The 57,671-nt window shown below is 44.7% G+C and carries 53 protein-coding genes and 1 tRNA gene (1 of these 54 running past the window's edge); 26 read left to right on the forward strand and 28 right to left on the reverse strand.

The window, feature by feature from the left end; translation table 11 throughout:
- Window positions 1–2: 2 nt before the first annotated feature.
- The 5 genes from fhcD to ACN0V2_RS02795 all read left to right on the forward strand — a co-directional run bounded on the left by fhcD (window position 3) and on the right by ACN0V2_RS02795 (window position 4,296).
- Window positions 3–902 carry a formylmethanofuran--tetrahydromethanopterin N-formyltransferase gene (gene fhcD / locus ACN0V2_RS02775; RefSeq protein ID WP_417549262.1) on the forward strand — a complete coding sequence of 300 codons (900 nt, stop codon included), beginning with the start codon at window positions 3–5 and terminating at the stop codon, window positions 900–902.
- Window positions 899–1,714, forward strand: a complete 816-nt coding sequence (locus ACN0V2_RS02780) for a formylmethanofuran dehydrogenase subunit C (protein ID WP_417549263.1) — start codon at window positions 899–901, stop codon at window positions 1,712–1,714. Before fhcD ends, ACN0V2_RS02780 begins: the two co-directional genes overlap by 4 nt.
- A gap of 151 nt (window positions 1,715–1,865) precedes the next feature.
- Complete coding sequence (locus ACN0V2_RS02785) at window positions 1,866–2,876, forward strand: class 1 fructose-bisphosphatase (protein ID WP_417549264.1); 1,011 nt, start codon at window positions 1,866–1,868, stop codon at window positions 2,874–2,876.
- Window positions 2,877–2,974: 98 nt separating this feature from the next.
- Window positions 2,975–3,715, forward strand: a complete 741-nt coding sequence (locus ACN0V2_RS02790; protein WP_417549265.1) for a dienelactone hydrolase family protein — start codon at window positions 2,975–2,977, stop codon at window positions 3,713–3,715.
- Between the two features lie 185 nt (window positions 3,716–3,900).
- Window positions 3,901–4,296 (forward strand): MAPEG family protein, encoded by a 396-nt coding sequence (locus ACN0V2_RS02795; protein ID WP_417549266.1) that lies wholly within the window; start codon window positions 3,901–3,903, stop codon window positions 4,294–4,296.
- 26 nt (window positions 4,297–4,322) lie between these two features.
- Here the strand turns inward: ACN0V2_RS02795 and ACN0V2_RS02800 are convergent, their stop codons facing one another.
- On the reverse strand, window positions 4,323–4,580 hold the full coding sequence (locus tag ACN0V2_RS02800; protein ID WP_417549267.1) for a TIGR03643 family protein: 258 nt from the start codon (window positions 4,578–4,580) through the stop codon (window positions 4,323–4,325).
- Between the two features lie 49 nt (window positions 4,581–4,629).
- Between ACN0V2_RS02800 and ACN0V2_RS02805 the strand changes: the two genes are divergently transcribed.
- The gene (locus ACN0V2_RS02805) at window positions 4,630–5,160 is read left to right on the forward strand and encodes a lipocalin family protein (RefSeq protein ID WP_417549268.1); all 531 of its coding nucleotides are present in this window, start codon (window positions 4,630–4,632) and stop codon (window positions 5,158–5,160) included.
- Here the strand turns inward: ACN0V2_RS02805 and ACN0V2_RS02810 are convergent.
- Window positions 5,136–8,303, reverse strand: a complete 3,168-nt coding sequence (locus ACN0V2_RS02810; RefSeq protein WP_417549269.1) for an efflux RND transporter permease subunit — start codon at window positions 8,301–8,303, stop codon at window positions 5,136–5,138. The two genes, ACN0V2_RS02805 and ACN0V2_RS02810, sit on opposite strands and share 25 nt — an antisense overlap.
- Before the next feature lie 6 nt (window positions 8,304–8,309).
- Window positions 8,310–9,389 carry an efflux RND transporter periplasmic adaptor subunit gene (locus ACN0V2_RS02815; protein WP_417549270.1) on the reverse strand — a complete coding sequence of 360 codons (1,080 nt, stop codon included), beginning with the start codon at window positions 9,387–9,389 and terminating at the stop codon, window positions 8,310–8,312.
- A gap of 163 nt (window positions 9,390–9,552) precedes the next feature.
- On the opposite strand from ACN0V2_RS02815, the gene ACN0V2_RS02820 reads away from it, so the two are divergent.
- The 5 genes from ACN0V2_RS02820 (at window position 9,553) to ACN0V2_RS02840 (ending at window position 12,692) form a co-directional block, all read left to right on the forward strand.
- On the forward strand, window positions 9,553–10,629 hold the full coding sequence (locus ACN0V2_RS02820; protein WP_417549271.1) for an AI-2E family transporter: 1,077 nt from the start codon (window positions 9,553–9,555) through the stop codon (window positions 10,627–10,629).
- A gap of 54 nt (window positions 10,630–10,683) precedes the next feature.
- Complete coding sequence (locus tag ACN0V2_RS02825; RefSeq protein WP_417549272.1) at window positions 10,684–11,112, forward strand: MgtC/SapB family protein; 429 nt, start codon at window positions 10,684–10,686, stop codon at window positions 11,110–11,112.
- A gap of 206 nt (window positions 11,113–11,318) precedes the next feature.
- On the forward strand, window positions 11,319–11,744 hold the full coding sequence (locus ACN0V2_RS02830; RefSeq protein WP_417549273.1) for a plastocyanin/azurin family copper-binding protein: 426 nt from the start codon (window positions 11,319–11,321) through the stop codon (window positions 11,742–11,744).
- A 150-nt stretch (window positions 11,745–11,894) separates the two neighbouring features.
- Complete coding sequence (locus ACN0V2_RS02835; RefSeq protein ID WP_417549274.1) at window positions 11,895–12,284, forward strand: DUF6746 family protein; 390 nt, start codon at window positions 11,895–11,897, stop codon at window positions 12,282–12,284.
- Between the two features lie 66 nt (window positions 12,285–12,350).
- Window positions 12,351–12,692, forward strand: a complete 342-nt coding sequence (locus tag ACN0V2_RS02840; protein WP_417549275.1) for a hypothetical protein — start codon at window positions 12,351–12,353, stop codon at window positions 12,690–12,692.
- Between the two features lie 185 nt (window positions 12,693–12,877).
- Here the strand turns inward: ACN0V2_RS02840 and ACN0V2_RS02845 are convergent, their stop codons facing one another.
- The gene (locus ACN0V2_RS02845) at window positions 12,878–15,046 is read right to left on the reverse strand and encodes a TonB-dependent receptor family protein (RefSeq protein WP_417549276.1); all 2,169 of its coding nucleotides are present in this window, start codon (window positions 15,044–15,046) and stop codon (window positions 12,878–12,880) included.
- 575 nt (window positions 15,047–15,621) lie between these two features.
- On the opposite strand from ACN0V2_RS02845, the gene ACN0V2_RS02850 reads away from it, so the two are divergent.
- Window positions 15,622–16,464: a plastocyanin/azurin family copper-binding protein gene (locus ACN0V2_RS02850; RefSeq protein ID WP_417549277.1), complete on the forward strand. Its 843-nt coding sequence runs from the start codon at window positions 15,622–15,624 to the stop codon at window positions 16,462–16,464.
- A gap of 224 nt (window positions 16,465–16,688) precedes the next feature.
- A tRNA-Asp gene (locus ACN0V2_RS02855) sits at window positions 16,689–16,765 on the forward strand.
- A gap of 21 nt (window positions 16,766–16,786) precedes the next feature.
- Here ACN0V2_RS02855 and ACN0V2_RS02860 read toward each other — a convergent pair.
- From ACN0V2_RS02860 to ACN0V2_RS02940, 17 genes are all read right to left on the reverse strand, one after another.
- A complete protein-coding gene (locus ACN0V2_RS02860) occupies window positions 16,787–19,903 on the reverse strand; it encodes an efflux RND transporter permease subunit (protein WP_417549278.1) in 3,117 nt (1,038 codons plus the stop codon).
- Window positions 19,900–20,997 (reverse strand): efflux RND transporter periplasmic adaptor subunit, encoded by a 1,098-nt coding sequence (locus ACN0V2_RS02865; protein ID WP_417549279.1) that lies wholly within the window; start codon window positions 20,995–20,997, stop codon window positions 19,900–19,902. Before ACN0V2_RS02865 ends, ACN0V2_RS02860 begins: the two co-directional genes overlap by 4 nt.
- Before the next feature lie 106 nt (window positions 20,998–21,103).
- Window positions 21,104–21,859 (reverse strand): HAD family hydrolase, encoded by a 756-nt coding sequence (locus ACN0V2_RS02870; RefSeq protein WP_417549280.1) that lies wholly within the window; start codon window positions 21,857–21,859, stop codon window positions 21,104–21,106.
- Window positions 21,860–21,864: 5 nt separating this feature from the next.
- Window positions 21,865–22,041 carry a DUF3012 domain-containing protein gene (locus ACN0V2_RS02875; protein ID WP_417549281.1) on the reverse strand — a complete coding sequence of 59 codons (177 nt, stop codon included), beginning with the start codon at window positions 22,039–22,041 and terminating at the stop codon, window positions 21,865–21,867.
- 26 nt (window positions 22,042–22,067) lie between these two features.
- Entirely contained in the window at window positions 22,068–23,342 is a 1,275-nt protein-coding gene (locus ACN0V2_RS02880) for a dihydroorotase (protein ID WP_417549282.1), read from the reverse strand.
- Window positions 23,342–24,313: an aspartate carbamoyltransferase catalytic subunit gene (locus ACN0V2_RS02885; protein WP_417549283.1), complete on the reverse strand. Its 972-nt coding sequence runs from the start codon at window positions 24,311–24,313 to the stop codon at window positions 23,342–23,344. The genes ACN0V2_RS02880 and ACN0V2_RS02885 overlap by 1 nt, the downstream gene beginning before the upstream one ends.
- Window positions 24,303–24,833: a bifunctional pyr operon transcriptional regulator/uracil phosphoribosyltransferase PyrR gene (gene pyrR / locus ACN0V2_RS02890; protein ID WP_417549284.1), complete on the reverse strand. Its 531-nt coding sequence runs from the start codon at window positions 24,831–24,833 to the stop codon at window positions 24,303–24,305. Before pyrR ends, ACN0V2_RS02885 begins: the two co-directional genes overlap by 11 nt.
- Window positions 24,830–25,249: a Holliday junction resolvase RuvX gene (ruvX, locus tag ACN0V2_RS02895; RefSeq protein WP_417549285.1), complete on the reverse strand. Its 420-nt coding sequence runs from the start codon at window positions 25,247–25,249 to the stop codon at window positions 24,830–24,832. Before ruvX ends, pyrR begins: the two co-directional genes overlap by 4 nt.
- On the reverse strand, window positions 25,246–25,803 hold the full coding sequence (locus ACN0V2_RS02900) for a YqgE/AlgH family protein (protein WP_417549286.1): 558 nt from the start codon (window positions 25,801–25,803) through the stop codon (window positions 25,246–25,248). Before ACN0V2_RS02900 ends, ruvX begins: the two co-directional genes overlap by 4 nt.
- A 5-nt stretch (window positions 25,804–25,808) precedes the next feature.
- Window positions 25,809–27,182 carry a Trk system potassium transporter TrkA gene (trkA, locus tag ACN0V2_RS02905; protein WP_417549287.1) on the reverse strand — a complete coding sequence of 458 codons (1,374 nt, stop codon included), beginning with the start codon at window positions 27,180–27,182 and terminating at the stop codon, window positions 25,809–25,811.
- 9 nt (window positions 27,183–27,191) lie between these two features.
- Window positions 27,192–28,466 carry a sigma-54-dependent transcriptional regulator gene (locus ACN0V2_RS02910; RefSeq protein WP_417549288.1) on the reverse strand — a complete coding sequence of 425 codons (1,275 nt, stop codon included), beginning with the start codon at window positions 28,464–28,466 and terminating at the stop codon, window positions 27,192–27,194.
- A 2-nt stretch (window positions 28,467–28,468) separates the two neighbouring features.
- On the reverse strand, window positions 28,469–30,628 hold the full coding sequence (locus ACN0V2_RS02915; RefSeq protein WP_417549289.1) for an ATP-binding protein: 2,160 nt from the start codon (window positions 30,626–30,628) through the stop codon (window positions 28,469–28,471).
- Window positions 30,613–31,194 (reverse strand): DUF4390 domain-containing protein, encoded by a 582-nt coding sequence (locus ACN0V2_RS02920; RefSeq protein ID WP_417549290.1) that lies wholly within the window; start codon window positions 31,192–31,194, stop codon window positions 30,613–30,615. The genes ACN0V2_RS02915 and ACN0V2_RS02920 overlap by 16 nt, the downstream gene beginning before the upstream one ends.
- Window positions 31,172–32,479, reverse strand: coding sequence for a 16S rRNA (cytosine(967)-C(5))-methyltransferase RsmB (gene rsmB, locus ACN0V2_RS02925; RefSeq protein WP_417549291.1), 1,308 nt, complete (start codon window positions 32,477–32,479; stop codon window positions 31,172–31,174). The genes ACN0V2_RS02920 and rsmB overlap by 23 nt, the downstream gene beginning before the upstream one ends.
- On the reverse strand, window positions 32,472–33,404 hold the full coding sequence (gene fmt / locus ACN0V2_RS02930; RefSeq protein WP_417549292.1) for a methionyl-tRNA formyltransferase: 933 nt from the start codon (window positions 33,402–33,404) through the stop codon (window positions 32,472–32,474). The genes rsmB and fmt overlap by 8 nt, the downstream gene beginning before the upstream one ends.
- An 8-nt stretch (window positions 33,405–33,412) precedes the next feature.
- On the reverse strand, window positions 33,413–33,916 hold the full coding sequence (gene def / locus ACN0V2_RS02935) for a peptide deformylase (protein ID WP_417549293.1): 504 nt from the start codon (window positions 33,914–33,916) through the stop codon (window positions 33,413–33,415).
- A 37-nt stretch (window positions 33,917–33,953) separates the two neighbouring features.
- On the reverse strand, window positions 33,954–34,286 hold the full coding sequence (locus tag ACN0V2_RS02940; RefSeq protein ID WP_417549294.1) for a c-type cytochrome: 333 nt from the start codon (window positions 34,284–34,286) through the stop codon (window positions 33,954–33,956).
- A 171-nt stretch (window positions 34,287–34,457) separates the two neighbouring features.
- Here ACN0V2_RS02940 and ACN0V2_RS02945 point away from each other — a divergent pair, with 171 nt between their 5' ends.
- From ACN0V2_RS02945 to topA, 4 genes are all read left to right on the forward strand, one after another.
- On the forward strand, window positions 34,458–35,489 hold the full coding sequence (locus ACN0V2_RS02945) for a LysM peptidoglycan-binding domain-containing protein (RefSeq protein ID WP_417549384.1): 1,032 nt from the start codon (window positions 34,458–34,460) through the stop codon (window positions 35,487–35,489).
- A 10-nt stretch (window positions 35,490–35,499) separates the two neighbouring features.
- Window positions 35,500–36,633, forward strand: coding sequence for a DNA-processing protein DprA (dprA, locus tag ACN0V2_RS02950; protein ID WP_417549295.1), 1,134 nt, complete (start codon window positions 35,500–35,502; stop codon window positions 36,631–36,633).
- Window positions 36,634–36,644: 11 nt separating this feature from the next.
- Window positions 36,645–37,112: a DUF494 family protein gene (locus ACN0V2_RS02955; RefSeq protein ID WP_417549296.1), complete on the forward strand. Its 468-nt coding sequence runs from the start codon at window positions 36,645–36,647 to the stop codon at window positions 37,110–37,112.
- A gap of 84 nt (window positions 37,113–37,196) precedes the next feature.
- Window positions 37,197–39,479: a type I DNA topoisomerase gene (gene topA, locus ACN0V2_RS02960; RefSeq protein WP_417549297.1), complete on the forward strand. Its 2,283-nt coding sequence runs from the start codon at window positions 37,197–37,199 to the stop codon at window positions 39,477–39,479.
- A 51-nt stretch (window positions 39,480–39,530) separates the two neighbouring features.
- Here the strand turns inward: topA and ACN0V2_RS02965 are convergent, their stop codons facing one another.
- Genes ACN0V2_RS02965 through purE form a run of 3 tightly spaced genes read right to left on the reverse strand, consistent with a single transcriptional unit; the run spans window position 39,531 to window position 41,444 of the window.
- Window positions 39,531–39,806 carry a SelT/SelW/SelH family protein gene (locus ACN0V2_RS02965; protein WP_417549298.1) on the reverse strand — a complete coding sequence of 92 codons (276 nt, stop codon included), beginning with the start codon at window positions 39,804–39,806 and terminating at the stop codon, window positions 39,531–39,533.
- The gene (locus tag ACN0V2_RS02970) at window positions 39,806–40,936 is read right to left on the reverse strand and encodes a 5-(carboxyamino)imidazole ribonucleotide synthase (protein WP_417549299.1); all 1,131 of its coding nucleotides are present in this window, start codon (window positions 40,934–40,936) and stop codon (window positions 39,806–39,808) included. The genes ACN0V2_RS02965 and ACN0V2_RS02970 overlap by 1 nt, the downstream gene beginning before the upstream one ends.
- Before the next feature lie 13 nt (window positions 40,937–40,949).
- On the reverse strand, window positions 40,950–41,444 hold the full coding sequence (gene purE / locus ACN0V2_RS02975) for a 5-(carboxyamino)imidazole ribonucleotide mutase (RefSeq protein WP_417549300.1): 495 nt from the start codon (window positions 41,442–41,444) through the stop codon (window positions 40,950–40,952).
- Between the two features lie 232 nt (window positions 41,445–41,676).
- Between purE and gltB the strand changes: the two genes are divergently transcribed.
- The 3 genes from gltB (at window position 41,677) to hemE (ending at window position 48,797) form a co-directional block, all read left to right on the forward strand.
- Window positions 41,677–46,167 carry a glutamate synthase large subunit gene (gltB, locus tag ACN0V2_RS02980; RefSeq protein WP_417549301.1) on the forward strand — a complete coding sequence of 1,497 codons (4,491 nt, stop codon included), beginning with the start codon at window positions 41,677–41,679 and terminating at the stop codon, window positions 46,165–46,167.
- A 25-nt stretch (window positions 46,168–46,192) separates the two neighbouring features.
- Window positions 46,193–47,599 (forward strand): FAD-dependent oxidoreductase, encoded by a 1,407-nt coding sequence (locus ACN0V2_RS02985; RefSeq protein WP_417549302.1) that lies wholly within the window; start codon window positions 46,193–46,195, stop codon window positions 47,597–47,599.
- 133 nt (window positions 47,600–47,732) lie between these two features.
- On the forward strand, window positions 47,733–48,797 hold the full coding sequence (hemE, locus tag ACN0V2_RS02990) for a uroporphyrinogen decarboxylase (RefSeq protein WP_417549303.1): 1,065 nt from the start codon (window positions 47,733–47,735) through the stop codon (window positions 48,795–48,797).
- A gap of 68 nt (window positions 48,798–48,865) precedes the next feature.
- Here hemE and ACN0V2_RS02995 read toward each other — a convergent pair whose 3' ends face one another.
- The 3 genes from ACN0V2_RS02995 to ACN0V2_RS03005 form a co-directional block, all read right to left on the reverse strand.
- Entirely contained in the window at window positions 48,866–50,140 is a 1,275-nt protein-coding gene (locus ACN0V2_RS02995) for an ammonium transporter (protein ID WP_417549304.1), read from the reverse strand.
- Between the two features lie 18 nt (window positions 50,141–50,158).
- Complete coding sequence (locus ACN0V2_RS03000; RefSeq protein ID WP_226075668.1) at window positions 50,159–50,497, reverse strand: P-II family nitrogen regulator; 339 nt, start codon at window positions 50,495–50,497, stop codon at window positions 50,159–50,161.
- A 62-nt stretch (window positions 50,498–50,559) separates the two neighbouring features.
- Window positions 50,560–51,288, reverse strand: a complete 729-nt coding sequence (locus tag ACN0V2_RS03005) for a TorF family putative porin (RefSeq protein WP_417549305.1) — start codon at window positions 51,286–51,288, stop codon at window positions 50,560–50,562.
- Between the two features lie 289 nt (window positions 51,289–51,577).
- Between ACN0V2_RS03005 and lgt the strand changes: the two genes are divergently transcribed.
- A complete protein-coding gene (gene lgt / locus ACN0V2_RS03010) occupies window positions 51,578–52,351 on the forward strand; it encodes a prolipoprotein diacylglyceryl transferase (protein ID WP_417549306.1) in 774 nt (257 codons plus the stop codon).
- Here lgt and ACN0V2_RS03015 read toward each other — a convergent pair.
- Window positions 52,348–52,707 (reverse strand): diacylglycerol kinase, encoded by a 360-nt coding sequence (locus ACN0V2_RS03015; protein ID WP_417549307.1) that lies wholly within the window; start codon window positions 52,705–52,707, stop codon window positions 52,348–52,350. The two genes, lgt and ACN0V2_RS03015, sit on opposite strands and share 4 nt — an antisense overlap.
- 152 nt (window positions 52,708–52,859) lie before the next feature.
- On the opposite strand from ACN0V2_RS03015, the gene mnmG reads away from it, so the two are divergent.
- The 5 genes from mnmG to ACN0V2_RS03040 all read left to right on the forward strand — a co-directional run.
- Entirely contained in the window at window positions 52,860–54,743 is a 1,884-nt protein-coding gene (mnmG, locus tag ACN0V2_RS03020; protein WP_417549308.1) for a tRNA uridine-5-carboxymethylaminomethyl(34) synthesis enzyme MnmG, read from the forward strand.
- The gene (rsmG, locus tag ACN0V2_RS03025; protein ID WP_417549309.1) at window positions 54,743–55,369 is read left to right on the forward strand and encodes a 16S rRNA (guanine(527)-N(7))-methyltransferase RsmG; all 627 of its coding nucleotides are present in this window, start codon (window positions 54,743–54,745) and stop codon (window positions 55,367–55,369) included. Before mnmG ends, rsmG begins: the two co-directional genes overlap by 1 nt.
- A gap of 5 nt (window positions 55,370–55,374) precedes the next feature.
- Window positions 55,375–56,157, forward strand: coding sequence for a ParA family protein (locus tag ACN0V2_RS03030; RefSeq protein ID WP_417549310.1), 783 nt, complete (start codon window positions 55,375–55,377; stop codon window positions 56,155–56,157).
- Window positions 56,158–56,175: 18 nt separating this feature from the next.
- Window positions 56,176–57,039: a ParB/RepB/Spo0J family partition protein gene (locus tag ACN0V2_RS03035; protein WP_417549311.1), complete on the forward strand. Its 864-nt coding sequence runs from the start codon at window positions 56,176–56,178 to the stop codon at window positions 57,037–57,039.
- Window positions 57,040–57,258: 219 nt separating this feature from the next.
- Window positions 57,259–57,671, forward strand: partial view of a methyl-accepting chemotaxis protein gene (locus tag ACN0V2_RS03040; RefSeq protein WP_417549312.1) — the 5' end (the start) only. 1,444 nt of this gene lie beyond the right edge of the window; 413 of the gene's 1,857 nt are visible here — the first part of the coding sequence; its start codon is at window positions 57,259–57,261; its stop codon lies beyond the right edge, outside the window.

Consider the following 57,671-nt stretch of genomic DNA (forward strand, 5'->3'; position numbering starts at 1 on the left):
TGATCATCAATGGCGTCAGCATTGATAAAACCTTTGCTGAAGCGTTTCCGATGAAAGGAACGCGAATCATTATTACTGCTCAGAATCTTGAATGGGCTATGCACTCAGCCACAGCATTTACCGGTTTTGCCACATCGGTTATTGCCTGCGGTTGTGAAGCCTCCATTGAACGAACCTTAGATCCTTCTGAAACCCCTGATGGTCGTCCTGGTGTTGCTTGTTTGATTTTTGCCATGGGTGGTAAAGGCCTAGCCAAACAAGTTGAAACTCGTGCCGGTCAGTGCGTCCTTACTTCGCCAACATCAGCATTGTTCTCCGGTATTGAAGGAGATGATGGTGCTGAAATCGCTTTGGGTAAAAACCTGCGTTTCTTTGGTGATGGTTATCAAATATCCAAAATGATTGATGGTAAACGTTACTGGCGCATTCCAGTAATGGATGGGGAATTCCTTACCCAGGAAAATACCGGCGTGGTTTCATCTGTTGGTGGTGGTAACTTTTTGATTCTGGCTGAATCGCAACCGCAAGCATTGGCGGCCTGTGAAGCGGCTGTTAAAGCGATGAAGCAGCTGCCTAATATCATTATGCCATTCCCGGGCGGGGTAGTTCGCAGTGGTTCAAAAGTAGGTTCTAAATATAAAGCGTTAAATGCCTCAACTAATGATGCGTTTTGTCCGACCTTAAAAGGTCAGACCAAGTCGGAATGTTCACCAGAAGTCGAATCCGTCATGGAAATCGTTATTGATGGCTTAAGCAAAGAAGATATAGATAAAGCCATGCGTGTCGGTATTCAGGCTGCCTGTGATTTAGGTGCTGAAAATGGAATTCGCCGAATCAGCGCTGGTAATTATGGTGGCAAACTGGGCCCGTTCCACTTTCATTTGCAGGAGATCATGGCATGAGCGCGCTGACTCTTAAACTTAAAACGGATTTGGCACAGCGTGTCGATTGCTCACCATTAACACCCGATAAACTCGCAGGAAAAGATGTTGCAGATATCGCATCGATGGAACTGGTCAGTGGTCGTTTAACGCTGCCAGTAGAGGAACTGTTTGATATAAGTGGTGATGATGCAAATGACATCCGCTTTGAAAACAGCTCAGCCAAACTGGATCATATTGGTCATGCCATGAGCCAGGGTCGGATTACCATCAAAGGTGATGCCGGTGCTTATCTGGGGCAGTTTATGACCGGTGGAAATATTGAAATCACCGGAAACACGTTTATTTATACCGGCTGTGAAATGAAAGGCGGTCAAATCAAGATTAACGGTAATGCCGGTGATTTTGTTGGTGCAGCACGTAGCGGTTATAAAAACGGTATGACCGGCGGTATCATTATTGTGACCGGTAATACCGGCGCACGTACCGGCGATCATATGCGTCGCGGTATGATCCTGATTGAAGGTAATGCGGGCGAATATTGCGGTTCACGGATGATTTCCGGCACCATCGCGGTATTGGGTGATGTCGGTAAACATCTGGGGTATGCAATGAAGCGCGGCACGATATTGCTGCCTAAAATGCCGCAGCATGGCATCACTGCCAACTTTAATGATTGTGGTTCGCACACCCTGGCATTTTTACCATTGATGTTTGCCTCATTTAAAAAACTGGATAGCCAATTTGCCAAAGTTGAAGGGTTTTCCCGGGTGCAACGTTATGCGGGTGATGTAGGTGGTATCGGTATGGGCGAAATTCTCGTTAAAATCTAAGTGTTTCTATCAGGGGATTAGCTGGTCTAATCCCCTTCTGTTATTAAATATCAAGCTGGCTTGGCATTTTCCCGTCTACTGGTTTACTCTCTCGATACCAGCTGTGATTCACCAGCTTAACTCCTAAAATCCTGCAAAAGAGAGAAACAACATGTCTGATATAGGCAAATCCGTTAATCAGTTTATCGTTGAAGAGCAGCGAGCTCATCCCAATTCGACAGGTGATTTGACGGGCTTGTTAGGTGATATTGTCAGTGCCTGTAAAAAAATCTCTCATCTCGTTAGCCGCAGCAATATAATTGGGCTTGGCGGCTATGCCGACAGTGAAAATGTGCAGGGTGAAACGCAGAAAAAATTGGATATCATCACCAATGAAGTGATGGTCGATCATCTGAAATGGACAGGTCACTTGGCCGCGATGGCCTCTGAAGAAATAGAAGAAATTATTCAGATCCCCAGCAAATTTCCTAAAGGTAAGTATTTAGTGTGTTTTGATCCACTTGATGGATCATCGAATATTGATATCAATCTGTCGGTAGGCACTATTTTTTCCATCCTGCGTTGCCCTAATGATTGTAAAAACCCGACCTTAAAAGACTTTATGCAAAAAGGCACAGAGCAGGTTTGTGCTGGATTTACGGTATATGGCCCAGCGACGATGTTGATTTTGACCACTGGTAACGGTGTCAATGGCTTTACCTTGGACAGTGATGTCGGTGAATTTATATTGACCCATCCGAACATGCGTATTCCCAAAGATACCGCTGAATTTGCCATCAACATGTCTAATCAGCGTTTCTGGGAACCGCCTGTGCAGAAATACATTGAAGAATGTATGAAGGGTACGGAGGGGGAGCGTGAGAAAAACTTCAATATGCGCTGGGTGGCGTCAATGGTAGCGGAAGTTTATCGGGTGCTAACTCGAGGCGGTATTTTCCTGTATCCGACAGATTCCAAAATCGCCAAACAAGGCGGCAAATTACGTCTAATGTATGAAGCTAATCCGATGAGCTTTATTGTCGAGCAAGCCGGTGGTGTGAGCTCAACTGGAACTGAGCGAATTCTGGATATCCAACCGGAAAGTATTCATCAACGAGTTCCGGTGATTTTGGGATCAAAAAATGAAGTCGACAGAGTAGTTCGTTACCATCAGCAAGGCTAAATTACTGGTGAATTCAATAAATTAACTTTTCGGCCAACTCCACCGTGATCTTATGGTCGTAATAATTGATTCATGAATAACAGCCCCGGGGAGATGATATGTTGCTGAAAAAATATGTATTGCTTGGATTCACATTGTTTTCGCTTTCGGCCGGAGCTGGGCAGATTGATTATCAGGTTAATGGCGAAAACTACGAAGGCTATTTCGTTAGCACCTCTCAGAATGCCCCACTTGTTATGCTGATCCATGATTGGGATGGTTTGACCGATTATGAGATTCAGCGAGCCAATATGCTAGCTGAAGAGGGTTATGCGGTATTTGCTGCTGATTTGTTTGGAAAAGGCATCCGTCCGACTGAGGATAAAGATAAAAAACAGCATACCGGCGAGTTGTATCAGGATCGCCAGAAAATGCGTTTATTGATAAATGCTGCATTAGATAAAGCAGTTGAGTTAGGGGCCAATCCTGAGCAAGTTGTCGTAATGGGGTATTGTTTTGGTGGTGCAGCCGCGCTCGAAATGGCACGTTCAGGTAAGGACCTACAAGGATTTGTCAGTTTTCATGGCGGTTTAACCACGCCAGAAGGACAGGATTATGCGAATACCACTGCAGAAATTCTGGTATTGCATGGCGCGGCTGATAAAGCCATCAGTATGCAGGAGTTTGCCAAGCTGAGCACTGAGCTTGAAACACATCATGTCCCGAATGAAATGATTGCCTATGGTGGCGCAGACCATGCTTTTACCGTATTTGGTATCGATCGTTATCATGCCGCAGCCGATGAAAAATCCTGGCGGCGGTTTTTAGCTTTTCTGAACGAAAAACTGGAAAAATATTAAACCAACAGAGCTATTAATTAATGGATGTTCATTTGGCTGAGTAAAGGCCTAACTGCCTGATATAAAAGTCAGCTTAATTAATTGATCTCAATGTTCAAAACAGATTTATGGCATGATTCTCAACTAGAATCTGTTGTAAACAGGTTTCATCCCATCAATTTATTTAACGTTCACTGGAGTGGTACATGCCCGCGTTGTTTATCGTGTTATTTATCGTCACATTTTTCCCGATGATATTGGCATTTATCGGCGGCTATTTACGCTATAAACATGTAGATATTTTTGATAACCGCCATCCAAGGGATCAACAATCAGAATTAACTGGTGTGGCTTCTCGTGTGTTAGCTGCACAGAAAAATGCCTGGGAAGCCCTGATTTTTTATTCAGCCGTAACCTTACTGGCGTTTTATTCAAGTGTGAATTTACGGGAATTGAGTGGGGCTGCCATCTTGTTTTTAGCGTGCCGAGTGTTACACCCTATTTTTTACGCCTTGGACCTAGCGGTGTTCCGAACATTAATCTTTATGGTCGGCTGGTTAAGCTGCGTTTATATTGCGATAAGAGCTTTTACGGCCGTTTAATCAACATTTAAAAGCGAATCGTCAGGTCATCGTAGTTTGTATTGGGTCGGACAATAGGCCCGCGAAATACGCGGATCCCGCAAAGCCTGATGTTTGGTTTTTCTTCCAGAAACCCGTTGTCGCCATAAACGAAATGATCCGGCTTTCATTTCACGTTGCATTAACTTGATCACCTGCTTTTCTGATAAGCCATATAACCCGAATATGGCTTCAAACGGTGTGCGATCTTCCCATGCCATCTCAATAATCCGGGAGATATCCGCTAAACTTAATGTCTTATCCATTCAATACTTCTCACCCAAAAAACTCAACATAACCAAAGGTGCGTGAAATATGCGTCTATTCAAAATTTTACTGATCTCAATCGTCTTATCCGGCTGTACTGGAACACCAAAGGGTGTCGAACCGGTGAGTGGATTTGAATTAGATCGTTATCTAGGTAAATGGTACGAAATAGCTCGTCTGGATCATTCGTTTGAAGAAGGGTTAAGTGCTGTGACAGCGGATTACAGCTTGCAAGATAATGGCCGTGTAAAAGTGATTAACCGCGGATATAACGCAGAAAAAGATCGATGGGAAGAGGCTGAGGGAAAAGCAAAATTTGTCGAAAATGCAGATATAGCACATCTAAAAGTATCGTTTTTCGGGCCATTTTATGGCAGCTATATTGTCTTTGGCCTTGATAAACAAGATTATCAATATGCTTTTGTTGCGGGCCCTAACCATGGATATCTATGGTTATTGGCCCGCACACCCAACGTGAGTAATAATGTTATTGCTCGCTTTATTAACGAAGCATCGCAACGTGGCTTTGAGACCGACAACTTGATTTTTGTCGATCAAGATTCACCTTCTGCTAAATGAGGTTGTCCTGATGGTGATCGCCGTTGTGTCCACGACAATATGGTCACCAATAAACTTGGTAAGAAAGTGAGTGTTATCAAGGTTGAAACGGCAATCCCAACTAACACCACAATACCCACACCTCGGTATAACTCGGTACCAGCACCTGGGATAAAGACTAATGGTGCTAAACCGAAGATCGTGGTTAATGTCGCCATTAATATTGGACGTAGTCGAGTTGCCACAGCTTGATTGACAGCAGTGTGAACTGATATCGCTTTATCTGTCAGGTTACGTCTGGTCTGCTCTACAATCAGGATTGGATTATTGACAACGGTACCCAACAGAATGACAAATCCGAGCATGGTTATCATGTCAAACGGCTGAATAATGGCTGGTAAGCCAATCGCGTTTAATAAGCTGCCAGAAGCATTAACCCCCACTAAGCCAACGATACCTCCGGCAATGCCTAACGGCACGGTGGTTAAAATAATTAATGGATAGCCCCAATGCGAGAAAATAGCTACCAACACCAGATAAATCAGTATGACAGCGACCAACAGATTTTCTGATAACGATTCTCGTGTTGCATCCAGCTGATCCGAGGCACCAGAAATCGAAATGTTAATGCCTTTAGCAACCTCGCCTTCCGCCTGCATGGCAGGAATCATCTCATTGCGAACTTTATTTACGGCAGTTTCTAACGCCACTTCACGGGGAGGGATAATTAACAAAGTAACCGTTCGACGACTGTCTACACGTCTAAGTGTGGCGCTATCAACGGTTTCTTCCAGATCCGCCAAAGCATTCAATGGAATAACATCGCCATTCGGAGTGAGTACTGGCAAACCGGCGAGTCCTGACAAGTTTTGTTGCTGGCCAGCATTGCTGAATAGGAACATATCGACTTTATCATCGGCAATAAAAAACTCATCAACAAACGCGCCGTCGCTTAAAGCCGCAACGGCATAACCAAACTCATCCGCGGTGAAGCCTGTTTCAGTTAACCGTGACCAACGTGGCCGAATTTCAATTAAGGGTTGATCCAAAGATAACGAACCCGGGATGGAATCGATTTGTGGATTATCAAAAAGTTGTTCGGCACGCTTAAGGGCAAATTCAGCGGTACTGTATAGGTTTTCCATATCAGGCCCGGCGATATCCAAGCTCACAGCACGCGTACCACCTTGATCGCTAGAGATAATCGAACCCCGGCCGGAAAAAGCTCGCATGCCCGGATAACTTTCAAACAAGTCAGTCAAAGCCCGCATCATTAACTCAATATCTTCAGTTCTAGTAGGTTCACTCAGCACACGTAAACCAGTCGGCGTGGTTCGAATAAAATAATAAGCTAAAGAGGGAATAGGAGCTTCGCCTCGATCGAATAATGTGGGATCAGCACCTTTGGCTTCACTGAGAATTTCAATGATTTCTTCACTAATACGAAGCATTTCAGAGAGGTTATAACCGGGGGGCGGAATCATGCTGGTAAAGGCTTTGGGTTCTTCACCTTCTGGTAGATATTCTGCTGCTGGCATCAAGTGCCAGGCGGCAACCAATGTGGCAAACACCGTAATAATCATGGTGAGCGTACGTCTAATAGAACCGTTGGTCAGCCAATTAATGGTGTGCAGGATAATGCCAGGTTTATGTAAATCTTCGTGTGACCCAGCGGTTTTGCCTAAGCCAAAACGCGCGCATGCAGCAGGAACAACGGCTACGGCAAATAACATAGAAGCCAGAATCGCCACCGAAATAGCAATAGCAATATCAGAGTAAAGTTGTCCAGCTTCTTCTTGGACAAACAATACTGGCGCAAACACCAAAATAGTGGTCATGCTGGAAGCAAATACCGCGGTCCAGACCTCACGTACCCCGACAATAGCGGCTTCAATTCGATCCAAGCCTCGTCGCCTGGCTTGTTCAATGCTCTCCAGTACAACAATGGTATTGTCCACCGTCATACCAATGGCAAAGGCTATACCGGCTAAGGAAATGACATTTATGGTTCGGTCAAATACTAATAACCCTAAAAAGGCCGCAATAATACATACCGGCATGCCCATTAAACCGATTAATGTACCCCGCACGCTTCGCAAGAATAAAAAGAGAATGATGGTGGCTAGCAAGGCCCCTAATAGTAAGTTTTGTGACACATTCTGAATTGATGACTCTACGTAGCGAACATCATCGCCTATCAGAACCAGATCCAAGCCATTCGGATGTAATAAATCCCGTCGCATTTCTTTAACGACTTGCATCATCGCGTATTTGATATCAATTACATTTGAACCCGGCTCACGTTTTACTGCCATTGTCAGACCGCGTTCGTCATTCACCACAGCGACTTCACGCACTTCATAATGATCAAGCTGAATCGTGGCCACATCTTTCAAGAAAATATCAGTGCCATTGCGATGGGCTAAGATGAGGTTTTCGAGTTCCTGTTTGTTTTCAAAGCGACCAATGGTTCTCAGCAAGTAGCGTTTTTTGCCATCGTCTAAATCACCAGCAGAAGTATCACTATTACGAACTCTGATGGCATCCCGGACCTGAGTTAGGCTTAAGCCACGTTGTGCTAATTTGGCGGGATCGATAAATATCTGCATTTGCCGTTCAGCGCCGCCGCGAAGTTGCACTTCGGAAACACCGGGCACACGTTCCATTTGCGTACGTATATTGTCATCAATGAAATCGGTGATCATGTCGATATCAAGATCTAACGGGTTACCCGCTAAAGGTGATACCGCAAAATACATAAACGCATTTTCTGAAAAAGAACTGCTGCGAATGCTTGGTTGATCGACGTTTTCGGGATAGCTAGGAACCTGACTTAATGCGTTGGCTACTTCTATCAGGGTTTCATTAATCTCAACACCAAATGGAAAGTCTAATTCAACATAGGAAATCCCGGTTTCAGCAAAGGATTCCATGCGTCGTAAGTTAGGGATATTACGTAAATAGCGTTCTTGCTCTATAAGAATTTCTTTTTCAATATCCTGGGGCGTAGCACCAGGCCATTGGGTCACAACACTAATCGTACGCACATCCAAATCTGGAATCATTTGGACCGGGATTAAGCGCGCAGCAGCAATACCCAAAACACAAACAATCAGAACGATGACCGTAAGCAACTTTCCGTTGCGAATAGGTGCTTCTAACATGCGGGATTAATTCCTTTTTTTGTCGTCGCTAATGATTTCTACGTCATCGTTGTCTTGTAATACTTCATTACCACGTACGACCACTAAATCCTCTGCGGTTAAGCCTTGAGTAATAATAATTCCATCAGAGCTTTCGCTACCAACGCTGACATTACGACGTTGTGCTTTATTATTCTCAACTACAAAAACGCTACGCCCGCCATCGGCATGTCTTAGCACCGCGTCGCGAGGTACTCGATAACCTTTGTCTTTGTCTCCCGCGATATAAATCACTGCACTGGCCGACGTTCCAGGCAAAAGATTCACATCTTCTGAGTCGACGATAATACGAACTAAAAAAGAGCGAGCTTGAGCATTACTGACAGGCACCAGTGCTGTAATTTTTCCGGATAATTTTCGAGAAGGCAGGGCATCTGGCAGGATTTCAACGCGACTTTCGGTGGTTATTTCTGAAAATCGTTCCTGAGGTACATTCACATCTAGCCTGACAGGCTCTAGGGCTACCAATTCCAGCACTTGATCACCACGATTAACCCATTCACCGGCTTCAGTCATTTTGGCGCTGATAACACCACTGAAGGGAGCGGGTAATTCATGACGACTAAGTTGTTCAGCAGAAGTGTTTTGCATTGCTCTGGTAGCAGCTAATGCTGCTTGACTCAATACAAAATTAGATTCGCGATTGGCCAGTTCCGTAGCCGAAATATAATTATCTCCACGCAGTCGTTTTGCTTCTTTAACTAAGCGTTGTGCCTCATCTGCACTGGCCTGTGCTTCGCTAGTCGCGGCTTTTGCCTGTTCAAGTTGCTGCTTGGCGATAGCAGAATCCTGTCTCAACAACACGTCACCCTGCTTAACCCGGTAACCAGCATCTACCAATACTTCTTTAACTAAACCATCGACACGGGGTGAAAGCAGTGCTCTGCGCTCAGCCGTTAAAGAACCCGACAAGGTTAATGTCTCTGTTGATTCTGATGCGATTGGTTGGCTGACGCTAACCGGTGTGGCTGCCAAGCTGACTTGACTGAGTAGCAGGAAAACAAAGCTGCAACCCAGCCGTTTATGTAATAAAAATGATTGAGACATGTTGATTCGCATGATTAGTGAATGCAGTTAATGAACGTTACTTTAATTAGATAGTTCCTGAAACTGGAATGTTAGACTGCTTCTATTTCGCCACAAGTCTTATTCCGGTATGCCAGAATAGTACCAGACATACTTTAAGACGTTGAACAGGACCAAAACAGATATGACCTTGAGAGCTGTTTTCAAAAATTGGGCAGAAAGATATTTTTCTGACGAAGAGGCCGTCATTTTACTAATCGTGCTGTTTCTCGGTTTTGCCGCCATCATTTGGCTGGGTGGTATGTTGGCTCCTTTTTTTACGGCACTAGTCATTGCATTTTTATTGCAAGGTGTCGTCAATATGCTTACTAGAAGGCATATCCCGGAAACCATTGCTGTTGCCATTGTGTTTATCGGATTTGTGAGTTTGATGCTGGCACTGGCTTTTTTACTGATGCCATTATTATGGAATCAGCTGGTGAACCTGGTTCTGGAAACCCCCAGAATGCTCACCAGTGGACAGAAATGGTTAGATGAACTCCAGGCCCAATACCCTACATTGATAACCCCTGATGAAATTCAAAATTGGATTTCAATGGTTGCCAGGGAGCTGAGTGCGCATGGTCAGCGAGCATTGACCTTGTCTTTATCATCCTTAGGTAATGTGATTGGGTTGATCATTTATCTGGTTTTAGTGCCGATTTTAGTATTTTTTATGCTTAAAGATCGCGAACGTCTGGTGGGTTTTATATTGTCGATGATGCCGGAAAAACGTGGATTAATGGGTCGAATTTGGAAGGAAATGGATGGTCAGATCGCCAACTATGTTCGAGGTAAGGTGGTGGAGATCATTATTGTTGGTACGGTCGCCTTTATTACCTTTGCTTTGTTTGGCTTGCCTTACTCTGCTTTATTAGCCGTTATTGTTGGGTTTTCGGTATTAATTCCCTTTATTGGTGCAGCTGTTGCGACATTACCTGTTGCAGCGGTTGCTGGCTTTCATTTTGGACTGACGGAAGATTTCGCTTATGTGTTACTGGCTTATGGGGTTATTCAAGCCTTAGACGGTAATGTGTTGGTTCCAGTTTTATTTTCTGAGGCCGTGAATTTGCACCCGGTCTCCATTATTTTGGCCGTGTTGTTCTTTGGCGGGATATGGGGCTTTTGGGGGATTTTCTTTGCGATTCCATTGGCAACATTATTAAAAGCCTTAGTGACCGCTTGGCCACGCAGTTTGAAATCGCAGATTGCATCAAATTAATGACAAAATTTTCAGAGAATTGAAACCGCTTTATGGTAATCACGGAATTTGCTGATGAATATTGATTTCGGCTTAATCTGGTATCACTCTTACCAATTAGGTATAGCTTTTCTGCTTGCTTTACCCATTGCTTTCAATCGGGAATATAAAGCAAGAGGGGCGGGCATGCGAACTTATCCGTTAGTTTGTATCGCGTGCTGTGCTTTTATGCTGGTGGCGAGGGAGGTCTATGATGGCGATGCCGCTGAAGCCAGAGTGATGTATGGCATCATTACCGGGATGGGGTTTATCGGTGGAGGTGCCATCATGAAAAATAATGGTGGGGTAAGCGGTACGGCAAGTGCGGCAGGAATTTGGTTAACAGGTTCAATCGGTATCTCAGTTGCTTATGCTCGTTATGAAATTGCGATTGTCTTGTCGATAATGGGGTTTCTTATTTTCCAGTTATTCAGCTTTTTTAAACGACAGGATTCGATTAAGTGATAGGAAGTTATCCTAAAAAATGCAATCATTTTAGAAAATATTGATTAACTTAAGTTAATGCGACTTAAAGAGCTCAAGCACAATATTTACTTATCACCTTGCCGGAACCATCCCATTTCATCGATGGTCGGTAATAGTGTTTTCGGGAATAATTCCCGTATCATGTTCCAAATAAACTATAAGTTAATCACTGAATAGGAGGCTCCATGCCTAAAATAAAATTAGCGATTATGACCATTCCCGCAGCATTACTTTTAATGAGTCAAAGTGTTTTTGCTGAAACACATGTTGTTACTGCCGTTGGTATGAAATACGAACCATTAGTAGTGAAGGTAGCGCCAGGCGACACAGTTCGTTGGGAAAATATGTCCACTCATAATGTTGAAACAGTAGATGGTTTGATTCCTGAGGGTGCAGAAAAAATTAATTCTCCTATGAGTGAAAACTATCAGTACACTTTTGATAAAGAAGGTATCTATATCTACAAATGTACTCCCCACATTGGTGCTGGTATGGGGGGAGCGATTATCGTAGGTGAACCCACCAATCTGGATGCTATTAAATCTGCAGATGCAAAAGGCGGGGTAGGACGAGTCGTCAAAAAAGCGGTTTCAGAAGCAGAGTCCATGTAACCTTTTAAGTAAGCAGCTCTTAAAAACCTTCCGTTGTTATGACGGGAGGTTTTTTTATGCCCCTTGATAATGAAATTTTAGTCCTTATCTTGTTGTGATAACGTTTATCGTTATTGTTTGCAAATCATTCCTATCTATATCGAGGCCAATATGAAAGTGATTAATTATCTTGCCGCTGCAGCATTAAGTTTTGGTGTTGCCACCATGGCAAAAGCGGAAGAAGTGGAGCATTTCAAAGGCGAATCAGTCGATTCATTGGAAGAGGCCGTTACCCACTTTAAGCGTTATAACCAACGTTTAGAAACGCTATTAAAGAAAGATTCCATGTCGGCTGAAGACGTGACGAAAGTGCATGAACTGACTTACACACTGGAAAATGCCTTAGCAAAAATTAATCAAGAATTGGCTAAATTAGCCGCGACTCTGGAACAGGTGCATGTAGCTTCGGAAAAATATGATGCTGACGCAGTGCATGAGCATGGTGAAGCCTATATGGAAGTAATTAAAACAATAAGTCATATGGGTGATACTCAGTCTTAAGAGCTGGAACAGAATTTCAAGGCCGTTGTCTGAACAGTTAATTTATGAATCTGTTCAGAGGGCCAAATGAAAGCTCAATTGATTGCCGCGTGCGGTTTGTTTTTATCTGGTTATGTTTTTGCTGAACATGAGAACTACCAGCAATGCATATTTGATGAGTCATTAAAAGCTGAGTTGAAAGTGCTCGGTCAACCTATCACTACTTACTGTACAGTGCGGTTTTTTGATACAGCGCCAACCGCTTTTCAGGCATTAGTATTGCTGGATAATCTAGATGAAATGAAACAGCGTGATCCGAAGTTTAAAGCCTTTTATGACACCGTTCGTAAGAGTGGTTCGAATGATATCTATACTAATCGGCAAATTATGTTGATGTATATCGATAAACGAGAAGTTCAAAAAGATTAACTCACAATCTCAGAGCCAACGAAAACCCACTTTAAAGTGGGTTTTTTTGTGCAAAAAAAAGCCCGCTTTGAGCGGGCTTGTCGGCAATAGTTCTACAGAAACAGCAAATCTGGGAGAAATGGCTGTTTTTAATACATATTCAAAAACATGTTCTGTAAAACCGTCTCCGTCAACGTTGAAGCTGATTAAAAGTTGTATGTAATACCACCGTAGTACAGACGTTCACGACCTACTAACTTACCTTCGTTACGGCTGACTAAGTACTCTTTATCAAACAGATTTTCGACACCAGTAAATAGCGTTACGCCGGTATTTGGCACGCGGTAATTAACTGTAGCGTTCCAAATGGTAAAGCTTGGAATGGTGCCTTGAAGACCGCTAACGTCTTCAACACGTGTATTACCATCATCAACAAATTGTTTGCTGACGTGTTGTACGCCAATTCTCGCATTTACACCGCTTTGATGTTCATAGCCAAGATCAATGTTTAACAGGTGTTCAGGTGCATATTGCATTCTGTTTCCGTTAATAGTTGGATCTGGACCATCTTCATATTCGGCTGTCCAAAGATTGGTATACGCACCTGACAAATAAATATTATTCGTCCAGCCATAAATATCACCGAAATCAATACGACCCGCTACTTCAATACCGGTTTGTTTGCTGTCACCGCTGTTATCAAACGTATCACCAAAATCAATCAGTGTATTTTTGATATCGTTATGGAAAAATGCGGTTTCAAAGCTTACGCCTTTGAAGTAAGTACTACGCACACCTACCTCATATAAGGTGCTTTCTTCTGGCTCAGCTCGGCCACCATCTTCACTAAATTCACGATCAGCTCGTGCGGGTGCGATGCCTTTATGAACGCCGGCAAAGATCGTTGTGTTAGCAATGCCATTCCAGGTTACGCCAAAGCTAGGCAGGAACTCGGTATATGACAGGCTTTCACGATTTTCTTGAATACCGCCTTCGAAGAATTTTTCGCTAGTGCGAACATCTTCAACCCGGAAACCTGGAGTGAAAGACCAATTACCAACATAGGTAGTGTTTTGCATGTAATAAGACAATGCATTGGTTTTGATTAAGGCTTCTTCAACATCACCTGGGTTATTGAGTAATGCCAAATCATAGTCTTCACGTTCTGCAACGCTTTGTGCAAGAATCTCCTGACGATGCACGTTTTCTTCGTGATAACGCACACCAAAGATAGTGTCATGTTCAAGGCCAAACAGACTGTGCGACAAATCACCACGAGTCTCTACACCACGAGTGTAATACTGGCGTGGGGCATGGCGGCCAGCACATTGGCTTGGATCGGCCACATTACCTGCTGGAACTTCTTCACCGCCCTGACCAGGACAGTTTCTAAATAAAGAGGTAATGTTGCCGTTGACATCAAGATCACCTTCATTCTCTTCTGTACTACGCAGGCCATTGCGGAAGGTATCCGTGTAATAAGCTTGAGAACTCAGCTTAAAATTATCATTCACTCTGAAAATATGCTGTAACTGAACGACGTCACGATCTTGTTCCCATTCATCATTTTCGATTGACGGATGAGAATAAGGGTCTTGATCATATTCAAATGGCGTTAAATAAGCTTCAGTTTGGTTGCGACGGTCGCGGGTATGAACCAATTTCAATCCAAGAGTTTGACGATCAGTAATATCCAGTTCGCCTTTAAAACGGTAGTCTTTAACATCAAACTCAGCATCGTCATAAACACCGTCCCCTTTGTTCTGATTGAAATCAAACATGACGCCGCCGATTTCATTACCAAATCCAACGCTGCCGTTCAGCATACGATAACCTTGATTACCAAAAGCGGAGGTAACACTTCCTTCAACTTCGCCATTACGTGGAACCGGTTTGGTGACAAAATTTACAGCACCACCAAGTGTTTGTGGTCCATATAGGATTTGGTTTGCGCCCTTAATCACTTCAATACGATTAACGGCTTGCGATGGGGTGGTGTAATGCACAACTGGATCGGCATAAGGTGCCAATTGCAAATGCATGCCATCTTCCATAATCATGGATTTAGCACTTCGGCGTGGATTTTGTCCACGGATACCAATGTTGGTATCAAAACCCATGCTGCCATCTGGAACGACATTAACGCCAGGAACAGTGCGTAATCTTTCAATGTTAGAAATAGGACGGCGTTCTTCTAAATATTCTTCATCAATAATGCTGAAAGAACCCGGAATGGCTTCCAAACGATCTGGCAAGATCCCTGTAACAGTCATTTTTCCGGTATCAACAGCCTCATCCTCAGCAAGTACTGCATAAGGCATTAACATCAACGAGGACACTATCGCTGTGTTAATAATTTTAGGTTTTAGTTTCATTCATCTCTCTCCAATGCGTAAAAAGCTCATGCAGGCTAGCTTTACGCATTTCTGCTTCATATAGGAAAAATTCCTAAAGCAGCATTCATTTCGGGGTTAAACCCAGTAACCACAAAGGTTTAGTAAAAATCAGATTTAAGAGTGGTTATAAGTAACCACTTGTTGATTGATGAATAGCTTCTGAAATACATCAGTTAAAAATGCTTAAAACCAAGAGGATTTTATGGGTGGTTATAGGTAACCAGTCGAATGGTTGTTTATAAACGTTTTTATAAGTTGTTGTTCAAAGGTTTAATTTCTAATAAAAATGTTGTTTTAATACAACGGAAATCGATTTAGAATTTAATTTTTCAATAATTTTTCGGGAAGTTGCGCACAAATATCTAGGAGGAATACCCTTTTTTGTCTAATGAATACCCACAAAATTTCCCAGATGATGGATATAAGGTATCGGTGTAATGGCAAAATCCAGCATTATTTAAATTGTTCTAAGTCAAAGAAAAGCGCGTTACAGCTTATAAAGAGCGCTGAGGTGATGTTATGATCAGTGAAAATTTCATCATGTGGAGAATCCAATGCGTCATTCCCGATCAATCATTACTGTAGTCATCATCATTGCCATTGCGGTTTTTGTGGTGGCGGCCGTTTCCTCTTTTATTTCCGGCACAAGTGATCATTATGATCGACCAAGCTCACCAGCCGAAGTGCTTGAAAAAATGACCGAAGCTGTTGAATCAACAGAAGATGAAACCAATCAAGTTCAAGAAACCACTGAGACGAGTGAGGAAGTTTCGCAAGCGGCTCAGCAAGAAGCTGAAGCGTTAGACAGCAGTTCAGAAGAAGAGGTGTTGAATAATACCAACGAAGCAGTGGAATCGGCTATTGAAACGGCGAAGGAAACTAGCCAAAGTGTAAGTGATCGTGCAAATGAAGCGATTGCCGCCGCAGAAAACTCGGCTGCTGAAGGTCGCGCTGATGCCGAAGCAAGATTGCAGGAAGTAGAAAAAGAAGCAGGCATTACTGAAAAGTCTGCTGAGGTGGCTGATCCAGCTACGGTAGAGTCTAAAAACCATACCGTCTCAGCTCAAGGTCTGATTTACGATCCATTAGTGGTAACGATTGCCCCAGGTGATTCAGTTTCTTGGACCAATATGAGTACACACAATACGGAATCAATTGAAGGCTTGATACCTGAAGGGGCAGAAATGTGGACATCTAAAATGAGTGAAAACTACAGCCGGACTTTTACTCAAGAAGGTATCTATGTGTATAAATGCACACCGCATTTTGGTGCAGGTATGGGCGGCGCCGTTATCGTTGGCAAGCCAGTCAATTTAGAACAGATTAAAAATTCGGGTGCCAAGGGCGCCGCAAAAAGATTAGTGAATAAAGCGATACAAGCTGCTGAAGCAATGTAATTAAATTCCCCCGCAAGCGAACAAGCAACGCTTCCGGGGGATTTTTTTGCCTGCAATTCATCGCCAAGCTATAGTTTTTATAATCGGTAAAGTTGCTAAATAGTCTTTATTTCAAACACTTACCTTACGGATTAAGCTTTTTTATGTGGAACACTAACACCTTTTGAATTTTTGCTGTATTCTTGCACGCTTCCTGACCGGTTATGCTTTAACCATCAGGTTGCGGAGCGGTAGTTCAGTTGGTTAGAATGCTGGCCTGTCACGCCGGAGGTCGCGGGTTCGAGTCCCGTCCGCTCCGCCATTTTTATGGAAGACCTTCCCCCTAAGTAAGAGCTGTCTGGTTATCAAATTTGTTCCGATCTTTAATCGAATGAAACAAGTGATACACCAGAGGGACTAGTAGCAAACTCACCATCATCGAAAAGCTCAGCCCCCACACCACAGCTATTGCTAACGGCTGTAACATTTCAGAACCTTCGCCAATTCCTAAGGCGAGCGGTAACATTCCAACTACAGTACTTAATGTCGTCATTAATATGGGTCGTAAACGCAGACTGACGGCTTCAATGACAGCTTCTGTTAAATCCCCGTTTTTAAGCCTTTCAAGCTCAATATAATTCACCAATAAAATGGCGTTATTCACCACAATGCCTATCAACATGATGGTTCCTAGCCATATCGGCATTGATAACGGTAAATCGATCCAATAAATCCCCATCGCCACACCAATTGCAGCAAACGGTACACTCAATAGAATAATGATTGGGTTTAACAGAGATTCATATTGAATTGCCATCACCACCAACACCAAAAATAACGCCAGAGCGAGCAATATAAGGTTTTGATTTTGTTGTTGTTCAAGCGCTTGTTTTTGACCGCCATCATAGATCGTATAACCGGTTGGTAAATCAATTTCTTGACGCATCTGATCAAGCTCGATGAGGGCTTGGCCCAGTGTCGCTCCATCAGCGAGGGCTGCCGATAGTTCAACAATACGCATCTGGTTTTCACGGCGAATTCGTGAGGGGGTATCAAGAAGCTCTATTCCGGCGACATCTCCCAGGTATAACGGAGAGCTTCCATCCGACGACGGGAAAAGAATGATAGAACGTAACGCCTGCGGGTTGTTCATTTCTTCCTGAGGCAGTCTCAGTCGGATATCGTAGGAACGATTACCTTCAAGAAAATCACTGATAACACGACCTTGTAATGCTGTTTGGGCAGCCTCGGCAAGATCCTGCATATTAAGTCCAAGCTCCTCAGCCCTGTCTCGATTTAATTTGATAGAAATTTCAAAACGCTCATCTTCTGCAGAATGCTCAACGTTACTGAGCTGTGGAATTTGTCGCATTTTATCGGCGATCTTGTCGGCAACATTTTTCATTACGGTGAAATCATCGCCTTGTAATCTAAGGCTGATGTCTTCATCACCACTATGAGTACGTAATCCGCGTATACCACGCTGATAGAGAAAGACCCGCAATCCGGCGATTTGTAATTCATCTATCTGTTTACGAATATCTTTTATCCATTGCTGACTGGATATTTCCCGTTCAGCTGCAGCAACCAGTTCAATAGTCATCTCAGCTCTGCTGGGTTCTTCTCGTTGTGAACGGCCGAAAACGCTACCGCCCACCAGCGTGAAGATGGTTTTGGTTTCGGGCTTGGCGTCCATGATTTGTTCTATAAGTTGAACATAACCGTCCATTTCCTCAACGGACACCCCCGAGTCAGAAATCATCCGTACTTCAATACGACCATCATCAATATTGGGAAGCAAAATCTGATCACCACTGGTAAAAATGGGCAAGCTAAACGCAAAGGCCCCAATAAACAACACGATGACCAGTAGTTTTATTTTTAAGAAAAAGCGAATAACTTTGCTGTAGCCTCGCTGTAAAAAAGCGATTAATGCATCCATACCTTTACGGATGGGGTTATTACTGATTTGAGTGACTTTGGCGGCATAGGCTGGAACCAATGTAAGTGCAATGACCATTGAGGCAAAAATGGCGGCGGAAATAGTAAAAATTAATTCGCTGAACAGTAGGCCGGTCAAGCCGCCGATAAACAAAAAAGGCAGAATAGCAGCGAGGTTAGTCGAAGTAGAAGCCACAATAGGGCCATTCACTTCAGCCGCAGCATGCGTGCCGGCTTCTAACGGTTTTTCATGTTTGCATTGGTGTCGATAGATGTTTTCCAACATGACGATGGTATTGTCCACCAGCATACCTACACCCAAAGCCAGGCCGCCAAGCGTCATGATATTGAGCGTTAACCCGCCCATACTCATCAAAATGAAGGTAAACATTATTGCAATGGGAATAGCGCTGCCGATGATCAAGGTACGACGTAAATTGCCGAGAAACAAATACACCACTAACATGGCAAGAATACCGCCACTGATGGCCGCTGATGCGGCATTTTTCAGGGATTGTTTAATATAGACGGATTGGTCCGTAACAGCAGTGATATTAATACCTGCAGGGATAACATTTTGTTGTTTAAGCCACACCAACTGACGGTTAACTTCTTCAACGACATCATTAGTATTTGCATTGGGTTGTTTTTGAATCGCCAATTTGATGCCACTGATACCGTTGGCTCGAATCCGAATTCTTTCATCTTCGCTACTATCAACCACTTTGGCTACTTCATATAGCTTGATAATATTATTGTCTGTTTGACCAATCGGTACTTGGCGGATGGCTTCGACAGAATTGAGACGTCCACCAATACGGCCGGTAATCTCGCTGCCAGGCATTTGCAATCTGCCGATAGCAATATCATCGTTGGCAGTTTGTATCGCCTCAACAATATCCTGATAACTAAGTCCCATACCGGCTAGACGCTGTTGATCGGGAATGATCTGAATTTCACGTTCAACACCACCCCCAATTTCTGCGGCAGCAACGCCAGGCAAATTAATAAACCATTTGCTCAGTACATCGTCAGTCCAAGTTCGCAGATCGACTAAGGCCATTAAGTCTGAACTCACGACAAATTCAATGACGGGTATTTGCGAGGGATCGCGTTTAAATATTTCTGGAGGTTCAATGGAGTCTGGTAATTGTGTTTTGGCTCGATCCAGTCGCGTACTTGCATCTCGAAGTGCAACATCAACGTCTTTGCCGTAATCAAATGTGATATCAATTTCAACAATGCCAAGATCGGTCGATGATTGAACGTTTAATGCATCTTCGGTAATCGCTAATTGTTCTTCAACAAACCGGGTGACCTGATCCTCCATGACCGTTGCAGGCACCCCTTCATCCAAAATACGCACGCGAATATCTGGATAAATAATTTGGGGTAATAAATCAATGGATAGACGGCTGAGGGCAGCTAAACCAAGCACTATCACTGTTGCTGCAATCATGGTGACACCTATCGGGTGTTTAATTGACCAAGCAGCTAGGCCACCACCCTGGATTTTCATGGGGTATTCTCTGTGACGGAACTTGGTGCCTGTTCCATCGCGGCCGGTGCATTCACAATTTTGACTGTTTTATTGTCACGAAGGTTAGTAAAGCCCCTTATAACAACAAGCTCTCCGCCTGCTAAACCTTCTAAGATTTCTATTTGGTCACCAATTTCGAGTCCAGTAGTAACAGGAGTCACTTGAACTTGGTTGTCAGAGTTAACCGTAAAAACATATTCTTCTTCGACTGAGCGGCGTAAAGCAATAAAGGGAATTAACAGTCTTTTTGCTTGTTGGCTGGTTAGCGTCACTCGAACAAATTGGCCGGCTCTTGCACCTGCCGGTACCGGATTTAACGCGATTTCAAGCGTACCGGTACGAGTCATTGGATCAATGTCAGGATATATTCGACTGATTTTTCCGGTCAGATCTTGATTTGAGTTCGTGCCGGCACGTAATGCATCTATTTGGATGCTTGCCTCATCACCTTCCTGCAAATTGTTTAGCAGAAGTTCTGAGAGCTGCACCTCCGTAATTAATGTTTGCTGATCAGCAATGGTCATTAAATGCGAATAGCGCTCAGCAATATTGCCGGGTTCAGAATTTCGCAGAGTCACCACGCCAGTTATGGGGGATCGAATAACAAAGTAGGACAGACGAGTTTGTAATGCTTCTTCTTCGGCTTTAGCTACGGCCAGCTCGGTTTCAATACGCGTTAATTCGTTTTGCGTTGTTAATTTGCGGGCGACAAGATCTTTTATTTGTGCCAGATCTGTTGCAGATTTACGGGTTAAGGCTTGGGCACGAGTGAGTTGGGAACGCAGCAAACCATCATCCAGCCGGGCGATAACCTGACCTTTTTCAACACGGTCTCCTTCAAAAAAAGGTAATGCGGCAATTTGTCCTTCTTCTTGGTTGAATATTTGAATTTCTTGGATGGCTTTTAGACTGCCATTACGTTCTCTTGAGACTGAAATATCCTTTAATTCTGCCGTTACCACTTCTACTAAATGGGGTTTAATTTGTGCTGTAGGAGTTGGTTTATCACGTTCACAGCCTGCAAGGCTCAAAATAGTGACAAAAAGAGCTGGCCAGAATAGTAATTGCTTCATTGGCGAAAGGGATCTCAAATGATGGGGCGGAGATATAATTAGGGAAAGTAATGGTTACTTTATGGGCAAACATCCTCTCCCTTAGTTCCTCACCAATGGTATCTCATCAAAGTGTCAATTTATGTAAATCCGTTGTATCCAATGGTGTAATACGGGGATGTTGCGTTGCCTGCAATTTGTCCGCATCAGTGTTGTAACCCCAGTTAGCAAAATACAATTGCACCTGAGTAAGGGAGGGGGTATCGATAACATCCAATAATGTTGGCAAACGATCTTCAACAAACAAAATAGTCGCTTGAGCATTTGTTCGCTGTAGATCTTCTAGAATTTGTGGTTTTTTTAGTTTACGTTCCAATCCATAAGTTTGGTCTGGCAGAATCTCTATCTGGTTTGCTGAAAGGATTTCGCTAACAAAACGTTCCTGTTTGGTGGTAATGATAAATCGTTGTTCCAGTGGGATTTGCTGTAATAAATCACTGACACCTGGATAAAGTGGATTCATTTTAATCCAACCCGAAAGGTCGATATTAATCCAGCTGTCCCGATATTCTCCAAACCGCTTTTTCAAATCTGCGACGTCGAGTTGATCTCGAGCCAGAATATTTTTTATTTGATTGGCAAAATCATCCATTACTAGTACAGGGGGAATTTCTTCAAATAATAGTCGGCAAATTAATATTGCCTCATAGCCGGTTTCCATAATCGGTCTGATTTGGCGAAAATCCGTCATGATTTGGTCGGGCATAGCTTTTGGCATGTCTCCCCAAATACGCGTCGCAACTTGCCAGCCAGTTAGTCCAGTTTCCAACGCGCTATCGCAGATTACGCCATCAAAATCGAGGGCAAATAACTTTTGCTGCATGTCGTTTAGAGCAAACAATGTTCAGCGTAAGAACCGGCTTCGTTCGCTGTCCAATCACCTTTGGGTTTTTCCTTCATATGAACACACCATTCATCTGATCCGACTTCTGGAGTACAAGCAGAAAAGAGAATGGTTACTGCCATTAAGCCAAAAAGTCGAAAACAAGAACGCTTAATATTCATTTTGTGACTCCGTAAAGTTATTTCGCCTAACGTTGATAAACGATTTTTCCTTGAAATAGGGTATGACTCACCTGATGCTGGAATAACCATCCACCAAACGGGCTGTTTTTGCCTGCACTGGTAAACGCCGACGGTTTGCAGTCATATTGCACATCTGCATCAATAATACAGATGTCGGCACTGGCTCCGACTTTGAGTTGTCCCGCTTCAATACCCAGAATCGCCGCGGGTTGGCAGGTCAAACTAGCAATAGCTTGATGCAGGCTGATTTCGTCGTCTTCGACTAATTTAAGTGTAAGGGGTAATAAGGTTTCCAATGCTGAAATGCCTGGGATGGTTTCAGCAAATGGACCTAACTTGGCATCAGCATCTAATGGCTGATGATGTGATGAGACTGCTTGGATAACCCCATCGCGTAACCCTTGTTTTAACTGCTCACGATCCCGAACACCACGTAACGGCGGCATAACATGGCTGTAACTATCGTAATTGCCTAAATCGTGTTCACATAAATGTAAATGATGGGCACTTACATCAGCGGTGACGGGTAAACCCCGTTCTTGAGCTTCACGAATAAGTTTAACCGCTTTTCCAGTAGATAAACTATGAAAGTGAGCACGTACTCCGGTTTGTTCAATCAGAATCAGATCACGACTTACCGCGATAGTTTCGGCGCTTTCAGGAATACCGGATAACCCAAGTCGGGCACTGACTGTGCCTTCATGTACGCAACCTTGTTTTTGTAACCACGGATCGGCGGCGTTAATAAATACGGTTAAATCCAGCGTGGCTGCATATTCAAGTGCACGGCGCCAAACTACAGTGTTTTTGATTTCGGACACACCATTACTAACGCCGACACAGCCAGCTGCTTTTAAGGCTGCCATTTCAGCTAACAATTCACCATTCAGTTTTTGGGTCAAAGCACCTACGGTGAGCACCATTGTGCGGCCAGCTTTTTTGGCGCGGTCCTCGATCAATTCAACTACGGCGGGATTATCAATGACCGGATCGGTATCGGGGGGGACGGCCAGCGTGGTGATACCACCAGCTACAGCAGCTCGTGTTTCACTCTCAATGGTGGCGGTATGTTCTTGACCCGGTTCACGCAAACGAGCGCTTAGATCAACCAAACCAGGACAGACGATTTTGTTAAAGGCATCAATTTCTATATCAGCGTCAAAACCAGCTAAATCGTCAGCAATCGCCACAATAAGTCCATCTTCAATATAAATATTGTGATCAATATCAAGCTGGCTGGCAGGGTCTATAACACGCCCATTTTGAATACAAATCTTCATTATTCGATCTCTGCCTGTTCTGATTGGCTGGCCAACGCCATCGACATCACTGCCATTCGGATGGCGATGCCGTGGGTGACTTGCTCAAGTATTACCGATTGGGGGCCATCAGCAACTGAGGAGGCAATTTCGACACCACGGTTAATTGGCCCAGGATGCATAACAATGGCATCGGGTTTGGCGTATTTGAGTTTTTCTTCGGTCAATCCGTAACAGCGAAAATATTCGCGAGCACTAGGTAATAAAGCACCCTGCATGCGTTCCAGTTGCAGTCGCAACGTGATCACTACGTCTACATCTTTAAGGCCGGAGGCCATATCATGATAAACATGCACGCCCATGGTTTGGCTTTCACGAGGTAATAATGTTTGAGGACCTATAACGCGGATTTCGCCTACACCAAGCGTAGCCAAAGCCTGAATTTGTGAACGGGCTACTCGCGAGTGCAAAATATCGCCGATAATCGCCACTCGCAGATTGGCAAAATCTTGCTTATGACGGCGGATAGTAAACATATCCAGCATTGCTTGAGTGGGATGGGCATGGCAGCCATCACCGGCATTAATTACACTTACATGCGGTGCTACATGTTGGGCAATAAACTCAGCTGCACCGCTTTGATCATGGCGAACCACAAACATATCGGTGTGCATGGCTTCAAGATTATGCAGGGTATCGAGCAGACTTTCGCCTTTTGAGGTCGCGGAAGTGCTGATATTAAAGTTCATTACATCGGCTGAAAGCCGCTTGGCTGCCAATTCAAAGGTCGAGCGCGTTCTGGTGCTATTTTCAAAAAACAGATTGATGATGGTTTTGCCACGTAATAATGGGACTTTCTTGACCTGGCGGTGACTGATACTGGAAAACTGTTCAGCCCGATCCATGATTTCTGTTAATAACGGGCGTTTCAGACCCTCAATCGTCAGAAAATGCCGGAGTTGGCCACTCTCTGTCAGCTGATTACTCGGCATGCAATGCTCCTGCTGCACGGATCTCCAATTGCAAACCATCTTTATTACGAAGTTTTAAATGTTGGTTACGTGGCAGTATGACCGAGGCACCAACAATATCTGGACGGATAGGTAACTCGCGGCCATCTCGCTCAATTAATACAGCTAAGGTCACACTGGCTGGACGACCATAATCAAAAATCTCATTCAGCGCTGCCCGCGTAGTACGGCCACTGTAAAAAATGTCATCCACTAAAACCAAGTGACGATTGTCGACTTCAAAAGGCAAATCGGAAGGTGAAACCTGTGGATGCATGCCAATTCGAGTAAAGTCATCTCGATAATAGGCAATATTCAAGGTGCCTAGCGGAGCGTCAAAAAAGTCTTCACCAAGTATTTTCTGCAAGGCCTTTGCGACCCATACGCCGCCAGTATGGATGCCGACCAGCAAAGGATCTTTATCCGCCAGTTCATCGCGTATGGATTCAGCCATCTCTTCGAGCAGATTTTGAATTTCTGCTGTTGTTTGGGGCATTGTCATTGTTGGTCCAGCCATGATTGAAGAATAATTTGAGCCGACAGTTTATCGACATCACTACGTTTATCAGTCTGCAGTTTACTGCGTATTCCCATTTGGTCGAGTGCTTCAAAGGTTGTTAAGCGCTCATCTTGCCAGACCACGGGAATATTAAATCGATTGTTGATGCGGTTGCCAAATTTTCGAGCTGCAGCGGTCATTAATTGTTCGGTGCCATCCATATTCAGCGGCAAGCCCACCACAATCAATCCCGGCTGCCATTCAGTCATTAATTTAGCGATAATATCCCAATCTGGAATACCATCTCGGGCGGATAAGGCGGCGATGCCTCGAGCGGTGTTGGTTAATTGATGTCCAACCGCCACTCCAATACTTTTCATACCAAAATCAAAGCCGAGAATATTTTTTTCAGAACTCATGCATGGCCTGTGGTATTAGACATTAGATTGATGTCGATGCCCAGCAATTTTGCGGCGGCCTGCCATCGATCCTCGGCCCGAGTTTGATAAAGTAATTCTGCTGTAGCCTGCACGGTCAACCAACTGTTTTCGGCTATTTCTTTTTCTAATTGACCCGCTTCCCACGCCGCATAACCCAGAGTGACGATGGAGTGGGGCGGTCCATTATCGGTACCTAATGATTGCAGGATATCGCTGGAGGTGGTTAGAAAGGTGTCATCGGTAATTTTGAGGGTGTTTTTCCATCGTTCACCACCATCATGCACCACCATGCCCTGATCTTTTTGGACTGGTCCACCAAATAAAACAGCGGTATTGTTTGCCCATTCGGAATTATTGGTGATTTGCAGATGATTGAGCAGCTCTTGCATCATAATACGGGTAGGGCGATTGATGATTAAACCCATTGCCCCATCTTCATCGTGTTCGCACAGATAAACTACCGAATGATAAAAAAAACTGTCTATCAATGTCGGCATGGCGATCAGAAAATGATGTTTGAGTGAATAAGACATAATGGTCAAAAGAAGGTAAATCCGACCTGGAATAATCGTTCGACTTCTTTGATATAGCGCTTATTCGTTAAAAACAAAATGACATGATCTTCTGCTTCAACCATGGTATTTCGATGCGCGATAATAACTTCTTCACCTCGTACGATAGCACCAATGGATGTACCGGGAGGTAGATCAATTTCATCAATCCGTCGGCCCACAACCATGGATGAACCTCTATCGCCATGAGCAATGGCCTCTAACGCCTCAGCGGCGCCACGACGTAATGAATGCACCGCTACAATATCACCGCGTCTAATGTGGGCCAGCAAACTGCCAATGGTCGCTTGCTGCGGCGATAGAGCAATATCAATGGTGCCACTCTCAACCAAATCTACATAAGCGGCGCGATTGATTAACGACAATACTTTGCGTGCTCCCAAGCGCTTGGCCAGCATCGCCGATAAGATATTCGCTTCGTCGTCATTGGTCAGCGCGCAGAACAAATCCACGTTGTCGATTTCTTCTTCGAGCAATAGTTCTTCATTGGCCACATCGCCCAGTAACACGATACTTTTTGATAACTCTTCGGATAAGTAATCAGCCCGGGCACTATTGGCTTCGATAATTTTGATTTGAAAATTATGCTCGAGGGCTCGCGCAAGTCGTATACCAATATTGCCACCACCAGCCAGCATAATACGTTTGTAAGGTTTTTCTAATCGGCGTAATTCAGCCATCACCGAGCGAATATCTTTACTGGCAGCGATAAAAAACACTTCATCGTCCGCTTCAATAACGGTTTCGGCTTCTGGCAGGATGGCTTTTCCCTTACGGAATATCGCCGCGACACGAGTTTCGGTTTTGGGAATATGTTTACGTAAATCACGTAACGGATTACCGACTAAAGGACCACCATGAAATGCCCTTACCGCAACCAATTGCACTAAACCATCGGCAAAATCCAGTACCTGTAATGCATTTGGGTGGCTAATTAATCTTTGAATATAATCGGTGACTAATTGTTCTGGGCTGATTAAGACATCAATCGCAAACGCATCATTATTAAATAACTCGGGTTTAGTCAGATATTCTGGCGCACGAATGCGAGCGATCTTAGTTGGCGTGTTATACAACGTATGACATATCTGACACGCCACCATATTGGTTTCATCACTATTGGTAACCGCCAACACCAAATCGGCATCAGCTGCCCCCGCTCTTTGTAGTACATCGGGATGTGAAGCAAGGCCTTGAATAGTCCGTATATCGTAGTGATCCTGAAGTTTATGTAGGCTATTGGCATCAGTATCAACTAGCGTAATGTCATCATCCTCTCGGGCGAGTGTCGCAGCAACAGAGGCACCAACTTGACCGGCACCGAGGATGAGAATCTTCATTGCAAAGCCCTATACTTGTTTACTATCAATGCCCAGCGCACGTAATTTCCGATAAAGATGTGTGCGCTCCATACCCGCTAATTTAGCGGCTTTACCCACATTACCATCGGTTTCTTGTAGTTTTTGCAGTAAATAAATTCGTTCAAATTGTTCACGTGCTTCACGGAGTGGTTGATCAAAATTGATCCCGGTTACGTCATCTGCTTGCGCAGGTTGCTCGGCTTGTAAGGCGGATTCCACATCATCCACGTCAATATCATCTGAATCGCCCAGAACTAATAGGCGCTGAATAACATTTTTTAATTCCAACACGTTGCCCGGCCAGGCGTAATTGCGCAGACGATTTTGTGCTGCCACCGTAAATCGACGATAAGGTAGATCGGCCTGAGTGGTTTGTTGATCGACAAAGAAGTGCACTAACTCAGGAATATCTTCAACGTGATCCCGTAGAGCAGGTAATTGCAAAGTGATGGTGTTGAGTTGATAAAACAAACCTTCACTGAAGTCGCCGCGGGCGATGACTTTATCCAGCCCCAATTGTGTGGCACAAATTAGCTGACAGTCTCTAATTCGATTACTTTCCAACAAATGCTGCAACAGAGCTTGGGCTTCATCACTGAGCAAGGCAACATCATTAATATAAATAGTGTTATTTTGTGCCAGTGAAATTAATTTATGACTATCAAGCGGAAAGCTTTCTGGGCTGACTTCAATAAACTTGCCACTGCTATACAAGCCCAATCTATGCAGGTAATAGGCAAAACAATGTTTCCCAGTGCCACCTTCACCAATCAGTAAAATCGGCATTTCGTGTCCAGCAACGCGTTCAGCTTGTTCACGAAGTTGTGCCATTTTAGCGCTTTTGCCGACCGGTTCTAAGGCAAACTCATGCCGCTGGGCCGCTTGCTTTGCACGGTTTTCAATGGCTAATTCCACTGCGCGGAGCAGTTTTGCCATAGATAACGGTTTTTCAATAAAATCGCTGGCACCTGAGCGAGTAGCTTCCACAGCCGTTTCAATGGTGCCATGTCCGGACATCATGACAATGGTGACACCCGCATTTTGTTGCTTGAATTCCTTAAGCAGACTGATTCCATCAACATCTGGCATCCAGATATCAAGCAGCACCAGTTGTGGTTGATTTTGGGTAAATACCAGGCGTGCTTCTTCACCATTACTCGCGGTGACAACCCGGTAAGCCTCATCTTCAAGAATATCTTTAATGAGCTCACGAATATCGGGCTCATCATCTACAACTAAAATAAGTGGTTTTTCAGTACTCACGCCTAGTCTTCCTCCAGTGGTAGCCGGATTATTATACCTGCTCCTTCGGGGTTAAGGTTCTCTGCCCAAACATCCCCGCCATGTTCTTCAATGATTTTTTTAACAATCGCCAGCCCCAGTCCTGTGCCTTTGATTTTAGTGGTGGCGTATGGTTCAAACAGTTTGTCTATCATATCGTGCGGGAAGCCTGGCCCTTGATCATTAATGATGATTTCCAGCCATGGCATATGTTGCTGCACAACTAGGTGATAACTGATCACAATATCTACTGCTTTATCAGCTTCTTCGCTCGCTTCGATGGCATTTTTCAATAAATTGTGGAAGACCTGACGGATCCGGTTTTTATCAACTTTGATACGAATTTCGGTTGGACTGTTTAACAAGGTGAATTGATGATTGGAATGACTTTGATACAAAGTCAAAACTTCTCGTAATAATTGACCGATGGACACATCTTCCAATTGTAAGCCAGGGCTGCGAGCATAGTCCGAAAACTCATTGACCATATCTTTCATGGCCTCAACCTGTTGCACAATAGTATCCGTGAGTTTTTGTAATGTCTCGGTTTGATCCGGTGGTACCAGCGAGGCATATTTATGTTGTAAACGTTCGGCTGATAGTTGTATCGGAGTTAATGGATTTTTTATTTCATGCGCCAGACGTCTAGCGACTTCACCCCAGGCGGCATTACGTTGTGCCTGTAGTAACGCCGTTATGTCATCAAACACGATGACCCAGCCAGTTTCAGCAGGTAATGGTGTGCCATGACACATCAATGTTTGTCGGCCTTTGGGTTGGTTGAGTTCAATTTGCTGTTGCCAAGCAACCGACTTGAAGGTGTAGTTTTGGATCAATAAGGAAAAGCTATGCAAATTGTCATTGAGTTTACCCAGAGTATCCAAAGAGCTTTCCAGGCGCTGCTGTAAATTAACTCCCAGAATCTTACTGCTGGCAACATTGGAAGTGCGTAAATACAGATCATTATCAATCGTAATAACACCGCTGGATAGGCTGCCCAGTACCGTCGTCAGATAACTGGTTTGCTGTTCCAGTAATCGATGGCTTCTATCCGACGCATTTCGGGCCTGGGTGAGGCGCTGGGTCATTTGATTAAAGGAGCGTACCAAAAAGCCGATTTCATCATGTCCAGAAGCCGTCAGTTGCATATTGTAGTTACCCGATGCAACAGCCTGAGTACCGGCCGCCAACTCTTGTAAGGGCTGAACCATACGCCTGGAAATCCATACTGCAAACCAGATAGAGGCCAGCATGGTCAGGAAAACAATTAGGCTCAACGTCAAGGTAAATATCGTGACTAGCGGTTTACGTAAATAACTGAGTTCTTTGTAATCGGTATAAGCATCCTGAACATTTTTGCCTAAAGAACTCAAATGATCATTGACCGGAAAAGCCACATGTAAATAACGCTCTTCCGCAAGAATAGATTTCCGCGGCAACATCACCGCTGCTCGTAGTTCCAACTCATCATTTGCTGCGGGATCCAGACCAATATAATCTTCGCCTTGCTGCAAGCGGCGCACAATCGATTCATCGGGTGCTTCGGGTAGAAAAATAGCGGGGTTTTCAATACTTGAAACGACCAGCTGGCCATTCATATTCCAGACACTGATGTCCAGGGCACCACTTAGCTGCACTAGTTCTCGCAAACTGTTGGTGAGACGGCTGTCTGGCAATTCTGAAAGCACTCCCGCCATCATCCGTGTCTGACGCAGCAATGTACGCATGCGGATACCAAAGGCATTACGGCTAAGCTCTAGAGAGTCCTCTAATGCTTGTTCAACTTTTACGTCAAACCAACTGTTGATTCCACGTTGTAAAAAATGGACTGAAAAGCCATAGACAATGCTGGTTGAGCCGACAATTAACAAAACAAATAAGCTGACCAGTTTCAGGGTAAGCCGGGAGCCTGGCGCTTTTCTTTTAAAATCGCGGTAGAGCCGATATAAACCACGGGCCAGGATCCCGGCCAGCAATAGCAGGCAGACCAGGCCAAGACCAAAAATGTAAAGAAACAGATCATTGAGTCGGGAAGTATCTTGTGTGGCAGCACTTAATAAATAGGCCAGCAGTAATAACATCAAGGCCAATGAAAAATAAGGTGCTGTTCCCGAGCTGAGTCCTCTGATTAATTGGAAGGCCATGCCACCTCATACCAGTCGCTGGCTAAATCCCATTTACTAGAAAGGAATGCCCCTGGCCGCATCGGTGAGGGCAGGGCATTCAAATCAATTTGACTGCTTATTCTGAGAATCAAATTTTGGGTATCAAGAGTGTGTTGGGGGGGGAGACTAAAATCCTGTATCTCTCCCATGCTACTTAAAGCACTTTCCATGGTCGGAAAATTCCGATGGGTTTTGCTTTCCATCGAATGTAACAAATACTGCTGTGATAGATCGTGATAACGCAGTATATAACGTAATTCAGTTGACCAGAGGGTACTATGCCATTGCCACCAATCCCCCAGAACAGGGTAAATACGTATTAGCTGTATTTCCTGAACAAAGGTAATTGGTACCCCGTTGTAAAGCGCTTCCTTTACCCGAGGATTTAACGGATAGCTAATGTTGGCATTGAGCAAATAACCATTGCCCGCGGGAGAGGTGTGGGCATCATCAACTCGAAACACCTCCGCCTGCGCAGCTTGCGCAGATACAAATACAAACACAATTGACGTCAGAAGACGTTTAACGGTGGCGTAAGCAGGCATAATAGAAACCATCCAGATCGTTATCTCCCGGTAGCAATTGATAGCCAAAACTTGCTCTTCGTGCTGGAGCCTTAGCTGGAATGTGTTCCATGGCATCAGGCTGACGTTGCAAAAATGCTTCTATCTGTAATTCATTTTCCTGCTTAAATGCCGAGCAGGTGGTGTAAACCAGCAAACCATCAGGTTTCAGTAATGGCCATAAATTATCCAGCAAAGCGCGTTGTTGCTGAGCCAACTGTTCTATATCCTCAGGTTTTCTTAGCAGCTTGATATCTGGATGCCGGCGGATGACTCCACTACCAGTACATGGCGCATCAATTAATATACGGTCAAATTGCTCACCATTCCACCAGTTTTGTGTGTCACTGGCATCTGCTGCTAAACAATTTGCTGTTAAATGCAATCGGGACAGGTTTTCATCCACCTGTTTGAGCCGCTCATCACTGATATCCAGTGCGGTCATTTCATTACGGGGATGTCTTTCCAAAATATGGCAGGTTTTACCCCCTGGTGCTGCGCAGGCGTCCAGAATGCGCTGGTTTGGCTGTATATCAAGTAAATCAGCAACTTGTTGTGCGGCACCATCCTGAACGGAGACAGCACCATCGACAAAGCCTGGCAAGGCAAATACATCACAAGCCTGTTCTAGCAAAATGCCTTGGGGGCAGTTTTCAATTGCCTGAGCAGCAATATTGGCTTTGGCTAATAATTCTAGATATTCCGCTTGCGAAAATTCCCGGCAATTAACTCGCAACATCATGGGCGGTTGCTGGTTGTTGGCGGTCAAAATTGTTTGCCAATCATCTGGCCAATCGTTTTGGTACTTTTCAATCAGCCACGTTGGATGAGCGTAAAGACTGACAACTTGTTCTGTTAATGATTTTTCTAACACATCCTGTTGGCGCTGATAGTTTCTCAGGCACGCATTCATCAAACCGGTTGCCCATTGTTTGTTCAGCAGTTTGCAGGCATTGACGGTTTCAGAGAGTGCCGCATGGTCTGGAATTCGTAACGAACGAAGTTGATAAATACCAATCAGTAACAAGGCGAGGATATCGCCGTCTTTTGCTTTTAATGGTTTGGAAAGTAATTGCTCACTAAGGGTTTCAAGTGTTGGATACCAACGAATCACACCATAGCAAAGTTGCTGAAATAATCCGCGTTGAGTTTCATCCAGTCGTTTGCTGATATCGGTCGAAGCAGTATTTAACGACTGTCCCTGGATTACTCGCAAAATGACCAAGGCGGCTGCACTGCGAGCACATAATGATTTGTTTTTAGCCAAAATGGTCGCCCACCTTTAATGGATGAGCATTCAGAAAGTCATGGACAGGCATGGCTTTTTTTCCTGGTGACTGAATCGATAGCAGGCGGAGTACACCGTCACCTGTTGCAACATCAACTCCTTGGCGCTCTACCTGAATAATGGTGCCCGGCGTGGTGTGTTGATTGTGAGAGTCAATTACTATAGCGCCCCAGATCCGCAACATTTTGTCTTGCCAGAGTGTTTGAGCAACAGGCCAGGGATTAAACGCCCGGATTTGGCGATCGATTTGCTGAGCAGATTGTGACCAATCAATATTCGCTTCAGCTTTCAACAGTTTAGATGCATAGCAACTGTCAGCATTATCTTGAGGGATAGCCTGCGATTGCAACTGTTCAAAATTCTTCAGTGTTTCCAGCAAAGTAGAGGCGCCAAGCTGTGCCAGTTTGTCATGCAATTGCTCGCCAGTATCATTGGCTTCAATGGCAATTTCAGCGCGTTGAATTACTGGCCCAGTATCCAACCCGGCTTCCATTTGCATAATGCATACACCGGTTTTTTTATCACCAGCCAAAATAGCGCGTTGTATTGGTGCAGCCCCGCGCCAGCGCGGCAATAAAGAGGCATGAACATTAATACAGCCCAGTCGGGGAGTGTCCAGAACACTTTGAGGTAACAGTAATCCATAGGCTACCACAATCATTAAATCTGCCTGATAATGGTCAAGTATTTCTCGATCAGCTTCAGCTTTGAAATTGAGTGGTTGTTCAACAGGAATATTATGTTCTAGAGCGAGTTGTTTGACTGGGCTGGCTGTCAGTTTGCGGCCACGACCTGCGGGTCGATCTGGTTGTGAGTAAACGGCGCAGATTTCATGTTCCGTGGTCAGTAAAGCCGCCAGCGTGGTTGCTGCGAAGTCCGGAGTGCCGGCAAAAATGATGCGCATGGATGTCCTTATAGTTTTTGTTTCTGGTGTTTCTCCAGCCGTTTTTTGATGCGCTGACGTTTGAGATTGCTTAGGTAATCAACAAATAATTTGCCTTCCAGATGATCGATTTCATGTTGGATGCAGGTTGCCAGAATGCCATCGGCATCCATTTCAAAAACTTCGCCTTGCAGGTTTAATGCACGAACACGAATTCTATCCGCACGGGTAACCAGCTCATAGGCTTCGGGAACAGAAAGGCAGCCTTCTTCAAAGTCCCTCTCACCCTCAGTTTCAACTAATTCCGGGTTAATCAAAAACAACGGGCTGGTTTTATCTTCAGAAACATCAATAACAATTAACCGTTTCTGTTCATTAACCTGGGTGGCAGCAAGACCAATACCCGGAGCATCGTACATGGTTTCCAGCATATCATTTGCAAGCTGGCGGATTTCATCCGTTACCTTTTCAATGGGCTTTGCTTTTAGACGTAGCCTGGGATCGGGGAAGTGCAATATATTCAGTTGAGCCATTTCAGTACCTGCTATAAATCATTTAACCAGCAGTCAGTTATTTCAAGCTTGAGTAATAAGCTGCGAGGTTGGAAATATCTTCGTCTGACAAGTTATTCGCTTGCATCTGCATGATGGCTGCCATACCGCCTTGACGTTGTTTTTCCCGATAGGCCTTAAGCGCTGACTCTAAATATTCAGCATTCTGGCCAGCAAGGTTGGGATAAGCTGGCATAATCGCAATGCCATCAGCACCATGACACGTTGAGCAGACAGCTGACTTAACTTTGCCTTTAGCTACATCTCCAGCAGCAATCACGATGGAATTCACACTCATCAACGTGATGCCAAGAACAAAAGTAGCTGTTAGTTTCATTATGCTGTTCGCCATCTAAGCTTACCTTTATCAGGCATAAAAGTTTAACTAGTCGAGATATCGACACATTATAAACCAAGTTTGTTGCCGGATTACTTGATTAGTGTAAACGCTTATTAGACACTATGAGCCGTTGCTGTTTGTCCAGGGATATGGCTGCCCTGTAGCGTCCATGAGGATTTTATGATGATACGTCACATCTGTTTGGGTCTAATGGCCCTGTTGATGAGTTCTGCGTTACTGGCAAACCAGGTTGCCCTGAATCCCAATCATCCTGAACGTTATGTGGTGGTTAAAGGCGATACGCTTTGGGATATCTCCGCTAAATTTCTTCAATACCCTTGGCATTGGCCAGAGATATGGCAGGTCAATCCACAAGTCGAAAATCCCCATCTAATCTATCCGGGCGATGAATTAACCTTGGTTTATCGCGATGGCCGTCCAGTCCTAGAGTTAAATCGTGGCCAGCAAACCTTCAAACTTTCACCTGAAACGCGTGAAATCCGAATTGATGAAGCCATCAACACTATTCCTTTATCCATCATTCGCCCATTTCTAACCAAGCCACGAGTGGTGGGTGTTGAAGTACTTGATACAGCGCCATACGTTGTGGCAACAACAGATGAAAGATTATTGTCGGGCGCAGGTGATATTGTTTATGCACGAGGCATAATCGAGCCGGAAGGCGATGATTTCAGTGTATTTAGGGGCGGAAAAATTTATTTTGACCCTAATACCGGTGAAGAGCTGGGTGTAGAAGCAATTTATACCGGTGATGCAGTCGTAACGCAGCCTGGAGACGTTTCAACCTTGAATCTCACCTACACAAGTCGTGAAGTCATGGTTGGTGATAAATTGTTGCCGGTCGAAGAAGAAGATTTTGATCTTAACTTTTTCCCGAGAGCACCTTCTCAACCGGTGGAGGGCACGATTATTTCGGTGTTTGACGGTGTTTCCCAAGTGGGGCAATATCAAATCGTGGTTTTAAATCTCGGTACACGCGATGGCCTGGAAAGTGGTCATGTTTTATCCGTTTATAAAGCAGGTAAAACGATTCGTGATGAGGTAAGTGCAGATCGTGAAGCGACTGTCACACTGCCTGACGAGCATGCTGGGGAAGCCATGGTGTTTAAGCTGTATGAAAAAGTGAGTTACGCCATCGTAATGAAAGCGACGACTTCTATGCATTTGTTTGACAAGGTACGATCTGCAGAATAAAGGAAACAGCTTGCATAGATTCTCCGGGGCGCAACGTTCCTTAGCATGTCAGCTGGCTCTACAACGTATTCCCGGTGTAGGGCCCGCTACCTTTAACAAACTTGTCCAACAAGTCAGCTCACCAGCGGATATTTTCAATGAACCGCGGCTGTTAAAAGGTATTGATCCTAAAATCGTCTCGTTACTCCAAACGCCAGATTGGGATCAGGTTGAGCAAGATTTGGAATGGTTATCAGCTGATAATCGCCATGTGATCGACCAGCAACACCAACATTATCCTAAGTTACTCCAACAAATACCCGATCCTCCAGCTTTATTGTTTGTCCAAGGTGATATCAATTTACTTAGTAAATGGCAGTTGGCTGTGGTGGGTAGTCGAAATCCATCCGCATCTGGTCGTGATACGGCATTTGAGTTTGCCCGGTATTTAGCACAAGGCGATATTGTGATTACCAGTGGATTGGCTGCAGGTATTGATGCTGCGGCACATAAAGGGGCATTAGCAGCATCCGGCAGAACGATTGCGGTGATTGGTACCGGTTTGGATCGGGTATATCCAGCGGCACATCGGGATTTGGCGCATTATATCGCTGAAAATGGCGCGATTGTTTCAGAGTTTCCTTTAGGGACTCCTCCCAAAGCGGAAAATTTTCCTCGCCGTAATCGCATTATCAGTGGCTTAAGTTTAGGCACGCTAGTGGTCGAAGCTGCAGTAAAAAGTGGTTCATTAATTACGGCAAGGATGGCGATGGAGCAGGGAAGAGAGGTCTTCGCCATTCCTGGTTCAATTCATAACCCATTATCACGGGGCTGTCACCAGTTGATTCGTGAAGGCGCTAAGTTAGTTGAAACTGCGAATGATATTATCGAAGAACTGGGAGCCATGGCAGGAGTGGTTCCGCAATCAGGGGATAACTTTGCTTCTAATGAAGAGGTTTTAGCTTCAGCGGAATTAGATAAGGATTATCAACAACTGTTTGAGTTTCTGGGATATGACCCTATTCATATCGATATACTTATTGACAAAAGCGGATTGACGGTTGATGCCGTTTCATCCATGCTGTTATTACTGGAGCTGCAAGGTCAGGTTGCATCACTGCCCGGAGGACGATATGTCCGAACCGGAACCGGATCGGGCCCATAATAGAGAAGCCGATGAAAGAAAATGTAATTGATGTGTTGCTCTATCTGTTCGAAAACTATATCGATACCGAAGATAGCAACCAACCTGATAAAGATGTCCTGGAGCTTGAATTAGAGCAGGTAGGCTTTCAGGAACTAGAAATACACAAAGCACTTGATTGGCTTGACAACATGACTGTGGTGGCACCGCAGACAGACATTCCCAATACACATATCCGTGTTTTCAGTGACAGTGAAATTGAGCGTCTCGATATTCATTGTCGTGGCTATTTATTGTTTTTGGAACAGGTTGGGGTTTTGGATGTCGAAACCCGCGAAGTTGTCATTGAGCGTGTGTTGGCCTTGGATAGTGAAGAAATTGACCTTGAACAGCTGAAATGGGTTGTGCTCATGGTACTGTTTTATCAACCAGGCCGAGAGGTCGCTTATGCCTGGATGGAAGATCTGGTGTTTGAAGATTTGGAGGCGGTTATTCACTGAATTTGACCGCTCTTATTATTCATAACACTGCCCGTTTTACACGGGCAGTGTTATTTAGAGCGTCTATTTTTGGTACAGGATTTTATGGGAAATAAACTCGTTATTGTTGAGTCACCGGCCAAGGCCAAGACCATCAAAAAATATTTGGGCAAAGATGTAGAAGTCTTAGCATCTTATGGTCACGTCAGGGATTTACTGCCTAAAGAAGGTGCTGTCGATCCGTCCAATGATTTTGCGATGAAATATCAGGTCATTGACCGCAACAGTAAACATGTTGAGGCGATTGCCAAAGCCATGAAAAAAGCCGACACGCTTTATCTGGCAACGGATCCGGATCGTGAGGGAGAGGCTATCTCCTGGCATCTATTTGAGTTGCTGAAAAAGAAAGGTGTATTAAAAGATAAAGAAGTTTTCCGGGTTGTCTTCCATGAAATTACTAAGCAGGCTGTCAACGATGCGGTAGCCAATCCCCGAGAATTATCGATGGATTTGGTCAATGCTCAGCAAGCACGGCGTGCTTTAGATTATCTAGTTGGGTTCACGCTTTCTCCATTGTTATGGAAAAAGGTGCGTCGAGGTTTGTCCGCCGGACGGGTACAAAGCCCTGCACTTCGAATGATTGTCGAACGCGAGCTGGAGATAGAAGCATTCAAGGCTCAGGAATATTGGACCATCGAAGCAGATGCCACCGCCGAAAAAACACCGTTTCAAGCAAAATTAACTCAATACAAAAATGAGAAACTTAGCCAGTTCAGTATTGATCATACGGAACAGGCCGAAGAGGTGGTCAAAGCTCTAACCAAGGCTGCAGAAGGCAAATTGTTGGTCACCCACGTTGAGAAAAAACAACGTAAACGTAATCCGGCGGCGCCTTTTACTACTTCTACCTTGCAACAGGAAGCATCCCGTAAGTTAGGTTTCGGTGCGCAGCGCACGATGAGCGTTGCCCAACAATTATACGAAGGTGTGGATACTGGCGAGGGAGCAGAGGGTTTAATCACCTATATGCGTACTGACTCAGTAACGTTGGCGGCCGAAGCGATTGAAGAGATTCGTATCTTTATCGGTCAGCGCTATGGAGCGAAATCTGTACCGAGTAAACCGCAAGAATATAAAACCAAATCCAAAAATGCTCAGGAAGCGCATGAGGCGATAAGACCTACTTCGGTTCTACGCACTCCCGATGACATGAAGGCGTATTTATCCGCCGATCAATACAAACTGTATAACCTGATCTGGCAGCGGACTTTAGCCAGTCAAATGATTCATGCAACCTTGAATACTGTTGCTGTGGATTTAGGCTGTGGCAAAGGAAATACTTTCCGCGCCAATGGTTCTACCGTGGTCAATCCCGGTTTTATGAGTGTCTATCTTGAAGGTAAAGATGATACTAAAGGCGATAAGGATGAAAATATCCTGCCACCAATGGAAGTCGGTGAGGTCGTTGATCTAGTCGCTATTCGTCCTGAACAACATTTTACTGAACCACCGCCGAGATACAGTGAGGCTAGCTTGGTTCGCAGTCTTGAAGAACACGATATTGGTCGTCCATCGACCTACGCCAGTATTATTTCCACGCTGCTCCAACGTGAATATGTCGAGTTAATTACCAAACGCTTTCATCCAACCGATGTGGGGCGCGTTGTCGGCAAATTTCTCGTTCAGCATTTTACTCGCTATGTGGACTATGACTTTACTGCCAAACTAGAAGATGATTTAGATGCGGTATCGCGCGGTGAAGCCGAATGGATCCCATTGTTACGTAATTTCTGGGGACCATTTAAAGAGCAAGTGGAAACCAAGGATAAGGAAGTTCAGCGTAGCGATGTGACGCAGGAACTGTTGGATGAAGATTGTCCAAAATGCGGTAAAAAACTATCCAGCCGATTGGGCCGAAGTGGTCGCTTTATTGGTTGTACCGGTTACCCTGAATGTGATTACACACGCAACATTGATGGCGAAGAAACCACCGCCAGTGAGCCAGAAGTAGTTGAAGGCCGTAAATGTCCTAAATGTGAATCGGATTTATGGGTTCGTACCGGGAAATACGGTAAGTTTATAGGCTGCAGCAGCTATCCCAAATGCAAGCATATTGAATCATTGGAACAACCGGATAAAACCGGTGTTGAATGTCCGAAGTGTAAAAAAGGCGAGATCCTTACCCGCAAATCACGACGCGGCAAAGTGTTTTATTCTTGTTCGGAATATCCGACTTGTGATTATGCGATATGGAATGAGCCGGTTGCCGAACCATGTCCTAATTGTAACTGGCCGATTTTGAGTATCAAAACTACCAAAAGTAAAGGTACGGAAAAAGTTTGTCCGCAGAAAGAGTGCGGTTATAGTGTAAAAGTTGAAGATGCATAACAAAAAAGGGACGTGAAAACGTCCCTTTTTTTATCTGCTCAGATACAGCTATTACTTTTTCTTATCGGAATGACCTAAATCCTGTTCTGGAGCAATGACATCACGAACGCGTTGTTTCAGCTCGGCAATATCTGGGAAGCGACCTTCCTGTTTTCTTGACCAGACCAACGCATCATCCGCCGTTACTTCAAAAACGCCACCGGAAGCCGGTTTAAGCGTTAACTCTGTAATCTCACCGTCAAAAGTACTGAGCAGTTCCTGAGCCATCCAAGCTGCGCGCAACATCCAGCGGCATTGTGTGCAATAGGTAATCGTAATGTTGTGCATTAATCAGCTTTGATGGCTGCAAAAGTTTGACTGGCTAGCTCTATTGCTTGGGATGTGTCAGCGGCAAGCACATTAAAGTGACCCATTTTGCGACCAGCACGTGCTTCTTTTTTTCCGTATAAATGCAGCTTGATATCTGGCTGAGTAAGCAGCTTATTCCAGTGTGGCTGGCTATTGCCCCACACATCACCCAATAAATTAATCATCACAACAGGCGAGATAAGCTCAGCATTTCCAGCGGGCAAACCGCAAAGCATTCTTACTTGTTGTTCAAATTGTGATGTGCGACAAGCATCCAGGGTGTAATGACCGGAATTATGTGGTCTCGGTGCGATTTCGTTGGCAATAATGTCACCTTGTTTGGAGACAAAAAATTCAACCGCCATGGTGCCAACATAATCAAGGCCCTCAGCAATTTTACTGGCCATTTCAATGGCCATCTGCTGTTGGGATTGCTCTGCAATGCTAGGCACGGTGGTTGAATGCAAAATACCATTTATATGCACATTTTCAGCAACTGGAAAGGCCGTTATCTGGCCATTCTGAGCTCGTGCCAGCACAACTGATATTTCACGCTCTAGATCAATTCGCTGTTCCAATACACATTCTTTTTGGCCTAAAGCATCAAATGCTTCGTAGGCTGCTTGCAAATCTTCACAAACAATCTGACCTTTTCCGTCATAGCCAAAGGTGGCAACTTTGAGAATAGCTGGGAAAGTAATTTGGTCACCGATATTAGCAATATCATCTTTACTGTGAATACTGACAAATGGCACGGTGGCGATGCCTTGGGCACGAATAAAGTTTTTTTCAGTATTACGATTTTGAGTGCTGGCCAATGCAGTTGATGAAGGGTGAACCACAGTGCGTTGTTCGAGAAAGGCCAAAGTGCTGGCGGGTATATTTTCAAACTCAGTCGTGATGGCAGCACATTGCAGGGCCAGTTCTTTTAGGGCTGATTCATCGGTATAGGTTGCACAAATATGCTGATCAGCAATAATGCCCGCAGGGCTGTTTTTATCCGGGTCGAGCACAATAACTTTGTAGCCCATGGTTTGAGCGGCAGTCGTAAACATGCGACCTAATTGACCGCCTCCCAGCATTCCTAACGTTGCACCTGGTAAAATCATTACGTCCTCAGTTCTATGCTAATGGTGGAAGTGTCATATCCAATACGGCTTGGTGCTGGTCTTTACGAAATTGTTCTAATTTAGCGGCCAGTTTTTTGTCATGAATCGCCAACTGGGCAATGGCAAATAAAGCAGCATTCGCGGCACCAGCCTCACCAATAGCAAACGTGGCAACAGGAATGCCCTTTGGCATTTGAACAATGGATAATAAAGAGTCCTGGCCTTTGAGATAACGTGATGGAACCGGCACTCCAAGAACAGGGACTAATGTATTCGCAGCGAGCATGCCGGGTAAATGGGCGGCGCCACCGGCACCAGCGATAATACAACTCAAACCTCTCGTTTTAGCTGTTTTGGCATAGTCGGTAAGTAGATCGGGTGTACGGTGAGCTGAAACAACTTGGGTTTCATAAGCAACGCCAAAAGCGTCAAGTTGTTCCACGGCTTTTTGCATGACAGGCCAGTCACTGTTACTGCCCATCACTACCCCTACCAGTGGTTTGTCCATTGTCAGTCCGATTGTATTGTCAGAAAAGCAGTGCATTTTAGCTATTTTATTGAAAATAGGAAAATTTACTGCCGTTAGATGTTGTCCAAATTGTAGCTAGAATTGAATGGTGCTGGATCAATCGTTATACTAGGTGATCCTTTCTGCCGTGTTTTTGTGCGACGCTCCTCAGTTTAGACATAGCTGTGCTGGTTTAACAACCGGAATGGAGCTGCGACGGCGCTAACAAACGATGAAGGTATGCGACGTGAGTCAGCCAACAGAATTAACACAAGGTCTCTACAGACCTGAATTTGAGCGCGATAACTGCGGATTCGGCCTAATTGCCCAAATGGATGGTAAGCCCAGTCATTGGTTGGTTAAAACCGCCATTGAAGCGTTGGGTAATCTGACCCATCGAGGCGCGATTGGTGCTGACGGTAAAACCGGCGACGGTTGCGGTTTATTGCTGAAGAAACCAGACAGCTTTTTTAAAGCGATTGCCGAAGAGCTTGGCTTTTCATTGGCACAGCGCTATGCGGTCGGTATGGTATTTCTGTCACAGGACGACAATAAAGCACAGTTAGCCCAGGACGCCGTTAGCGAAAAACTTACCGAGCAAGGTCTTCAAGTAATAGGCTGGCGCGAAGTGCCGGTTGATGCTGAAACGGCCTGCGGCCAAGAGGCATTACGTTTGTTGCCAAAGATGCGGCATGTTTTTGTGAATGCTGGCGAGTCTATGGATGATGCGGCATTTGAACGCAATCTTTATATCGCACGCCGTAAAGCTGAAAAAGCGATTACCGATGATAAGGATTTCTACATCCCCACTCTGTCATCACAAGTAGTCTCATACAAAGGCTTGGTAATGCCTTCATACTTACCCGTTTTCTATAAAGATCTCAGTGATGAGCGTATGGAAACGGCTATTTGTGTATTCCACCAACGTTTCTCTACCAACACTTGGCCGCAATGGCGCTTGGCTCAGCCATTCCGTTATCTTGCGCACAACGGTGAAATTAATACCGTTCAAGGTAACCGTAACTGGGCTTTGGCACGTGGTGCCAAGTTTGCGACGTCGTTAATTGAAAACATGGAAGATATTCGCCCATTAGTCGGTACTTCTGGTTCCGACTCGTCCAGCATGGATAACATGTTGGAAGCCCTATTGGCTGGCGGCGTAAGCATGTTCCGTGCAATGCGTTTGTTGATTCCACCTGCATGGCAAAACGATCCCACAATGGATAGTGATCTAAAAGCCTTCTATGACTTTAACTCCATGCATATGGAGCCATGGGATGGTCCAGCTGGCGTGGTTATCACTGATGGCCGTTATGCAGCATGTACGCTAGATCGAAATGGTTTACGCCCTGCACGTTATGTCATTACCAAAGATCGTCATATTACCTTGGCATCAGAAGTCGGCGTTTACAACTATCAGCCAGAAGACGTGGTGGCAAAAGGTCGTCTGAAACCAGGTCAAATGTTGGCTGTAGATACCCAAACTGGCGAATTGTTGATGCCAGAAGATATCAACAATATGCTGAAAAACGCTCAACCTTATCGTGAGTGGTTGGATAATAATTTACAACGGCTGCAAGACACCGAGAAAGATGATGAGCATACATTGCCTGAAATTCAGGGTGATGAGCTGGAAGTATTCGAAAAAATGTTCGGTGTCAGCTTTGAAGAGCGCGATCAGGTGCTTCGTGTGTTAGGTGAGATAGGCCAGGAAGCTGTCGGCTCAATGGGTGACGATAGTCCGTTTGCGGTCATGTCAGAAAAAGTCCGTTCTTTGTATGATTATTTCCGCCAACAGTTTGCACAGGTCACCAATCCACCAATCGACCCATTGCGTGAAAACATTGTTATGTCTTTGGAGACCTGTATTGGCCAAGAGCGTAACCTGTTTGAAGAGGGTGAAGATCATGCCCAACGTGTGGTGTTGGATTCTCCGGTACTAACAGAAAAGCTGTTTAATCAAATCCTCAAGCTGGGTGATAGTGATACTGAATACAAGTCACATCGTATTTCGTTAAATTACCAGCCAGAAATCGGTTTGGAAAAAGCGATTGATGCCATTTGTGTCGATGCAGAAAATGCCGTGCGTGATGGCAATGTGGTGTTGATCCTCAGTGATCGTGATATTGCTAAAGACACCTTGCCTGTACATGCATTATTGGCAACAGGTGCGGTGCATCAGCATTTGATTAAGTCAGGCTTACGTTGTGATGCCAATATCATTGTTGAAACTGCAACCGCTCGTGATCCACATCATTTCGGCGTATTGCTGGGCTATGGCGCAACTGCAATTTATCCGTATCTTGCATACGCTTGTTTGCAGGATTTACGTGCTACCAACGAAATCAAAGATATTGAACATGCCCAGTTATGCCGACACTACCGTAAGGGCATCAATAAAGGTTTGTTTAAGATCACCTCAAAAATGGGTATCTCAACAATCGCCAGCTATCGCGGCGCTCAGTTATTTGAAATTGTTGGTTTGAGTGATGCGGTAGTTGATAAATGCTTCACTGCAACGACCAGCCGAGTCAGCGGTGCTGATTTTGAAGCATTACATGAAGATCAGTTACAACTTTCTAAACTTGCGTGGAATCAACGTAAAAAACGTGAGCAAGGTGGTTTGCTGAAATTCATCCACGGTGGTGAATATCATGCTTATAACCCAGATGTCATTGGGACATTGCAAAAAGCCGTTCAAGGCGGCAGCTATGATGACTATAAAGCGTATGCGGCTTTAGTTAATGATCGTCCTGCGATGGTGTTGCGCGACTTATTGGATGTCAAACTGGCCGATACGGCATTAGATATTGAAGAAGTTGAAGATACCGGTGCTATTCTGAAACGTTTTGATAGTGCTGGTATGTCTTTAGGTGCTTTATCGCCTGAAGCGCATGAAGCCCTGGCGATTGCTATGAACCGTTTAGGTGGTCGCTCGAATTCTGGTGAAGGTGGTGAAGATCCAGATCGTTTTGGTAACGAACGTGTTTCTAAAATCAAACAGATTGCCTCAGGCCGTTTTGGTGTAACACCACACTATTTGGTTAATGCCGAAGTATTACAGATCAAAATTGCTCAAGGTGCAAAACCAGGCGAGGGTGGTCAGTTACCGGGTGGCAAAGTTAATCAGATGATTGCGACACTGCGCCATTCAGTGCCAGGCGTAACATTGATCTCGCCACCACCGCATCATGATATCTATTCGATTGAAGATCTGGCTCAATTGATCTTTGATTTGAAACAGGTAAACCCTGATGCATTGGTATCAGTGAAATTGGTTTCCCAAGCAGGTGTCGGAACTGTTGCAGCTGGTGTGGCAAAAGCTTATGCCGATTTGATTACCATTTCTGGTTATGACGGTGGTACCGGTGCCAGCCCACTGACTTCGGTCAAATATGCTGGCGGTCCTTGGGAGCTTGGTTTAAGTGAAGCTCACCAGACACTGCGTGCCAATGATTTACGTGACAAAGTGCGTTTGCAAACAGATGGTGGCCTAAAAACCGGTTTGGATGTTATTAAAGCTGCTATTTTGGGTGCGGAAAGTTTTGGTTTTGGTACCGGACCGATGGTGGCGTTGGGTTGTAAATACCTGCGGATCTGCCATTTGAATAATTGTGCGACCGGTGTAGCAACGCAGAATGAAAAACTGCGCACACAACACTTTATCGGTTTGCCACAAATGGTAATGAACTACTTCCAGTTTGTTGCACGTGAAACCCGTGAATGGTTGGCTAAACTGGGTGTACATAGCTTGCAGGATTTGATTGGCCGTACTGATTTGCTGGAAGTATTGCCTGGTACCACTGATAAACAACGTGGTTTGAATCTACAACCACTGTTGTCGAATGCCGGCGTCCCTGCTGACAAACCGCAATTCTGCCTCGAGCCGAAAAATGAACCTTATGATAAAGGTGAGTTGGCTGAGCAGATGGTAGTGGATATTAAAGAAACTATCGTCAACAAAATCGGCGGTGAATTTAGTTACACCGTTCGTAATATTAATCGGTCCATCGGTGCCCGTTTGTCGGGTGAGATCGCTAAAGTTCATGGCAATTACGGCATGATCGAAAAGCCTGTTCGTCTGAACCTTAAAGGCTCTGCTGGACAAAGCTTTGGCGTGTTCAATGCTGGTGGTTTGGAAATGCGCCTTGAAGGTGATGCCAATGACTATGTTGGTAAAGGTATGGCTGCAGGCAAGCTGACTATCTATCCATCTCCGGAAAGTGATTTTGAAACGCAAAATGCCAGCATTATCGGTAACACCTGTTTATATGGTGCGACTGGCGGGGAATTGTATGCCGCTGGTAAAGCGGGTGAACGCTTTGCAGTGCGTAATTCCGGAGCAGTTGCGGTTGTTGAAGGGGTGGGCGATCACGGTTGTGAATATATGACTGGTGGTGTTGTTACTGTGTTGGGTGAAACCGGGCTGAATTTTGGTGCTGGTATGACCGGTGGTCTGGCTTATGTGCTGGACTTAGATAACACTTTTGCAGAACGTTACAACGAAGAGCTGGTTGAATTGGTGCGGATTGATGGTGACGAAATGTCTGAAGCCGCTCTGCATCTAAAAGGCCTTATTGAAGACCATGTGCGTGAAACCGGGAGTGTCTGGGCGCATCAGATTCTGGATCGTTTTGAGCAAGCGATTAAAGAGTTCTGGCTGGTCAAACCCAAAGCAGCGTCATTGGATGGTTTATTAAAAATAGCCACCAAAGCGGCCTGATACAACCTGGTAAAACGAAATAACGATGAAAAAAAATACGTTTCAATTTTTAGATGTAGGTCGTGTTGACCCAAAAAAACTGGATGCAAACGTTCGTAAACAGCAATTTGGTGAAATCTATGGGCAATTTGATGCACCACAAGCAGCAGAGCAATCTGACCGTTGTTTAGAATGTGGTAATCCCTACTGCGAATGGAAGTGTCCAGTACACAACTATATTCCAAACTGGCTGAAACTGATTAGCGAAGGCAATCTAGAACAGGCTGCTGAATTGGCCCATCAAACCAATACGCTGCCTGAAATTTGTGGTCGTGTTTGCCCACAAGATCGCTTATGTGAAGGTGCTTGCACCTTAAATGACGGTTTTGGTGCAGTAACCATTGGCTCAGTGGAAAAATACATTACTGACACAGCTTTGTCACAAGGCTGGCGCCCAGATTTATCTAATGTGGTAGATACGGGTAAACGCGTTGCTGTAATCGGTGCGGGTCCTGCTGGTTTAGGAGCGGCTGATGTTTTAATTCGTAACGGTGTTAAGCCTGTTGTGTTTGATCGTTATCCTGAAATCGGTGGTTTGCTAACCTTTGGTATTCCAGAATTCAAACTGGAAAAAGAAGTTGTTAAACGCCGTCGTGAAGTCATGGAAGGCATGGGTATTGAGTTCCGTTTAAATACCGAAATTGGTAAAGACATTGAGTTTGATGCTTTGCTTGAAGAGTACGATGCTGTTTTCCTGGGTATGGGAACCTATACCTATATGAAAGGTGGTTTCCCTGGCGAAGAATTGCCGGGCGTCCATGAAGCTCTGCCTTACCTGGTAGCTAACAATAAAAAACTGCTTGATCTGCCCTCTGAAAATTATGTTTCACTCGAAGGTAAGCGTGTAGTTGTGCTTGGCGGTGGTGATACAGCAATGGACTGTAACCGTACCGCGATTCGCCAAGGTGCAACCAATGTTATCTGCGCCTATCGTCGGGATGAAGAAAATATGCCGGGCTCACGTCGTGAGGTGAATAACGCGCGAGAAGAAGGCGTTGAGTTTATGTGGAATCGTCAGCCGATCGAAATCGTTGGTGATGGCAATAAAGTCACCGGCGTCAAAGTCGTCACGACCGCTATGGGTGAGCCTGACGAGCGTGGTCGTCGTCGTCCTGAACCGGTGCAAGGCAGTGAAGAAATTATTGCTGCAGACGCGGTAGTCATTGCCTTTGGTTTCCGTCCAAGTCCTGCACCATGGTTTGAAAAATTTAATGTCAGTATTGATGATGGTGGCCGTGTTGTGGCTCCTGCTGAAGGTACATGCGCATATCAAACCACTAACCCGAAAATCTTTGCCGGCGGTGATATGGTTCGCGGTTCTGATTTGGTTGTTACCGCTGTTTGGGAAGGTCGTCAGGCTGCTGAAGGAATTCTCGATTATCTGGAAGTGTAGAACTCCAGTTTTTATCTGAAAAATAGTGGCAATTTTAACGCACTGAGTTGGTCATACTCGCTTGAGTCTGATCACTCAGTGCGATTTTGTTTCTGAGCTTGCGAATTGCCACCAAAAATAAAAAGGTGCCCCGGTGTCCGAATTAAAAAATGATCGTTATTTGCGTGCTTTATTAAAGCAGCCTGTCGACAAAACACCTATATGGATTATGCGTCAGGCAGGACGTTATTTGCCCGAGTATCGTCAGGTGCGCGAAAAAGCCGGTAACTTTATGACATTGTGTACTACGCCCGAGTTGGCCTGTGAAGTAACGCTACAGCCACTACGACGTTATGATCTGGATGCATCGATTATCTTTTCCGATATTTTGACCATTCCTGATGCAATGGGACTAGGTTTACATTTTGTTACAGGAGAGGGACCAAAATTCCATAAAACAGTGCGTAGTGCAGCTGACGTAGCCAATCTCAGCGTACCGGATATGGAAGATAGTCTGGGTTATGTAATGGATGCTATCCGCCTGACCCGCAGAGAAATTGATGGCAAAGTGCCATTAATTGGCTTTAGTGGTAGCCCATGGACACTGGCCTGTTACATGGTTGAGGGTGGTTCAAGTAAAGATTTCGCTAAAATTAAAGCGATGATGTTTGATTCACCTAAAGTAATGCATGATTTGTTATCAGTGCTTGCCAAGTCAGTAACTGCTTACTTAAATGCTCAAATTGCTGCCGGTGCGCAAGCTTTAATGTTATTTGATACCTGGGGTGGAGCATTAAGCGGACCCAACTATAAAGAATTTTCGCTGGCATATATGCAGCAAATTATCAGCGGTCTAACCAAAGAAAATGAGGGCAGACGCGTTCCGGTAACTATGTTTACCAAAGGCGGCGGTCAATGGTTAAGTCATATGGCTGAAGTCGGTGCGGATGCGTTAGGGCTCGACTGGACCACCGATCTTTCACTGGCGCGTTATCAGGTGGGCGATAAAGTCGCTTTACAAGGCAATATGGATCCTTGTGTGTTGTATGCTCAGCCTGAGCGGATAAAAGCAGAAGTAAAAGAAATTCTCAAAGCTTATGGTCATGGCAGTGGCCATGTGTTCAATCTTGGACACGGTATCCATCCGACGATTAATCCAGAACATGTAGCAGCTTTAGTCGATGCAGTGCATGCAGAGAGCGTTCAGTATCATCAATAAAACGTTGTAAATTTCAGGCATAAAAAAGGGCAGGTAAAACCTGCCCTTTTTATTTTGCTTAAAGAATCTTAGTTAGAGTTAGTAAACTCTGGGTATGCTTCCATACCGCATTCTACTAAATCCACACCTTCGTATTCTTCTTCTTCGGTTACACGTAGACCCATAATCATTTTCAGTACTGCCCAGACAATGAAGCTGGAAACAAATACCCAAACAAAGATGGTTACGGCGCCGATGATTTGTGCTGAGAAGCTGGCATCAGCGTTTGTCAGTGGCACTGCAAGCAGACCCCACAGACCAACCACACCATGCACAGAGATAGCACCGACTGGATCATCAATTTTAACTTTATCCATAAAGACGATTGAGAACACTACAATGACACCACCCACAGCACCGATAATGGTAGCCATTAATGGAGTCGGAGTATCAGGACCAGCAGTAATTGCGACCAGACCCGCCAATGCACCGTTCAAAATCATGGTTAAGTCAGCTTTACCAAACAATAATTTGGCGACAACCAAAGCAGCAATTACACCACCAGCAGCAGCTGCATTTGTGTTCAAGAACACCATTGCAACAGCGTTAGCGCTAGCCATGTCGCCTAATTTCAGTACAGAGCCACCATTGAAGCCGAACCAACCCATCCAAAGGATGAATGTACCTAATGTCGCTAATGGCAGGTTTGCACCAGGAATCGGACGAACTTCACCATTAGGGCCATATTTGCCTTTACGAGCGCCCAGTAAGATAACGCCAGCTAATGCTGCAGCAGCACCTGCCATGTGAACGATACCGGAACCCGCAAAGTCGAGGAAGCCAAGGTCACCCAGGTTGTACATACCAAATACATCAGCACCACCCCAAGTCCAAGAACCTTCCATTGGATAGATGAACGCAGTCATAACAACAGCAAATGCAGCGAAAGCCCACAATTTCATACGTTCAGCAACCGCACCTGAAACGATAGACATTGCTGTCGCAACAAACACTACTTGGAAGAAGAAGTCTGATGCAGCAGAGTAAACAGCGCCACCTTCAAAACCTTCTTCAGCAGATGATGCTAATGCATCAGCAACCAGTGTTTCACCGCCATCAATTCCAGCAAGGAATAAACCGCCTCCGTACATGATGTCATAACCAACGACCAGATAAGAGGTACAGGCAATGGCAAACAACATAACGTTTTTGGTCAGAATTTCAGTAGTATTTTTAGCACGAACCAGACCCGCTTCAAGCATTGAGAAGCCAGCCGCCATCCACATAACCAGAGCACCACATACTAAAAAGTAAAAGGTGTCCATGGCGTACTGGAGTTGGAAGATTTGATTTCCTAATTCCATGTTAATGTCTCCTCAAGCTTACAGAGCATCTGGGCCGGTTTCGCCAGTGCGAATCCGAACCACTTGCTCAAGTGGGTAAACGAAGATTTTGCCATCACCGATTTTTCCAGTGTTAGCACCCTTGATGATAGCTTCGATAACTTGCTCTACAATGCCGTCATCAATTGCGATTTCCAGTTTCAACTTAGGCAGGAAATCAACAACGTACTCCGCGCCCCTGTACAACTCAGTGTGACCCTTTTGACGTCCAAAACCCTTAACTTCAGAAACCGTTAAACCTTGTACGCCGATTTCAGAGAGTGATTCTCGGACATCATCAAGCTTAAACGGCTTGATAATAGCTACAACTTGTTTCATAAGCGTATTCCTTCTTTAGAAAAGATGGCTCTGATTATCAGAGCCATCTGCTTGAGGTGTGTTTAGAATGATGCGCCAACACTAACTACGAAGCGGTCGTCGGCTTCGTCATTACCGAATGCAAAATCATCACCATCACTATCCGTTCCTACATAAGCAACTGACCAGTCTAAACCAGCAAAACCTTTCGTCAGACCAATGCTGTAATCACTGTAGCTATCGCTTAAATCAGTACCAGTGTTGCGGTCTGAGTCCGTGTAACCGTAATGTGCTGATAAGGCTAAACCATACGGCAGGTCATAATCGAAACCAAGTTTGTAGTAGATTTCGTCTTCACCGCCGTTACCAAAGTCATCAGTGTAGAAAATCATAGCACTGAAATAACTGTAAGATAGACCACCGTAGTATTCTGTGTAATCTATATCTTCACCACTATTAGTGCCTGGGTAAATATAACGAAGTAAACCTACATCGTAGCCGATGCCACTTTCGCCGAACTCGCTGGCAAAACCACCGTAGACATCAATTTCGATATTGGTTTCGTTATCAATAGAAAGGTTTGATGCCCAAGTACCAGCGTAGAGACCTGAAGAGTGTGCATAGTCAAAACCACCTTGAATAGCGGGTTTGTTATCAGTTAGTGAAATACCGCGGAACATGTAGTCGCTGAACAGGCCGACATTAGCACTGGTTGAATGTGCACCATTTTCGCTTTCCCATGCCATTGCTGATGAAGCGGCGAAAACTGATGTAGCAGCAAGACACATTGCTGAGAGCGTTTTGAATTTCATTTATATCTCCTCGTTTAAATTATTTTAGTCTTGGTGAATCCGATGCGTTGATTTTTTACAACACCGTGTATTCAGACTGCCACAACTAACGCAGTTTATATGCCAGTTTTGAAAATACTTATATTTTCAATTGCTTAGGTTATGTTTGGGCTGAATCTGCGTTTGTAAAAGAGTTATTTTGGTGCGTCCTTGAAATCAATGCGCCCAATAATGGTGCAAAAATCTGTTAATGAAGATTAACAATGGGCTTGATATGATGCCTGCACCAACGTAGACGAGACCATAAGAAATGAATTATCCACAAATTGATCCTGTTGCCCTTCAACTTGGTCCATTAGCCATTCATTGGTATGGATTAATGTACCTGTTTGGTTTTGTCGCTGCCTGGATGTTGGCTAGATGGAGAGCAAATGATTACGGTTGGGAAAAATCGCAGGTAGAGGATTTACTGTTTTACGGTGCGATTGGTGTGATCTTAGGTGGCAGGATTGGGTATGCACTGTTCTATGATCTTCCGAATGTTATAAACAATCCATTGAACTTGTTTAAAGTTTGGCAAGGTGGCATGTCATTTCATGGCGGTTTGATTGGTGTGTTATTGGCGATTTGGTTATTTGGTCGCAAATCAGGCAAATCCTTTTTTGAAATAAGTGACTTTGTTGCGCCATTGGTACCCTTAGGATTGTTTTTTGGTCGAATCGGTAATTTTATCAATGGCGAACTATGGGGAAGGGTCTCTGATGTGCCCTGGGCTATGGTATTCCCAACTGGAGGACCGTTAGCTCGTCATCCCTCCCAGCTTTATCAAGCCATGCTGGAAGGCTTATTGCTGTTTATTATTCTCTGGTGGTTTTCTGCAAAAACGCGTCCACGCGCAGCGGTATCAGGGCTATTTTTATTAGGTTACGGTTGTTTCCGCTTTATTGCTGAATTCTTCAGGGTTCCCGACCCCCAATACGGTTATCTGGCATTTAATTGGTTCACCATGGGGCAATTGCTATGCGTACCGATGATTATTGCTGGTTTGATTATGATGGTTTGGGCTTACCAAAGAAAAACTTAATCAAGCAGAATCATCAACCAGGTTGCTGCACTGAGTAATAATGTCATTAATACCGCAAGTGAACCATAATCCTTAGCTCGGCCAGACAGTTTATGTACATCGGTGCTGACCCGATCTACCACACACTCAATGGCTGAGTTAAGCGCTTCAACAATCAAAACAGCAACCAGTGATGCAATCATTACCAGTCTTTCCACTGGGGTGACCTCAAGAAAAAAACTCACAATTCCCAACAGTAGTAGCAAGATAAATTCTTGCCGAAATGCGGATTCATAGCGAATCCCAGCGTATAAACCTTGTAATGAATAAACTAATGCAAACATTAGTCGCTTAACACCCGTATTTTTTTCAATCATGGTTGCTCTGTCCAATTGCTGTAATAAGATTTAGCGAGACAAGGTCAGCTTTGTTTTGACTAACTGACCATAAATGATTGAAATATTAGGCAAAGATTATGACTGCCATGTTAAAATTCTCAGTCTTTTACAAGTTTTTTCATGGGTGAGTTATGCAGTATCAGGATCAATATGATGTGATAGTCGTTGGTGGCGGCCATGCCGGCACTGAAGCTGCGTTAGCGGCAGCTCGCCAAGGTGTAAAAACACTTTTGCTCACGCAGAATATTGAAACCTTAGGCCAGATGAGCTGTAACCCAGCGATTGGCGGCATCGGTAAAGGCCATCTGGTTAAAGAAATTGATGCATTAGGCGGCATCATGGCAAAAGCGGCTGATCGTGCCGGTATCCAGTTTAGAATTCTTAATGCCAGTAAAGGTCCCGCCGTCAGAGCCACCCGTGCTCAAGCTGATCGTGTTCGCTATCGTGCAGCGGTTCGCGCAGTACTTGAGTCACAACCTAATCTTTATTTATTCCAACAAGCGGTCGATGATTTGATCGTTGAAAACGACCGTGTTGCAGGTGTTATCACCCAATCGGGTTTGCGCTTCGGTGCAAAGACCGTTGTGCTAACGGTTGGTACTTTCCTTGGCGGTGTTATCCATATTGGTATGCAACGTCATCAAGGTGGTCGCGCTGGCGATCCTGCTTCTGTTGCCTTAGCAGAACGTTTGCGTGCATTGCCATTTCGCGTTGATCGCCTAAAAACCGGTACACCGCCCCGTATAGCAACAAACAGTATTGATTTTTCACAGTTAGCCGAACAACCAGGTGATTATCCAACGCCAGTATTCTCTTTCCTTGGCAAACGTGAACATCATCCAAGACAGATTTCCTGCCATATCACGCATACCAATGAAAAAACCCATGAAGTGATCCGTAACAACCTGGATCGTTCACCAATGTACAGTGGTGAAATTGAAGGTATTGGTCCGCGTTATTGTCCATCGATTGAAGATAAAGTGGTGCGCTTTGCTGATCGGAACTCTCACCAAATTTTCCTTGAACCGGAAGGTTTGGATTGTAATGAAGTCTATCCGAATGGTATTTCAACCAGTCTGCCGTTTGATGTGCAATATGAAATTGTGCGTTCAATGAAAGGTTTGGAAAATGCCCATATCACCCGTCCGGGCTACGCCATTGAATATGACTTTTTCGATCCACGTGATTTAACACCGTGGCTGGAAACCAAACATATGCCGGGCCTGTTCTTTGCTGGACAGATCAATGGTACAACCGGCTATGAAGAAGCGGCTGCCCAAGGTTTGATTGCTGGTCTGAATGCCGGATTGCAGGCACGTGAGCTTGATCCTTGGTATCCTCGTCGCGATGAAGCTTATATCGGTGTATTAATAGATGACTTAATCACCTCCGGCACCAAAGAGCCGTACCGCATGTTCACCAGCCGTGCCGAATATCGTTTGATGTTGCGCGAAGATAATGCCGATTCCCGTTTGACGCCGATTGGTCGCCAATTAGGTATTGTTGATGATGAGCGTTGGGCCGTATTCAGTGCGAAGTTAGAAGCGATTGACGCTGAAAATACTCGCTTAAATACCACTCGGATTTCACCAGAAAAAATGGATCAGCAACGTGCAATCTCGGTGCTGGGCGAACCACTGGCGAAAAGCAGCACAGCTATCGAACTGTTACGTCGTCCCAGTGTGGATTATCAAGGCTTGATGACCTTGCTGGATGAAGAGCAAACAGTGGCAGATGACGTAGCCGAGCAGGTGATGATCCAGGTGAAATATGCTGGCTATATCAATCGTCAGCAAAATGAGGTGAATCGCCTGCAACGTAACGAAAGCACTACATTACCAGCTGATTTGGATTATAAAAATGTGCGCGGCTTGTCTAATGAAGTTCGTGAAAAATTGCAAAATGCCAAACCGCTTAGTTTAGGCCAGGCAGCCCGCATTTCCGGAGTCACACCTGCCGCAGTATCACTCTTGCTGGTTCACTTGAGACGTTCAGGCTGGAGTGAAGCGAGCTGATGACAGTCGATTTAAAAGCACAGCTCGATACGGGCTGTGCTGAACTGCAATTACAACTTTCCGACCAACAAAAAGCCTTATTACTAGATTATCTGGCACTGCTACAGAAATGGAATAAGGTTTATAACCTGACTTCGGTGCGTGATCCGCAAACAATGCTGACACGGCATATCCTCGACAGCTTGTCATTAATTCCGTATCTGGACTGCAAAAGTTTATTAGACGTTGGCAGTGGTGCTGGGCTTCCAGGAATCCCAATCGCCATTTGTTTTCCGCAAATGGCTGTGACCTTGCTGGATAGCAATATCAAAAAAACGCGTTTTTTACAGCAAGTCAAAGCTGAGCTGAAATTGAATAATGTTACGGTTGTACATGGGCGAGTCGAACAAATAAGCTTGCCCAAGGTTGAAGTTGTCACTGCTCGAGCCTTTGCCACAATCGCTGAGATTATTGATTTAGCCGCAAGACACTGCGATGATGCTGGCAGCCTGGTTTTGATGAAAGGCGTCTATCCGGAACAAGAACTCGCAGCAATTAAAAGCGGTTTTACACTGCAAGATATTGTGACGCTCAACGTACCGGGAGATCAGGCTGAGAGGCATCTGGTAAGACTGATTAAGGATTAGCGTCAGTGGGAAATATATTTGCGGTTACCAATCAGAAAGGTGGTGTCGGTAAAACGACAACTACAGTAAATCTAGCGGCTTCACTTGCCGATGCAGGCAAGAAAGTATTAATGATTGATTTGGACCCGCAAGGTAATGCCACCACTGGCTGCGGCATTGATAAAGATGCTATTGAAGTCAGCAGTTATGAAGTTATTATGGCGGAAGCTAAAGCCAGTGATGCTATCATTCGCCCAGAAGGTTTGGGCTTTGATGTAATGCCAACTAACACCGATTTAACCGCAGCAGAAGTCCAGTTACTGGAAATTAAACTGCGTGAGCATCGCCTTAGATTGGCACTGGAATCCAGCAAAGAAAAATACGACTTCATTCTAATCGACTGTCCGCCGTCTTTAAGCATGTTGACAGTCAACGCTCTGGTCGCCTCAAAAGGTGTATTGATTCCAATACAATGCGAATACTATGCCTTGGAAGGTCTCACCTCATTACTCCGCACTATCGAAAGAGTAAAGCAGCGAGCCAACCCTTCTTTAGAAGTGACCGGTATGGTTCGCACCATGTTTGATGCACGTAATAACCTGGCCAACCAGGTATCACGTCAGTTAATCAGTCATTTTCAAAGTAAAGTCTTTCATTCGATAATTCCACGTAATGTTCGCTTAGCCGAAGCGCCCAGCCATGGTCTACCTGTGTTAAATTATGACCGAACTTCGCGTGGTTCAATCGCTTATATGGCCTTAGCCAGTGAATTGATGCGACGTGATAAAAAAGCAACAACAGCAAGCTAACACACAGGTATTCCTAATATGGTAAGTAAGAAAAGAGGATTAGGCAGAGGACTCGATGCACTGTTAGGTGACGTCAATCAGGATGAAAATAGTCTGAACGACAGCTTGCAACATTTTCCGCTGGACATGATTCAACCGGGCAAATATCAGCCACGTATGGATATGTCTCAGGAGTCTTTAGAAGAACTTGCCGACTCCATCCGCTCTCAAGGCTTGGTTCAACCAATTGTGGTCAGACCGATTGACGGTGGACACTACGAAATCATCGCCGGTGAACGTCGCTGGCGGGCGTCCAAGCTAGCCGGCTTAGAGAGTGTTCCGGTATTAATTAAAGATGTATCGGATCGTAATGCCATCGCTATGGCATTGATTGAAAATATTCAACGTGAAAATCTGAACCCGATGGAAGAAGCTAATGCTTTGCATCGACTGAGAGAAGAATTTGAATTAACCCATCAGCAAACCGCTGAGGCTGTGGGTAAATCCCGTGCCACCATCACCAATTTACTGCGTTTGCGCAATCTGAATGATGATGTAAAAAAGTTGTTGGAAAACTGCGATCTGGAAATGGGCCATGCCCGCACTTTATTAGCTTTGGAAGGTGAGAGTCAGTCAGAAGCCGCCTTGCAAATAGTTGAAAAAGGCTTGTCAGTTCGTGAAACAGAACAACTCATCCGCCGTTTATTAAAACCCTCGTCAACTGACAAGCAAGAAATTGCTGAACCATCTCTTGAAGAAATTAATGAGATCGAACAGCGTATCGCCGACAAATTAGGCAACGGCTTTAGTATCAAACATCGTGCAAATGGCAAAGGTAAGCTGGTTTTTGATTATGCCAATGTCGATGAATTAAAGCGTTTGATTAAACAAATAGGTGTTTAAGTTAGTTTTACTGCACATAATTAGTGAACCAGAGCTTCACTCTGGTGCAACTTTGTTTACTTAACAACATCATCAGAGCTATTCACTGCTCATCCTAAATACACCTTAATTTGCTGAAAACTATCGTTTTTAAGCTCTTTAAGTGATTTTGTAGAAGTTAGAGCATCCGCTGGACTAACAATTGCATATTCCCGCTGACTTTAAGTTATGGAATCAGCAATGAAATTGTTGGACAGAATATTTAATAGCTCAGAAATCAGTCCACTTCCACCAGAAGTTTTGGCGCAGGAAGTTGCACTTTCCCCGCAATTTTCTGAAGAAGAAAAGCGTTTCTATCGCTCTCTACAACTTGTGAGCAGTCAAACCGCTCAACTTTCCCGTCAAATTTTCCGGGCACTCGAGGTTCAGCAAAACTTTCTATCGGAAATAGGTCAGCGAACAGGCAAGCTTGATACAGAATTAAAACAGGCAAATGCCTATTTAAGCAGCTCAAACTCCACGGTGGGTGCACTTCAAGCGCAAATTGATGTTGAAGTGAAAGATGTGAACACCGCTGTTGGACTGGCAATGGATCAGATTTCACTTACTCTAAATGAAAAATCTCATAGCGTGACCGATGTGCTGGATGGCAT

Origin of the sequence: Methylophaga sp. (genome assembly GCF_048266885.1) — a bacterium.
Taxonomy (GTDB): domain Bacteria; phylum Pseudomonadota; class Gammaproteobacteria; order Nitrosococcales; family Methylophagaceae; genus Methylophaga.

What these genes read in the sequence shown, in the direction of transcription:
- ACN0V2_RS02780 (WP_417549263.1), top strand. Translation starts at nt 899, where the DNA reads ATGAGCGCGCTGACTCTTAAACTTAAAACGGATTTGGCACAGCGTGTC.
- ACN0V2_RS02785 (WP_417549264.1), top strand. Translation starts at nt 1,866, where the DNA reads ATGTCTGATATAGGCAAATCCGTTAATCAGTTTATCGTTGAAGAGCAG.
- ACN0V2_RS02790 (WP_417549265.1), top strand. Translation starts at nt 2,975, where the DNA reads ATGTTGCTGAAAAAATATGTATTGCTTGGATTCACATTGTTTTCGCTT.
- ACN0V2_RS02795 (WP_417549266.1), top strand. Translation starts at nt 3,901, where the DNA reads ATGCCCGCGTTGTTTATCGTGTTATTTATCGTCACATTTTTCCCGATG.
- ACN0V2_RS02800 (WP_417549267.1), bottom strand. Translation starts at nt 4,580, where the DNA reads ATGGATAAGACATTAAGTTTAGCGGATATCTCCCGGATTATTGAGATG.
- ACN0V2_RS02805 (WP_417549268.1), top strand. Translation starts at nt 4,630, where the DNA reads ATGCGTCTATTCAAAATTTTACTGATCTCAATCGTCTTATCCGGCTGT.
- ACN0V2_RS02810 (WP_417549269.1), bottom strand. Translation starts at nt 8,303, where the DNA reads ATGTTAGAAGCACCTATTCGCAACGGAAAGTTGCTTACGGTCATCGTT.
- ACN0V2_RS02815 (WP_417549270.1), bottom strand. Translation starts at nt 9,389, where the DNA reads ATGTCTCAATCATTTTTATTACATAAACGGCTGGGTTGCAGCTTTGTT.
- ACN0V2_RS02820 (WP_417549271.1), top strand. Translation starts at nt 9,553, where the DNA reads ATGACCTTGAGAGCTGTTTTCAAAAATTGGGCAGAAAGATATTTTTCT.
- ACN0V2_RS02825 (WP_417549272.1), top strand. Translation starts at nt 10,684, where the DNA reads ATGAATATTGATTTCGGCTTAATCTGGTATCACTCTTACCAATTAGGT.
- ACN0V2_RS02830 (WP_417549273.1), top strand. Translation starts at nt 11,319, where the DNA reads ATGCCTAAAATAAAATTAGCGATTATGACCATTCCCGCAGCATTACTT.
- ACN0V2_RS02835 (WP_417549274.1), top strand. Translation starts at nt 11,895, where the DNA reads ATGAAAGTGATTAATTATCTTGCCGCTGCAGCATTAAGTTTTGGTGTT.
- ACN0V2_RS02840 (WP_417549275.1), top strand. Translation starts at nt 12,351, where the DNA reads ATGAAAGCTCAATTGATTGCCGCGTGCGGTTTGTTTTTATCTGGTTAT.
- ACN0V2_RS02845 (WP_417549276.1), bottom strand. Translation starts at nt 15,046, where the DNA reads ATGAAACTAAAACCTAAAATTATTAACACAGCGATAGTGTCCTCGTTG.
- ACN0V2_RS02850 (WP_417549277.1), top strand. Translation starts at nt 15,622, where the DNA reads ATGCGTCATTCCCGATCAATCATTACTGTAGTCATCATCATTGCCATT.
- ACN0V2_RS02860 (WP_417549278.1), bottom strand. Translation starts at nt 19,903, where the DNA reads ATGAAAATCCAGGGTGGTGGCCTAGCTGCTTGGTCAATTAAACACCCG.
- ACN0V2_RS02865 (WP_417549279.1), bottom strand. Translation starts at nt 20,997, where the DNA reads ATGAAGCAATTACTATTCTGGCCAGCTCTTTTTGTCACTATTTTGAGC.
- ACN0V2_RS02870 (WP_417549280.1), bottom strand. Translation starts at nt 21,859, where the DNA reads ATGCAGCAAAAGTTATTTGCCCTCGATTTTGATGGCGTAATCTGCGAT.
- ACN0V2_RS02875 (WP_417549281.1), bottom strand. Translation starts at nt 22,041, where the DNA reads ATGAATATTAAGCGTTCTTGTTTTCGACTTTTTGGCTTAATGGCAGTA.
- ACN0V2_RS02880 (WP_417549282.1), bottom strand. Translation starts at nt 23,342, where the DNA reads ATGAAGATTTGTATTCAAAATGGGCGTGTTATAGACCCTGCCAGCCAG.
- ACN0V2_RS02885 (WP_417549283.1), bottom strand. Translation starts at nt 24,313, where the DNA reads ATGCCGAGTAATCAGCTGACAGAGAGTGGCCAACTCCGGCATTTTCTG.
- pyrR (WP_417549284.1), bottom strand. Translation starts at nt 24,833, where the DNA reads ATGACAATGCCCCAAACAACAGCAGAAATTCAAAATCTGCTCGAAGAG.
- ruvX (WP_417549285.1), bottom strand. Translation starts at nt 25,249, where the DNA reads ATGAGTTCTGAAAAAAATATTCTCGGCTTTGATTTTGGTATGAAAAGT.
- ACN0V2_RS02900 (WP_417549286.1), bottom strand. Translation starts at nt 25,803, where the DNA reads ATGTCTTATTCACTCAAACATCATTTTCTGATCGCCATGCCGACATTG.
- trkA (WP_417549287.1), bottom strand. Translation starts at nt 27,182, where the DNA reads ATGAAGATTCTCATCCTCGGTGCCGGTCAAGTTGGTGCCTCTGTTGCT.
- ACN0V2_RS02915 (WP_417549289.1), bottom strand. Translation starts at nt 30,628, where the DNA reads ATGGCCTTCCAATTAATCAGAGGACTCAGCTCGGGAACAGCACCTTAT.
- ACN0V2_RS02920 (WP_417549290.1), bottom strand. Translation starts at nt 31,194, where the DNA reads ATGCCTGCTTACGCCACCGTTAAACGTCTTCTGACGTCAATTGTGTTT.
- fmt (WP_417549292.1), bottom strand. Translation starts at nt 33,404, where the DNA reads ATGCGCATCATTTTTGCCGGCACTCCGGACTTCGCAGCAACCACGCTG.
- def (WP_417549293.1), bottom strand. Translation starts at nt 33,916, where the DNA reads ATGGCTCAACTGAATATATTGCACTTCCCCGATCCCAGGCTACGTCTA.
- ACN0V2_RS02940 (WP_417549294.1), bottom strand. Translation starts at nt 34,286, where the DNA reads ATGGCGAACAGCATAATGAAACTAACAGCTACTTTTGTTCTTGGCATC.
- ACN0V2_RS02945 (WP_417549384.1), top strand. Translation starts at nt 34,458, where the DNA reads ATGATACGTCACATCTGTTTGGGTCTAATGGCCCTGTTGATGAGTTCT.
- ACN0V2_RS02955 (WP_417549296.1), top strand. Translation starts at nt 36,645, where the DNA reads ATGAAAGAAAATGTAATTGATGTGTTGCTCTATCTGTTCGAAAACTAT.
- topA (WP_417549297.1), top strand. Translation starts at nt 37,197, where the DNA reads ATGGGAAATAAACTCGTTATTGTTGAGTCACCGGCCAAGGCCAAGACC.
- ACN0V2_RS02965 (WP_417549298.1), bottom strand. Translation starts at nt 39,806, where the DNA reads ATGCACAACATTACGATTACCTATTGCACACAATGCCGCTGGATGTTG.
- ACN0V2_RS02970 (WP_417549299.1), bottom strand. Translation starts at nt 40,936, where the DNA reads ATGATTTTACCAGGTGCAACGTTAGGAATGCTGGGAGGCGGTCAATTA.
- purE (WP_417549300.1), bottom strand. Translation starts at nt 41,444, where the DNA reads ATGGACAAACCACTGGTAGGGGTAGTGATGGGCAGTAACAGTGACTGG.
- gltB (WP_417549301.1), top strand. Translation starts at nt 41,677, where the DNA reads ATGAAGGTATGCGACGTGAGTCAGCCAACAGAATTAACACAAGGTCTC.
- ACN0V2_RS02985 (WP_417549302.1), top strand. Translation starts at nt 46,193, where the DNA reads ATGAAAAAAAATACGTTTCAATTTTTAGATGTAGGTCGTGTTGACCCA.
- ACN0V2_RS02995 (WP_417549304.1), bottom strand. Translation starts at nt 50,140, where the DNA reads ATGGAATTAGGAAATCAAATCTTCCAACTCCAGTACGCCATGGACACC.
- ACN0V2_RS03000 (WP_226075668.1), bottom strand. Translation starts at nt 50,497, where the DNA reads ATGAAACAAGTTGTAGCTATTATCAAGCCGTTTAAGCTTGATGATGTC.
- ACN0V2_RS03005 (WP_417549305.1), bottom strand. Translation starts at nt 51,288, where the DNA reads ATGAAATTCAAAACGCTCTCAGCAATGTGTCTTGCTGCTACATCAGTT.
- lgt (WP_417549306.1), top strand. Translation starts at nt 51,578, where the DNA reads ATGAATTATCCACAAATTGATCCTGTTGCCCTTCAACTTGGTCCATTA.
- ACN0V2_RS03015 (WP_417549307.1), bottom strand. Translation starts at nt 52,707, where the DNA reads ATGATTGAAAAAAATACGGGTGTTAAGCGACTAATGTTTGCATTAGTT.
- mnmG (WP_417549308.1), top strand. Translation starts at nt 52,860, where the DNA reads ATGCAGTATCAGGATCAATATGATGTGATAGTCGTTGGTGGCGGCCAT.
- rsmG (WP_417549309.1), top strand. Translation starts at nt 54,743, where the DNA reads ATGACAGTCGATTTAAAAGCACAGCTCGATACGGGCTGTGCTGAACTG.
- ACN0V2_RS03035 (WP_417549311.1), top strand. Translation starts at nt 56,176, where the DNA reads ATGGTAAGTAAGAAAAGAGGATTAGGCAGAGGACTCGATGCACTGTTA.